This is a genomic window from Mycobacterium sp. 852013-50091_SCH5140682, from assembly GCF_001665685.1.
Taxonomy (GTDB): Bacteria; Actinomycetota; Actinomycetes; order Mycobacteriales; family Mycobacteriaceae; genus Mycobacterium.
In genome coordinates, this window is sequence record NZ_LZTB01000050.1 from 57,672 (window position 1) to 107,191 (window position 49,520).

Consider the following 49,520-nt stretch of genomic DNA (forward strand, 5'->3'; position numbering starts at 1 on the left):
GTTATTACCTCTCAGCGCAAGCGCTCATTGGCGTCAAAGACTCTCGATCCACCCTTGTTCAAACGCACCGGCGCTGATCGCCTCGAACTCCTGCGGATTCGCCGCGCCCGCCCCGGCGGGCAGCACCGCGCGCAATGGTGCCAGCCGGGCCAGCTCCTCCAGATTGCCTTCCTCAGCTGGCCCAGGTTGCGCGGGCCATGCGCCGATGACCAATCCGGCACATGGAATGCCTTGTCCGGCAAGCGATTCCAGTGTCAACTCAGTGTGGTTGAGGGTGCCCAGTCCGGCCGACACCACCACCAGCACCGGAGCCGCGACCTCGGCGGCGAGATCACGCAGCGTCACGCCGTCGGCGCCGATCCGAACCAGCAGCCCACCTGCCCCTTCGACCAAGGTCAACCGCCCGGGCGCGTCGGCGGATCGCACCGCCGTCACCAACTCGGCGCCGGTAGGCAGCGCCAGCCCGGCCCGGTGCGCGGCAGCCTCGGGCGCCAGCGCCTCGGGATATCGCCAGCCGCCGTGTAGTGCCGTCACACCGGCGAGTCGGCGCACCTCACCGAGGTCGTCGTCGCCGTCCGCGTCGCCGGTCTGCACCGGTTTGCACACGGCGACGTCGCGCCCGGCCAGCCGGGCCGCGCACGCCAGCGCCGCGGTGGACACCGTTTTGCCGACGCCGGTGTCCGTACCGGTGACGATGAGCAGCGTCATGCCCGGGCGCCCGCCAGGACCTCGGTGAGCACCCGGCGCGCCAGGTCCATTTCGTCGTCGGTCAGCGAGGCCCGTGCGGTGAGCCGCAGCCGCGAGGTGCCGACCGGCACGGTCGGCGGTCGGAAGCATCCCACCCGTACACCGCGCTCCAGGCAGGCCGTCGCAGCGGCGAACGCCACGTCGGGCTCGCCGAGAATCACCGACACCACCGCTGAGTCGGGCTCGGCCGTGACACCGGAGATTCGCGCCAACTCGGCCGCGTGGGCCAGCACGGCTCGAGCCCGTTGCGGCTCGGCGATCAGGACGCGCAGCGCCGCCAGCGCGGCACCGACGGCGGCAGGCGCCAGGCCGGTGTCGAAGATGAACGGACGTGCCGCATCGATCAGGTGGGCCCGTACCGCCTCGGGGCCGAGGACCACGCCGCCCTGGCTGCCCAGCGCCTTCGACAGCGTCGTCGTCATCACGACGTCCGGCGCCCCGGCCAGGCCGACCTCGTGCAGCAGACCCTGTCCGCCGGTACCGCGGACGCCGAGACCGTGGGCCTCGTCCACGATGAGCAGCGCTCCGTTGCGGCGGCACACCGCATGCAGTTCGCGCAGCGGGGCCAGCACGCCGTCGGCGCTGAACACCGACTCGGTCACCACGACCGCGCGGTCTTCGGTGCGGGTGCGCAGCGCTGCGTCGACAGCGGCGACGTCACGATGCGGTGAGACCACCACCCGCGCGCGGGAAAGCCGGCACGCGTCGACCAGCGATGCGTGCGTCAACGCGTCGGAGACCACCAGCGAGCCGGCTCCGGAGAGGGCCACGACCGCGCCGAGGTTGGCGGTGTAGCCGGACGAGAAGACCAGGGCGGACTCGGCGCCGACGAACTCGGCCAGCGCGTGCTCGAACTCCTCGTGAAGCTCGGTGTTGCCGGTGACCAGACGCGATCCCCCGGCGCCTGCACCCCACGTGCGCAATGCCTCGACGCCGCCGTCGAGCACGTCGGGGTGCTGGGACAGGCCCAGGTAGTCGTTGGACGCGAGATCCAGCTCGGCGCCGACCGGTGGGCGGACCCGCAGTTCGCGCCGCAATCCGGCGGCCCGGCGCTGCTGTTCGACGTCGGCCAGCCAGGACAGCGGTGATAGATCTGTGCGCGTCACCTGATGCTCCTCAGTGCTCGGCCGGCAGTCCGAAGCGGGGCGGTGCCGGCAATTGAACACCGTTCAGGTTAGTGCACGCGCCACGCCGACCATCGCCGCGGTGATCTGTTCGACCTCGTCGGGAGTGCAGATGTACGGCGGCATCGCGTAGACCAGGTTGCGGAACGGACGTAGCCAGACCCGGTGCCGCAGCGCCGCCGCGGTGGCCACGCGCATGTCGACCGGCTGTTTCATCTCGACCACGCCGATCGCCCCGAGCACCCGCACATCGGCGACACCGTCGAGGTCGCGGGCGGGGGCCAGACCCGTCCGGAGCCCCGCTTCGATCGTGCGGACCTGTGTGCGCCAGTCGCTGTCGATCAACAGCTCGACGGCCGCCACGCCGACGGCGCAGGCCAGGGCGTTGGCCATGAACGTCGGCCCGTGCATGAGCGCGCCCGGCTCCCCCGAGCTGATGGTCTGCGCGATCCGGGCCGTGCACAGGGTGGCGGCCAGGGTGATGTAGCCGCCGGTGAGTGCCTTGCCGACGCACATGATGTCGGGGCTGACGCCGGCGTGATCCGCCGCGAACAGCTCGCCGGTGCGGCCGAAGCCGGTGGCGATCTCGTCGAAGATCAGCAGCACGTCGTGGCGGTCGCACGCAGCCCGCAGGTCCGACAGGTAACGAGGGTCGTGGAAGCGCATGCCGCCCGCCCCCTGCACGACCGGTTCGACGATGACAGCTGCGAGCTCGTCGGCGTGGTCGGCCAGCTGCTGTTCGAACGCCGCACTGTAGGCCGGGTCGTACTCGCCGGGGACCTGGGGCGCGAACTCCTGGGCGACCAGCACATCGGTCCAGATGGAATGCATGCCGCCGTCGGGATCGCACACGCTCATCGGGGTGAAGGTGTCGCCGTGGTACCCGCCCCGCCACGTCATCAGGCGGTGCTTGCCGATGCGGCCGAGGCTGCGCCAGTACTGCAGGGCCATCTTCACGGCCACCTCGACCGAGACGGAACCGGAGTCGCTGAAGAAGACCGTGTCGAGTCCGGCGGGGGTCAGTTGGACAAGGAGTTGCGCCAGCCGCGCAGCAGGCTCGTGGGTGAGGCCGCCGAACATGACGTGGTTCATCGTCGCCATCTGGCGGGCGATGGCCCCGTCCAGGGCCGGATGCCCGTGGCCGTGCACCGCCGTCCACCACGAGGCCATCGCGTCGAGCACCTCGATGGGCTCGCGGTCGACGGGGTCGATCACGGTCAGCCAGGCACCCTTGGCGCCGACCGCCACCACCGGCGCCAACGCCTCGGCCCCGATGGTGCTGTACGGGTGCCAGACGTGTGCCGTGTCGATGGCACTGATCTGGTCCGGTGTCAGCTCAGCCACAGAGCGGCAGCCTAGCCCTTTGCTCACTTGCCGCGCCGAAGGCATACGAAATGTGAGCACCACAGGGTTTTTAGGTAAATTGACCTCGATCATGATGACCCTCGCCCCAGCCCGGTCGGCGCCCGTCAACGACGATTCGTGCGCCGCCCCTGCCGCCATGGGGACCCGAAAGTCGGGTTTCTATCGGCACGATCTGGACGGCCTGCGCGGTATCGCCATCGCGCTGGTCGCGGTTTTCCATGTCTGGTTTGGGCGCGTTTCCGGTGGTGTGGACGTTTTTCTGGCGTTGTCCGGGTTCTTTTTCGGTGGCAAATTGTTGCGCACCGCGCTCACCCCGGGCGCCTCGCTTTCGGCGGTTCCCGAGGTGGTTCGGCTGGTCCGCCGGCTGCTGCCCGCACTGGTCGTGGTGCTCGCGGCCGCGGCGGTGCTGACCATCCTGATCCAGCCGGAGACCCGTTGGGAGACATTTGCTGACCAGAGCTTGGCAAGCCTGGGCTATTACCAGAACTGGGAACTGGCCAGCACGGCGGCGAACTATCTGCGCGCGGGCGAAGCGGTCAGCCCGCTTCAGCACATCTGGTCGATGTCGGTACAAGGCCAGTTCTATATCGCGTTTCTTGCCCTGATCTTCGGATTCGCCTATCTGTGCCGGAAGGTCTTCGGTCGGTACCTGCGCACGGCATTCGTCGTGCTGCTCAGCACGCTGACCGTCGCCTCCTTCGTGTACGCGATCATCGCGCACAACATCGACCAGGCGACCGCGTACTACAACAGCTTTGCCCGCGCCTGGGAGTTGCTGCTCGGTGCGTTGGTCGGCGCCGTCGTGCCGCTGGTGCGCTGGCCGATGTGGCTGCGCACCGTGGTCGCGACGATCGCGCTGGCCGCTATCCTGTCGTGCGGCGCGTTCATCGACGGTGTCAAGGAATTCCCCGGCCCGTGGGCGTTGGTTCCGGTCGGAGCCACGATCCTGTTCATCGTCTCCGCGGCAAACCTGATGACGGGTACCGGTTCGGATGACCGCTTGCCGCTGCCCAACCGGATGCTGGCCACCAAGCCGTTCGTCTCGCTCGGTTCCATGGCCTACTCGCTCTACCTGTGGCACTGGCCGCTGCTGATCTTCTGGCTCTCCTACACCGGTCATTCGCACACCAACTTCATCGAGGGCACGGTTGTGCTGCTCATCTCCGGCGTACTGGCCTGGCTCACCACCCACTACGTCGAGGAGCCGCTGCGGCTGCAGAAGTCGGCCAAATCGGCCACGCCTGCCCGGGCCATCCCGCTGCGGACCCGGCTCAAGCGCCCGACCATCGTGCTGGGCTCCGGCGTGGCCCTGCTCGGCGTCGCCCTGACCGCCACGTCGTTCACGTGGCGCGAACACGTAACGGTGCAGCGGGCCAACGGCAAGGAGCTGGCCGGGTTGTCCGCTCGGGACTATCCCGGTGCCCGCGCCTTGCTCAACCACGAGCGGGTGCCCAAGCTGCCCATGCGGCCGACCGTCCTGGAGGCCAAAGACGACCTGCCTGCGACCACGCTCGACGGCTGCATCAGTGATTTCTCCAACGCCGACGTGATCACCTGTACCTACGGGGACAAGGATGCGACGCGCACCATCGCGCTGGCGGGCGGTTCGCACGCCGAACACTGGATCACCGCTCTCGACCTGCTGGGCCGGTTGCACAACTTCAAGGTCGTCACGTATCTGAAGATGGGTTGCCCGCTGACCACCGAGGAAGTCCCGTTGGTGATGGGCGACAACCGTCCGTACCCGAAGTGTCACCAATGGAACGACGAGGTGATGTCCCGGCTCATCGCCGACCGGCCCGCCTACGTGTTCACCACGTCGACCCGGCCGTGGAACATCAAGCCCGGCGATGTGATGCCGGGTACTTACATCGGCATCTGGGAAACCTTGTCCAAGAACAACATTCCCGTTCTGGCGATGCGCGACACGCCCTGGCTGGTACGGGATGGCCAGCCGTTCTTCCCGGCTGACTGCCTGGCCAAGGGTGGGGACGCCGTGTCCTGCGGCGTCAAGCGCTCCGAGGTACTCTCCGACAGGAACCCCACTCTGGATTTCGTCGGGCAGTTCCCACTGCTGAAGCCGCTCGACATGAGCAATGCGGTGTGCCGTAAGGACTATTGCCGAGTGGTGGAGGGAAATGTGTTGCTGTATCACGACTCTCACCACATCTCGACGACGTACATGAGAACGATGACGGGTGAGCTCGGCCGTCAGATGGCGGCTGCAACGGGTTGGTGGTGAGGCAGTGACCTCGTCCATCGAACCACCCGCACCTCCGTCACGCACCACGTCGACGGTGTGGCCGGGCGACGCGTATCCCCTGGGTTCCACCTACGACGGCGCGGGCACCAACTTCTCGCTGTTCTCCGAGGTGGCCGAACGCGTCGAGCTGTGCCTGATCGCCAAGGACGGCACCGAAGAACGGATCAACCTCGACGAGGTCGACGGTTACGTGTGGCACGCCTACCTGCCGACCGTCACCCCGGGCCAGCGGTACGGTTTCCGGGTCCACGGACCCTGGGACCCCAGCGCGGGGCACCGGTGCGATCCCAGCAAGCTGCTGCTCGACCCCTACGGCAAGTCGTTCCACGGTGACTTCGACTTCACTCAGGCGTTGTTCTCCTACGACCTGACTGCCGAACCGGAGGGCACCGGAACTCCCCCACGCGTGGATTCCCTGGGCCACACCATGACCAGCGTGGTGATCAACCCGTTCTTCCAATGGGGATCCGACCGGGCGCCCAAGACGCCGTATCACGACACGGTCATCTACGAGGCGCACGTCAAAGGGATGACGCAGATCCACCCCGGTATCCCGGAGGCACTGCGCGGAACCTACGCCGGCCTGAGCCACCCGGCGATCATCGATCACCTCAAGTCGCTGCACGTCACCGCCATCGAGCTGATGCCCGTGCACCAGTTCATGCACGATCACCGGCTGCTGGACCTCGGGCTGCGGAATTACTGGGGCTACAACACGGTGGGGTTCTTCGCGCCGCACTACCAGTACGCCGCCAACCGGCACGCCGGCGGTGCGGTGGCCGAATTCAAGACGATGGTCAAGACGTTCCACGACGCGGGCATCGAGGTGATCCTCGACGTGGTCTACAACCACACCGCCGAAGGCAACCACCTGGGCCCCACCATCAACTTCCGCGGTATCGACAACGCCGGGTACTACCGTCTGATGGACGGCCAGCGCGAGCTCTACAAGGACTTCACCGGAACCGGCAACAGCCTCAACGCCCGGCATCCCCACACCCTGCAGCTCATCATGGATTCCCTGCGCTACTGGGTGCTGGACATGCATGTCGACGGGTTCCGGTTCGACCTGGCGTCGACGCTGGCGCGCGAGTTCTACGACGTGGACCGGCTGTCGGCGTTCTTCGACCTGGTACAGCAAGATCCCGTGGTCAGCCAGGTCAAATTGATCGCCGAACCGTGGGACATCGGCGAGGGCGGCTACCAGGTGGGCAACTTCCCAGGTTTGTGGACCGAGTGGAACGGGAAATACCGCGACACTGTGCGTGATTACTGGCGGGGCGAGCCCGCAACCCTGGGTGAGTTCGCGTCCCGCCTCACCGGTTCGTCGGACCTCTACGAGGCGACGGGCCGGCGGCCCGGCGCCAGCATCAACTTCGTCACCTGTCACGACGGCTTCACGCTGCGGGACCTGGTGTCGTACAACGAGAAACACAACGAGGCCAACGGCGAGGACAACCGCGACGGCGAAAGCCACAACCGGTCGTGGAACTGCGGTGTCGAAGGGCCGACCGAGGACCCCGACATCCTGGCGCTGCGCGACAAGCAGATGCGCAACATCATCGGCACGCTGATGCTCTCGCAGGGCACTCCGATGATCGCGCACGGCGACGAGATCGGCCGCACCCAGCTGGGCAACAACAATGTGTACTGCCAGGACTCGGAGCTCTCCTGGATGGACTGGTCGTTGTGTGAAACCAACGCCGACCTGTTGGCGTTCACGCGCCGGATCGTCAAGTTCCGTAAGCGGCACCCGGTGTTCCGGCGCCGCCGGTTCTTCGAAGGCAAGCCGATCCGCAGCGGTGATCAAGTCCGCGACATCGCGTGGCTGACGCCGTCGGGAACCGAGATGACACCCGATGACTGGGGTGCGGGCCTGGGCACATGCGTGGCGGTGTTCCTCAACGGCGAGGCCATCGAGGCGCCCGATGCCCGGGGCGAGCGTGTGGTCGACGATTCGTTCCTGTTGTGCTTCAACGCCAATGACCACACCCAGGACTTCGTCACGCCGGACGGCGACTACGCCCGCCAGTGGACGGCGGCGTTCGACACGGCCGACCCGACCGGCGCATCGGAGCTGGTGGTGGCCGCCGGGGAGAAGATCTCGCTGCAGGCCCGCTCACTGCTCGTGCTACAGAAGACGGCCTGACCGGTGACCAGTCCCGTCCTGTCCACGTATCGCCTCCAGATGCGTGGCGATTGCTTCACATTCGACGATGCGGCGGAGTTGCTCGACTATCTCGACGAGCTCGGGGTGTCGCATCTGTATCTGTCGCCGATCCTGACCGCGGTCTCGGGGTCGACCCATGGTTACGACGTCACCGACCCCACCAGCGTGTCGTCCGCGCTGGGCGGGGTCGACGGTCTGCGGCGGCTCGCGGAGGCCGCGCGCAAAAGGAACATCGGCATTGTTGTTGACATCGTTCCCAACCACGTCGGCGTGTCCGACGCCGAGCAGAACCGGTGGTGGTGGGACGTCCTGGCCAACGGCCGCGACTCTCGCTACGCCGAGTTCTTCGACATCGACTGGGATCTCGACGATGGGCGGATCGTGTTGCCGGTCCTCGGCTCCGATGCGGACGTGGAACACCTGACCGTCGACGGTGACGTGCTGCGGCTGGGTGACCTGGCCTTCCCGATCGCCGCGGGCACCGGCGACGGAACGGGTGCGCAGGTTCACGAGCGGCAGCATTATCGGCTCACCGGGTGGCGCACCGGTCGCTGCGGCTATCGGCGGTTCTTCTCGATCACGTCCCTGGCCGCGCTGCGCCAAGAGGACCGCGACGTGTTCGACGCCACCCACGCCGAGGTCAAGCGGTGGTTCGACGAGTCACTGGTCGACGGCCTGCGTGTCGACCATCCGGATGGATTGTCCGATCCCGCGGGCTATCTCGCGTGGTTGCGGCAATTGGCCGGGCCGTCGGCGTGGATCGTGGCCGAGAAGATCCTCGCGGCCGACGAAAGCCTCGACGCCTCACTCCCGGTCGACGGCACCACCGGATACGACGCGCTGCGTGAGGTCGGCGGTCTGTTCGTCGATCCCACCGGCGCGGGTGTCCTGACGAAACTGGCGAATCAAGACGATGCCGCGTCCGAGATCCAGCTCAAGGCCACAGCCGTCACCGACACCCTGGGCAGTGAGTTGGCCCGGCTGTGCCGGGTGATCACGTCGGCCACGGATACCTCACATCCGCTGCTGCCCCAAGCCGTTGCGGCCCTGGTCAGCCGAATCCCGGTGTACCGCTGCGACTATCCCGCACTGGCCACCGTGCTGCCGGTTGCGATCGCTGAAACAGCGGTGGCCGCACCGGAATTGGCGGAGGCACTGGCTGTTGTGTCGGCAGCGGTGTCCACCAGCTCCGAAGCGGCGGCCCGGTTCAACCAGCTGTGCGGCGCGGCGACCGCGAAATCGGTTGAGGACTGCGCGTTCTACCGTAATGCCCGCCTGGTGTCGTTGAATGAGGTAGGAGGCGATCCGGCACTGTTCGGGGTCAGCGCGGCGGAGTTCCATTCGCGGGCCGCGACCCGGGCCCGGCGCTGGCCGCTGACCATGACGACGCTGACCACGCACGACACCAAGCGCGGTGAGGATGTGCGGGCCCGTATCGGCGTGCTGTCGCAGGTGCCCTCGGAGTGGGCCGACCGGGTCGGCGAGTGGTCTGCTCTGGCGGTACCGCCGGACGACGGCACCGCGTTGTTCCTGTGGCAGAACATCTTCGGTGTCTGGCCGGTCCACGGCGTGGTGAGCGCGGAGCTGCGGGCGCGGCTGCATGCCTACACCGAGAAGGCCATCCGGGAAGCCGGCACCCACACGTCCTGGCATGACCCCGACGCCGAGTTCGAGACCGCCGTACACACCTGGCTCGATCAGGTGCTCGACGGCCCGGTCGCGGCGGGCTTGACCGAACTGGCGACGCGCCTGTACGAGCATGCCGAAAGTGACATCCTGGGCCAGAAACTCATCCAGTTGACGGCCCCCGGCGTGCCGGACGTGTACCAGGGCACCGAGCTTCCCGAGGACAGCCTGGTCGACCCGGACAACCGGCGGCCCGTCGACTACGCCGTGCGCCGTCGTGCGCTGCGCGACATGGGCGAACCGAAAATGCGGGTGACCAACGCGGCGTTGCGGTTACGCCGGGAACGCCCGGACAGCTTCCTGGCTGGTGGTTACCATCCGGTCTCGGCCGTCGGACCTGCCGCAGCACACCTGGTGTCGTTCCGGCGCGGTGCCGATGTGCTCGTGGCGGTCAGCCGCTGGACCGTGCGGCTGACCGAAACGGGTTGGGCGGACACCACGTTCACGCTGCCCGACGGGGTGTGGGCCGACCGGCTCACCGGTGCGCAGTTCAGCGGTACGGTCCCCGCCGCACAGCTGTTCGGCGAACTCCCGGTCGCTCTCTTGGTGCGCGAGCATGACTGAATTCGCGGTGTGGGCACCGAAACCCGAGGTGGTACGCCTCGACGTCGACGGCACCCGCTATGACATGACCCGGGATGGCGATGGGTGGTGGCGCGCCGACGTCGACGCTGCCGCAGGCAGCAGATATGGATTCGTGCTCGACGACGACCCGCAGGTACTTCCGGATCCTCGCTCGCCCCGCCAGCCCGACGGCGTACACGAACGCTCGCAGCTGTGGCAGCCCGCACCGAACGCCTGGACCGATGACGACTGGGCTGGGCGGTCGATCGCAGGCGCGGTCATCTACGAACTGCACACCGGCACCTTCACGCCCGCCGGAACCTTCGATGCGGCGATCGAAAAGCTGGACTATCTGGTCGATCTCGGAGTCGACTTCGTCGAGCTGATGCCGGTCAACGCGTTCAACGGAACACACGGCTGGGGCTACGACGGCGTGCTCTGGTACGCCGTGCACGAACCCTACGGCGGCCCCGACGGTCTGATTCGCCTCATCGACGCCTGCCATGCCCGCGGGCTCGGCGTGTTGATCGACGCGGTGTTCAACCATCTAGGCCCATCGGGCAACTACCTTCCCCGGTTCGGTCCGTACCTGTCCTCCGGCCACAATCCCTGGGGCGCCTCGATCAACCTGTCCGACGCCGACGCCGACGAGGTGCGCCGCTACATTCTCGACTGTGCGCTGCGCTGGATGCGGGAATTCCACGCCGACGGGCTGCGCCTGGATGCCGTACACGCCCTCATGGACAACACCGCGATCCATCTGCTGGAAGAGCTTTCGGCCGAAACCGATGCGCTCGCAGCAGAACTGGGTAGACCGCTGTCACTGATCGCCGAAAGTGACCTCAACGACCCCCGCCTGATCACGCCGCGAGATCAGGGCGGCTATGGCCTCACGGCGCAGTGGGACGACGACATCCACCACGCCATCCACACCGCCGTCTCAGGCGAAAGGCAGGGTTACTACTCCGATTTCGGGTCGCTGCGTACCCTGGCCAGCACTCTGAAGCACGGCTATTTCCACGCAGGCACCTACTCGTCGTTCCGGCGCCGCAGGCACGGCCGTCCCCTGGACACCGCGACCATACCGGCCACCCGCTTGCTGGCCTACACATTGACGCACGATCAGGTCGGCAACCGCGCAGTCGGTGACCGGCCGTCGCAGCGGCTCGATACCGGACAGCTCGCCGTCAAGGCCGCCCTGGCGCTCGGTTCGCCTTATACCGCAATGCTTTTCATGGGCGAAGAATGGGGATCGTCATCGCCCTTCCAGTTCTTCAGCTCGCATCCCGAACCCGAACTGGCCCGCGCCACGGCTGAAGGCCGCAAAGCTGAGTTCGCCGAGCACGGCTGGGATGCCGATGAGGTCCCCGATCCGCAAGACCCGGCAACCTTCGAACGGTCGAAACTGAACTGGGACGAGATCGACGAGGGTGAGCACGGCCGGTTGCGGCGCCTCTACCGAGACCTGATCGCCTTGCGCCACACCGAGGCCGACCTTGCCGACCCGTGGCTGGACCATCTGAATGTCGAGTTCGACGAACGTCAACGCTGGATCGTGCTGCGGCGCGGGGCATTGGCCATCGCCTGCAATCTCGGTGAAGACGCCACCGCTGTCCCCGTGACGGGTGATCTGGTGCTGGCGTGGGGCGAGCCGGAGCCGGGGCCCGACGCGACGACGCTGACGGGACATTCTTTCGCGATTCTGCGCACTGTCAAGCCGCTGTCCACAGCCGCGGAGCCTGTGGATAACGCGTTACCCCGGTAACCGTCTCGGCGCCGATGATGTCGCCATGAGTCATCGTGAACTACTGCCCGTTCCGCCGATCGAAACCGCGACCGACCCAATCCATTCCACCGCCGACCTGCGCCAGCGCTGGCGCGCGCTGATGGGTGAGCTGGGGTTCGGCCAACGGCTGTTGTGGGTCGGATTCGTCGGCGGCGACCGCCGCATGTACAAGACCATGAGCCAGGTACCGCTGCGGGCCAAACCGCAGCCAGGCCTGGTCGAGTACATCGTGAGCCGGCTACCGCGCGTCCTGGCCGGGTTGGAGGACGGCGCCACGGTGGCCCTGCTGCTGACACGGCCGGGCCGCGGCCCGGTGTCGAACCTCGACCGGGACTGGGCGTCACTGCTCACCACAGCAGCCGTCGAGTACGGCGTCCCGCTGGAGCCCATCTTCCGGGCCAACGACGAGGCAGTGCTCGAAGTGGAACCGACGCTGCGGCTCGCCGGCTAAGTCAAGGGTGCGCCTGCCGCCACGATGACCGCCAGAACGATGAGCGCCGCAGCGCACACGCGAAGGTGGTCGACGCCCTTGGTCATCGGCTTCTCGGCGGCGACCACACCGGACCAGCCAACCCGACGCTCAGGTCAGGTAGCGGTACGTCGGGGACCCGGGCTCGAGCAACTCGACGTGGATGTCCGATGCCTCCATCCGGGCCAGCAGACCTTCGAGGTCGGCCGCCGAACTCAGCTGGACACCGCACAGCGCCTCACCGGTCTCCCGGTTGTTGCGCTTGACGTACTCGAACAGCGTGATGTCGTCACCGGGCCCGAGCACCTCGTCGAGGAAACGCCGCAGCGCGCCGGGCTCCTGAGGGAAATCCACCAGGAAGTAATGCTTGAGTCCCAGGTGAACCAGCGAGCGTTCCAGTACCTCGTTGTAGCGGGAGACGTCATTGTTACCACCGGAGATCAGGCAGACCACGGTGGAGCCGGGCTCGATGTCAGCCTCTAGCAACGCCGCCACCGACAGGGCACCGGCCGGCTCGGCGATGATGCCCTCGTTCTGGTATAGGTCGAGCATCGCGGTGCACACAGCGCCCTCGTCGACGGTGGTGATCGACACCATGTCACCTGCCGCGGCCAGAGCGGCGTAGGGCCGCGCACCCGCCCGGGCGACCGCGGCTCCGTCGACGAACTGGTCCACGTGCTCGAGCGTGACCGGCTCGCCGGCCGCCAATGCCGCGATCATCGACGCCGCACCGGCCGGTTCGGCGCCGAGCACCGAGGTGCTTGTCGTGCGCTCGGCCAGATACGTGGTGATACCGGAGATGCACCCTCCGCCGCCGACAGGCACGATCACCAGATCCGGTTCGGTGTCGAGTTGCTCGAGCAGCTCGGCGGCGATGGTGCCCTGCCCGGCCATGGTGCGCAGGTCGTCGTACGGCGGGACCAGGGTGGCGCCCGTGCGTGCCACGTCGTCGAGTGCCGCCGCGGCGGCCTGGTCGTATGTCGCCCCGATCGCGATCAGCTCGATGAACTCCCGGCCGTGATACCGGATGCGGTCGCGCTTTTGTTTGGGAGTCTTGGCGGGCACATATACCCGGCCGTGGATACCCATCGACCGGCACGCCATCGCGAAACCCTGCGCATGGTTTCCGGCCGAGGAACACACCACACCGGCGGCCTTCTCGTCCTCGGAGAGCTGGGCCATCAGGTTGAACGCACCACGCACCTTGTAGGACCGCACAGCCTGCAGGTCCTCACGCTTGAGGTACACCGTCGCGCCGGTGGCCTCGGACAACCGCTCGCAAATCTGCAGTGGGCTCTGCGTGACCACGCCGGAAATTCGCCGGGCAGCCTCATCGATATCGGCCGCGCGAAGCGGCGCAGATGTTCGGGGGCTCAGTTCGGCAGTCACCGGTCAATAGTGCCACCGGCCAGCGGTTTCACTTCACCGGGGTGAGCACGAACACCGGGATCTCCCGGTCGGTCTTCTTCTGGTACTCGGCGTAATCCGGGAAGGCCGCCACCGCCCGGTCCCACCACGCGGCCTTCTCGTCCCCGGACACCTCGTGGGCCTCGTAGTCGCCGGACACCGTCCCGTCCTGCAGTTCGACCCGGGGATTCTTCTTCACGTTGTAGTACCAGACCGGGTTCTTCGGGGCGCCACCCAGCGACGCGACCACGGCGTACTCACCGTTGTGCTCGACACGCATCAGCGGCGTCTTGCGAATCTTGCCGGTCTTGGCCCCGACGGTGGTCAGCAGGATCACCGGCCTGCCGTTGAGTTCAGTGCCTGCGGTGCCCCCGGACGACATGTAGGTCTCCGCGTTCTCCCTGGCCCAGTCGGATGTGCTCGGTTCGTATTCTCCAGTCAGCGGCATGCGGCCAGCCTAGAACCGTGGAGGTCCGAATTGGTTCGACTTCGGCCGCTCCCGGTAGCGCAGTCATGTCTTCGCCGCTGCAGGCAGCGTCAGTGTGAAGGTCGCACCGTGTCCGGGTTCGGATGAGACCGCGATCTCACCGTCGTGTCCGTGGGCGATGTCGCGGACCAAGGCCAAGCCGATACCGTGCGGTTGGCGGCCCGTGGCGCCGCTGCGCGCGCCGCCGTGAGAGAAGCGCGCGAACATGGTCGACATGGTCTGAGGGTCGATACCGGTGCCGTCATCAGCGACGGTGACGATGACGTGTCCGTCGTCACGGCTCACACGCACGTCGACCGAGCCGCCCTGGTGTTCGTGGGCGAGCGCGTTGTCGATCAGCGAGGTCAGGGCCCGGCGCAGCGCCGCTGCCGACCCGTTGACGTCCGCCGCGTCGACAGATGCGAAAGATATTGTGACACCTAGGGATTCGGCGTACGTCCGCATACTGTCGCACACTGCGGTTGCCAGCTCCGCCACATTGACGAGCTCCGTGGGGGTTGCGCCGGCGGTCATCGTCGCCGACGCAAGCAGATCCTCGACGACGTCGCCGAGAACCCGCGCGTCGGCGACCAGAGCGTCGGCGTCGTGCTGGAGCAAACCCCGGTCGCCGTCGCCCACCCGACTGGCCAACATCTGAGCCCGGGTGTGCAGCACGGTCAACGGTGCCCGCAGTTCATGGGAGGCGTCGGCGATGAAGCGGCGTTGCAGGGTGAGCGCCAGCGCAAGTGGCCGCACCGACCTTCTCGTGAAGAGCACCACCACGGCAATCGAGGCCAGAATGCCTGCCAGTTCGGCAAGACCCAGCGACAGCAGCACACCGTTTCGACCGGCTCGGTACGGCGCCAGGTCCAAAAGCGCCACGACGGTACCTTCGGCCCGCGTCATGACGAATGCCCGCATCTCGGTGTCGCCGACTTTGAGGTCCGAAAACCCGGCCGGGCCAGCGAGCAGACCGACGCCCGGCTGGCCTCCGTCGCTCACCGACACCTTGCCGCTGTTATCGCGAAGTACCAGTTCCATACCGGGAGGAGGGTCGTTGACGTCATCGGCGGTCGCAGCGACCGCTTGCAGTTGGCTGTTGATCTGCCTGTTCTGGGTACGGACGTCGACGAAGAACACGACCGATCCGACCACGAGCAATACCGCGGCCAGGGCGGCGGAGGCCTGGACTGCAGCGACGCGGCCGGCCCGTTGAACGATGGTGAGGTCGTCGGCTGCGTCCAGCTGTGTCGAACGGTTGGCGTTGCGGCGCAGCATGGTCACTCCAGCCCGAACCGATAGCCCGACCGGTGAACCGTCCGGATCACCTGCTTGCCGAGCTTTCTGCGCAGATAGTGCACGTAGGAGTCGACGGCGCCGGGTGATTCCGCGCCGTCGAACACCAGCTCGAGCAGTTGGCCGCGGCTGAAGACCCGCCGCGGCGCCGACATCAGGACCGCCAACAACGACGCTTCCCGCTCCGAGAGTTCCACTTCCGTGCCCGTCGGCGTGGTGCCCGACACCCGCCGCCGAACTCGGTCCAATTGCAGACCGGCCGCACGAACCGTCGCTCCCGTGCCTTGCGTGCGCCGCAGCAGAGCGCGGACCCGGGCCAGCAGTTCGGGGATCTCAAAAGGTTTGACGAGGTAATCCTGCGCACCGGCGTCCAGACCGTCGACCCGATCGACGACAGAGCCGCGCGCAGTGAGCAGCAACGCCGGCGTGGGAACGCCTCGGGACCGCAGGACCGCAATCAGGTCGGATCCGTCCATCACCGGCAGTCCCCGGTCGACGATCATCGCGTCGTACTCGCCGGTGAGTGCACGGTGCAGACCTTGCTGACCGTCCAGAGCCGTATCGACCCGGTATCCCTGCTGGACGAACAGCTCGGCGAGCATGGCACTGAGCGCACGGTCGTCCTCGACCAGCAGAAGCGCCGGCTGCGGCTGAGGTGAGGACACGTAGCGAGGGTCCCACGCGACGCCGTCCGGCGGCTGTGAACCGCTCGCACCGTGGACGTCGCGGGTCACCGGCTTCATCGGTTCCGGCGGTGTACCCCGGTTGAGCGCTGCCCTCCCGCGTTCGGCCTCGGCGTCGTCAGCGAGAGTGCCAACCGTGGGCACCGCGCGACGGCGGCCCGCGCGGCGCCGACCGCATCGTTGGGAATCACCGGCTCTCGTGAGCCCGACAGCGCAAGCGGGTAGCCCCATGCATCGCGCTCGAGAACGTCGGGCAGTAGTTCCGTACACAATCCGCGGCCGTCGCATCGCGTCCAGTCGATATGCAGCCGCGACTGCGGCTTGGCTAGGGGTTTCACCTGGCACCGCGCCTGTGCCCGGGGGCGAAAATCTCGAGCGCGCTGCGGATCATTCGTGCGGCTCCGTCAGGGTGCCGGCAGGCTCCTCGGCCGTCGACCAGGTCGAGCAGTCGGTAGATCTCCCCGACGTCGGCATTGTCAGCGTGGTCGAGCCTGTCGAGCAGATGCACCAGGCGCGGAAGGCCGATGCGGCAGGGGCCACATTGGCCCGCACTCTGTTCCGCCAGATAGCCGGCGATCTTTGCGGTTCGGGCCAGACCGCATTCGCGTGCACCCAACGCGTGCACGATGCCAAGGCCCGACACCGGCACCGAGTCGAACGCAGAGGCGGGGACCCACGTCCCGTGATATCCGCCGACGAGTGCGGCTTGCACCGTCAACCGGTGGATCGCACCGCGGCGCCCGATCAAATCGGCCAACGTGGTGCTGGTCGCGACCTCGACGACACCCCCCTCGTTGACGGCGCCGGACAGCGTCACGAGCATGGTTCCGGGATTCTCCCGGTCTCCGACAGACCTGAACCATGCCGGTCCGAATCGTGCGATCAAGGCGATATGGGCCAGTGTCTCAACGTTGTTGACCAACGTGGGTCGTCGTCGCACGCCTGATTCCACGGTCAGCATCACGCGGTCACGCGGTAACGCCGGACCACCCTCGATGCGTCTGACCAACGCGGATTCTTCGCCGGCGATAAACCGGTCGGGTGCCTCGACGATCGTGGGTCCACGCCCACAGATCCCCGCCCTACTGCGCTCGTCCAGTGCGCGACGCATGCCCTGCACGGCTTGTGCAGGCAGGTACAGGTAGGTCTTGTCGGCACTGACCGCCTTGGCCGCAAGCTCGAGCCCGTCGAGCACCAGGTGCGGTGCGCGGGTGAGAAGCACTGCGTCCTTGCGGCTGAGCGGCTCTCCCTCGGCGCCATTGGCCACGACGACTGGCCTGTCTCCCGTCACCGACGCCAACTTGCGGGCTGCGGGAAAACCGGCACCGCCACGGCCACGCAAACCGGCATCCGTGAGCACCGAAAGCAATTGGGGTTTCGCCATTTCCGGCAGTGCGCCGAGCCGACGCTGATGCGCCGCGAATCCGGGTTCGTCATCGACCAGCAGGCGCGACAACTTTGACCGGTCCTGTCGAATCGTCATCATGCGCGCCCGGATTCTCGTGCCTTGGTGTATTCGGTGAAGTTGCTCTGAAGCCGCCACACCAGGGCGGCACCCACCGTCACGACACAGCAGCCGACGAACACCAGGAACCACACGTCATAGACGTCGGTCCCGTTGCCCAACGCGTGGGCCAGGGCAACCGGCCACAACGCATAGGTGACCCAGTGGATGGCGCGGAACACCCGTACCCCGAGACGATGCCTCAGCAGACTGGTGGCGATGACGACAATCAGCAGGTCGAATGCCAGTGTTCCCAATCCCTGCCACAGTGGCCGGTACTTACCGACAAACGGCACGGCGAAGTCGACGAAACGCAATTGCGCGTACGGATCGAAAAGCAGCAGCGCCAGGTGCAGGACGACAAGCAGCGTTGCGGCCAATGCGGCGAAACGGTGTACGTCGGTGACCGCGAACCGGGGCAAGGCCAATAGCGAACGCCCCGAACGGGTACCGATTCCCAGCGCGACCGAGACGGTCAGGAATGCCAGCGCGGTGATGCCCGTGCCGCGTCCAAGTGCCCACAGGGCTTCATCGGTCACCGGGTCACCGCCCGCACTCCGGTCGGCCACCCGCCGACGAAGCATTCGGTCATGTCTCGGTCCACCAGCCGTGCGGTCATACCAAGGCTCTCAATCCATTTCGGTGCACGGCGGCCGCGAATGACCGCGGCGGTACTGACTGTATTCGCGGCGAAACACGTTCGGGCCGCGACGGTGACCGTGCGCCACACCGGATCTGCCGGCCGCCCCGTGCGGGGGTTGAGGATGTGGTGCACCAGCCGGCCGCCGTGGCGCCACTGCCTGCGTACGGTGCTCGACGTGGCGAGCGCGGCACCCGTCGGTAATCCGATGGAACTGGCGGGGTCTCCGTCATCGTCTTGAACGAGCACCTGCCAGCCGCCCTCGGGTGCGGGCCCGGCGGTCGCGATGTCGCCACCGAGGTTGACGAGCACCCCGCCCGCCGTTGCTCGGCGAGCGCGCGCGGCGCACCTGTCGGCGGCGACTGCTTTGGCGGTTGCGCCGAGATCGAGTACGACTCCGGCGGGCACCGTGGCGACGCGACCGTGCAACGTGACCATGGACCAAGTCGCAGGGATGGTGGCCCAGTGGGCGAACTGCGTGACCTCACTGCGCCGGGCATATTCGCTGTCGTAGCCGAGTTCGATCAAAGCCGCGCCTACTGTGGGATCGACGTCACCGTCGGTGAGTCGGGCGGAAGTGAGCGCGGCATCGAGCAAGTCGGCGAGCACGTCGGAGATTTCGGTGGGTTGCCCGGCTGATTTTGCCAACACATTGATTTCGGAGTCGGAGCGGAACCGCGACGCGGCCGCTTCGACGGCGTCGAGTTCTGCATCGACTTCCCGACGAACAGCCGCGAGACTGTCGCGATCGGAAACGACGATCTGCATACTCGTACTCCATTGCGGCCACTCCATACTCGCGGGTGGTGCCGGGTTCGTCGGATTCGGGTTACCCGTCATGATCCGCGTGAACGTGAGACGTGCGGCGAGAAGTTGGGCGACGCCACGGTCGCGGGAGTGAGCGAGCGACGCGTGGTTGTGCGGGGTGCAACCGTCGTCGGCGCGGCGGTCTGGGTCGCGACGGGCGCTTGTGCCGGGGTGATCGGACGGGAGTATGTCGGTTCCGGCGTGTAGGTGCGCACCGGCGTCTGGACAACGGTGGTCTCGGTGCTGGCGTCCGGCGGCGGGGTGGGCGCAGGCGGCGGGGACGCCGGAGCCGGAGGCAGCGCGGCGGGCGGCGGCTGGGGAACCGCAGGTGCCGGGTCCGCACCTTGGCTCGACTGGGCCTGGTCGACGATATCGGCAATGGGCTCGGCGGGCTTGGCCGTATCGCCGTATGCGAGGGCTGAGGCACCGGCGACCCCTGCTGCCCCGAGGCCGGCCAGCGCCCAGGACGCCACAGCGGCCCGGCGGAATCCCGAACGCGGTGAGTTCATAGCGCTCGATGCTGACAGCCGGTTCTTCGAACATTCCAAGAACTTCGGGGAATCGCGGCTAAACGGCCCGGCAAGGGGGTAAACCGATTCTTATGCGCCACGTCCAACGGCGGATACGGTCGGCGGGAGCGCGCACTGTGGTGCTCGCCGCTCTGGTGGCAAGTGCGTGCTCGGCCCAGTCCGGACCTCCCGCAGGCGGGAACACCGCCCGCATCACGATCAACGGACAGCAGTCGTCCACCGCCTTCCCGATCGACTGCACGCAGCGAGCCTGGTTATGGATCATCGACTCACTGCAGAAAGAACCCGGCTTCACGGCGATGGTCGAGACCGGAACCGCCATCACCGCCAAGGCGGTACGCCTGCGCAGTGTGGATGGTTTCACCGGCAGTTGGGCAGAAGGGCGGGCGGGCACCGCCGAGGCCAGCATCGACGGGTCGACCTTCACCATCACCGGCACGGCAAGCGGCGCCAATGACGACCACCCGACGAGACCGACCGATGTTCAGTACCGGCTGGAAGCCCGCTGCTGAAGCCCCGCGGTCACTGCCGTTCGAGCAGGGCGCGAAGGGTCTCTAGGTCGGCGGTCACTGCGGCGACATCGGCGTCGAACTCCTCATCGGAGACCCCGGGCCGCTGCCGCACAGTGAACACCACCTCACTCTGCGCTGCCCCTGGCGCGGCCGCCATCACCCGCATGGGGTTGTAGACCTCCTCGCCGGACGGCAGGCGCACCACATGATCGAGCACGCCGAAGGTGTTGGGCGGGCTGAACTGTACGGTCACCTGCCCCATCGGGGAGTCCGCGACCCAGCCGTCGGCCGACGGCCGAAGTGACCCTGCGGCCAAGCCCGCCGCCCAGCGCGACATCTCGTGTGGGTCGGCGGCGAACGCATACACCACGTCGGGCGCGGCATCGATCCAAACACTGACATGACGACTGCGCATATTTCACAGCGTAGGCAGCCACACTGACACGATGAACAGTCAGGCGGACACTCCTCGTGAGCCGCACACCCCGGTGGAGAAATTCGTCGCCCGCGCGGAGCGGTTGGCCGCGGAAACCGGCCACCACGTGCCGTCGTGGCTGCGGCCCGGTGACCCGGAAAGCCGTCTGCCCGTCCTGGTGGCACTCGTTGCGGCGCTGGCGCTACAAGTCGCCATCCCCCGCAGTTACACCGTGGTGCCCCGGTGGCCGCTCATCGTCGCGGAATTACTGTTGTTGGTTCTCCTGGTGTGGCTCAACCCGATTCGGTTCACCCGGTCAACTGTTCTGGGCCGGTACGCCACCTTCGTGCTGCTGGCGGCGATCACTCTCGACAACACGCTCTCGGCGATCCTGCTCGACGTGAAGATCCTCTCAGGCGCGGTCAGCAACAAGGCGGCGATCCTGTTGGGCAGTGGTGCAGCCATCTTCGTCACCAACATCATCGTGTTCGGCATCTGGTACTGGGAGCTCGACCGCGGCGGGCCGTTCGCGCGGCAGACCGGCAAGCACCCGTATCCCGATTTCATGTTCCCCCAGATGGGCAATCCCAATGTCGCCAAACCGGATTGGCGCCCCACCTTTGTCGACTATCTCTACGTGAGCATCACCAACGTGATGGCCTTCTCCCCTACCGACACCATGCCGCTGGCGCGATGGGCGAAAATGGCGATGGCCGTTCAGGCCATGGTGGCGCTGTCGACCGCCGGCCTCGTAATCGCCAGGGCGGTAAACGTTTTGGGCTGATCGTTCAGTGCGACGGCGGGTGTACCGTCGCACTATGCGCACTGTCATCACCGATCTGACCCCCGTCGAACAGACGGCCTTGCTGACGCTGTACGCCCGGGCGTTGGACAACCGGGCAGCGCGCCCGATACTCGGCGATGCGCTGGCCGATTCGATCGTCGACGACATCGACTACGACTTCACCGGCCTGGGTGTTCAGACCAGCGTGGTCTGCCAGACGGCGCTGCGGGCCAAGATGCTCGACGACCGGGTGCGTAGTTTCGTCTCGACGCATGCGGACGCCGTCGTGGTCGATCTCGGGGCAGGTCTCGACAGCGGTCTGTACCGGGTCGCACCACCGCAGACCGTCGACTGGTACCACGTCGACCTCCCGGGCGTCAGCGCGCTGCGCGAAAGCCTCCTGCCGCCGGATCCGCGCTCGCACATCGTGTCCGCGTCGCTGGCGGCTGCGGACTGGGCGGCGACGATCCCGGCGGACCGGCCCACCATGCTCGTGGCCGACGGGTTGTTCGCATTCCTCACCGAACCGGTGATCGCCGCGATCTTCCGCGGGATCACCGAGCACTTCGGTACTGGCGAGATCGCCTTCAACGACTACGGTGGCATCGGCTGGTTGAGCCGCGCAGCACTCAAACTCTATCCCCAGAAGATGTTCAAAGACGTTGGCAGCCAATGGGGTTACCTCGGGTTCCAAGACGCTCACCACCCGCAGAGTTGGAATCCCCGGCTGAGCCTCGTCGAGGAGGCGAGCCTCACGCACGCCGACGAAGTCGACCTCTTCCCCGGCTGGCTGCGCATCGCCACCCGACTGATGGGCAAGACCAAGGCGACGGCGCGCAAGGGACGAATCCTGCGGTACCGGTTCTGACGCCGCCCCGCCGGCCGACGCCTGAGTTGCCTTAGATCGGCAGCGCTCGATGGATGCCGCACGTACACGCATCGATCGACGGACATGTGCAGCGCATGCCCCATTCGATGATCGCCCTCGCGCGGGACAGCGATTCGAGCTGTTCATCGATGCGGGCGAGCTTGGCGTGGGCGAGGGCCTGCGCGACCGGCCGGCCCGGCGTCTCATCGCCGATCAGCACGCCGATCTCGTCGAGCGTGAAGCCGGCCGCCTTGCACAAGCGGATCACTTCCAGGCGCACCAGCACCGACTCCGGGTACCGGCGTTGACCACCCACGCGTTCGGGCGGCGGTATCAGGCCGATCTGCTCGTAATAGCGCAACGTGGTCTGGGCGACACCGCAACGTCGTGACAGGTCGCCGATGGCCAGTCGCGTGGTCATCCACCGCTCCTCACTTGAGCTGCTTGACTTAGAGTCAACTCTAAGTTGTTGACTTGGCCTCATGCCAGATGTCATCACACCCAGCCTGAGTCGATCGCGCTACGCCATGCTTCGGACGTTCCGCCGCGACGGCAGCCCTGTCGACACCCCGATCTGGTTCGCCCAGGAGGACGACGCCATCGTGTTCCGCACCAAGATCGGCCCGAAGACCAAGCGGCTGACCGCAAATCCCACCGTCGAACTCGTCGCCTGTGACTACCGCGGACGCATCACCGACCCCACCACGTTCGTCGGCCGGGCGACCGTGTTGTCAGGTGGCGATGCGCAGCGGGCCAACCGGCTCCTGCATCGGCGGTACGGATGGCAGTGGAACATCGTGCCGCTGCTGAAGATCCCCGGCGTCACGAATGCGCACCGCGGCCTGCCTCTGCGCGAAAAGCTGCGGCGGGCGCGCAACCGCGACGTCTGGCCGGACAGCGCGATCGTCCGCATCGACATCACCGGCCGGGCAAGCTAGCCCAGGCAGCCCGGCCCCAGCAGTGCCTTGAGGTCGCCCATCAGCGCCGACGATGGCGTCACCCGCAGCGACTGATCCAGCTCCAGTGTGGTGATGCGCTCACCGCTGATCAGCCGCAGATGGACCTGCGCGGTACCCGGATGATTCGCCAGCACCTGCTTGAGTGCGCTGACCTTGTCGATGGTGCACTGCCGGGTCGGCAGACTCACCGCAAGAGGCCGGTTGGCCTGGGCGCTGGTGAAGTCCGGCACCACGAGCTCGTGGGCGATCAGTGAGATGCGGTCGTCGCGCGCGGCCACCTTGGCCTTGACCAACACCACCACGTCGTCGGCGATCTCACCGCCGAACAGCGAATAGGTCTGGGGGAAGAACAGCACCTCGATACCACCGGTGAGGTCTTCCAATTGCGCTGACGCCCAGGGCAGTCCGTTCTTGTTGACCCGGCGGTTGACCGAGGCCAGGATGCCGCCGACCACCACTTGGGCGTCGTTGGCGACGTCACCGTCGAGGATCGCAGGGATCTGGGTGTCGACCTGATTGGCCAGCAGGTGCGCGACGCCGTTGAGCGGATGGCCCGATACGTACAGGCCGAGCATCTCCCGTTCCAGGGCAAGCTTGTGCTTGTCCTCCCACTCGTCATCGGGAACTTTGATGGTGAACGCGGCGTCTCCGGCGTCGGCGGCATCTCCCCCGCCGAACAGGTCGAACTGGCCCATCGCCTCGGCCTTCTTGGTACCGAGCACCGAATCGACGGCGTCGGTGTGCACCAGGAACAGCCCTTTGCGTGGGTGGCCGAGTGAGTCGAAGGCACCGGCCTTGATCAGCGATTCGGTGACCTTCTTGTTGCAGGCCGCGATATCGATCTTGTTGAGGTAGTCGGAGAAGTCGGTGTACTTACCCTTCTCGGAGCGGGTACTGACCAGTGACGCAACCACATTCGCGCCGACGTTGCGCACGGCACCCAGGCCGAACCGGATGTCGGCGCCCACCGAGGCGAAGTTCTGCACCGACTCGTTGACGTCGGGCGGCAACACGGTGATACCGAGCCTGCGGCAGTCGGCGAGGTACACCGCGGCCTTGTCCTTGTCGTCGCCGACGGAGGTGAGCAGGCCCGCCATGTATTCGGCCGGGTAGTTCGCCTTCAGGTAGGCCGTCCAATACGACACCAGACCGTAGCCGGCCGCGTGTGACTTGTTGAATGCGTACCCGGCGAACGGAAGAATGGTGTCCCACAAGGCTTTCACCGCGGCCTCGGAGAACCCGTTGGCGGTCATGCCCTCTTTGAAGCCCTTGTATTCGGCCTCGAGGACTTCGAGCTTCTTCTTGCCCATGGCCTTACGCAGCGCATCGGCCTTACCCATCGAGTAGGAAGCGACCTTCTGCGCGATGAACATGATCTGCTCTTGGTAGACGATCAGGCCGTAGGTCTCGGCGAGGATGTCCTTGAGCGGCTCTTCCAGCTCCGGATGGATGGGCTTGATGGCTTGCCGCCCGTTCTTGCGGTCGGCGTAGTCGTTGTGGGCATTCATGCCCATCGGACCCGGGCGGTACAGCGCCAGCACCGCCACGATGTCGTTGAACCCCGTGGGTTGCATGCGGCGCAGCAGGTCGCGCATCGCGCTGCCGTCGAGCTGGAACACCCCCAGCGTGTCGCCCCGGCCGAGAAGTTCGTAGGCCGCCGGGTCGTCGAACGGCAGCGTTTCCAGGTCGAGGTCGATGCCGCGGTTGGCCTTGATGTTCTCGATGCAGTCACCGATGATCGTCAGGTTCCGCAGGCCCAGGAAGTCCATCTTCAGCAGACCGATGGCCTCACACGACGGGTAGTCCCAACCGGTGATGACCGCGCCGTCCTGCGGCCGCTTCCACAGCGGGATGGCGTCGATGAGCGGCTCGGAGCTCATGATCACCGCGCACGCGTGCACACCGGCGTTGCGGACCAGGCCCTCCAGACCGCGCGCCGTCTCGAAGATGGTCCGCACATCCGGATCGGTGTCGATCAGCGCGCGGACCTCGGCGGCCTCCTTGTACCGCTCATGGCTGGGGTCGGTGATGCCCGACACCGGGATGTCCTTGGCCATGATGGGCGGCGGCAGTGCCTTGGTGATCCGGTCGGCGATCGCGAAACCCGGCTGGCCGTAGTGAACGCGAGCCGAATCCTTCAGTGCCGCTTTGGTCTTGATGGTGCCGAAGGTGATCACCTGCGCGACCCGGTCGCTGCCCCACTTGTTGGCCGCATACCGCAGCATCTCGCCGCGGCGACGGTCGTCGAAGTCGATGTCGATATCGGGCGCCGACGGACGTTCCGGGTTGAGGAACCGCTCGAACAGCAGCCCGTGCGGGATCGGGTCGATGTTGGTGATGCCCAGCGCGTAGGCCACCAGCGATCCGGCAGCCGATCCACGACCCGGCCCCACCCGGATGCCGACCGAGCGGGCGTAGTTGATCAGGTCGGCCACGATCAGGAAGTACGACGGAAAGCCCTTGTCGCAGATGACCTTGATCTCGTAGGTGGCGCGGTCGGTGTACTCGGACGGGACGGCCCCGCCCGCATGGGCGAAGCGACGTTCCAGCCCGGCCTGCACCTCGTGCGTCAGCCAAGACGCCTGGTCATGACCGTCGGGTACCGGGAACACCGGCATCCGGTCGGTCGGCGTCCACACGTCGGCGTAGGACTGCACGCGCTCACCGATGAGCACCGTGGAATCGCATGCGCCCGGCACCTGGGAATCCCACAGGGCGCGCATCTCCTCGGCCGACTTGAGGTAGTAACCGTCGCCGTCGAACTTGAACCGGTTCGGGTCGGAGAGCGTCTTGCCCGTCTGGATACACAGCAGCGCTTCGTGGTTCTGCGAGGCCTCGCGCGTCACGTAGTGGCAGTCATTGGTGGCCAGCGGCGGGATACCGAGCTTCTGCCCGATCTCCAGCAAGCCCTCGCGGACCCGGCGCTCGATGTCGAGGCCGTGGTCCATCAACTCGAGGAAGAAGTTCTCCTTGCCGAAAATGTCCCGCCATTTGGCGGCCGCCGCCAAGGCCTCGTCGCGCTGACCGAGCCGCAGCCGCGTCTGCACCTCGCCCGAAGGGCAGCCGGTGGTCGCGATGATGCCCTGCGCGTGTTCGGCGATGATCTCGGCGTCCATGCGGGACCACTTGCCGAGCTGACCTTCGAACGAGGCCAGCGACGACAGCTTGAACAGGTTGCGCAGACCCGTCGCGTTTTCCGCGACCATCGTCATGTGGGTGTAGGCGCCACTGCCCGAGACGTCGTCGCCCTTCTGGCTCGGGTCGCCCCATTGGACCCGCTTGGTGTCGAATCGCGAACCGGGAGCGATGTACGCCTCGATCCCGATGATCGGCTTGATGCCCGCCTTGGTCGCCGAGTTGTAGAACTCGCTGGCACCGAACATGTTGCCGTGGTCGGTCATGCCGATGGCCGGCATGCCCAGCCGCTGGGCCTCGGCCAGCATCGGTGTGATCTTCGCGGCACCGTCCAGCATCGAGTACTCGGTGTGATTGTGCAGGTGTACGAAGGACCCCGAAGATGAACCGCTCATAGGGTGGCCAGTCTATTGCGGACCACCGACACATCCGGGCGTGTCGCCGAGCGTGTCTGGAGGGCGCTGCTCAGCAGGCTTGCGAATTCCCGCCCAGCAACCCACTGTCGAGCACAGCATCGAGTTGCCTGGCAACCGACAGGTAGTCGCACGGCGCGTCCACGCCAACCCATACGCCCACCCCGCACAGGATCGCGTGGAGCAGTTCGACGATGGCCGCGGCGTCGGTGTCGGCGGGCAGGTCACGCCTGGCGACCGCGTCGCCGACCACACTGAACAGGAAGCCGCGGGTCGCCGTCACGGTGGCCGTCGGCAGCGCCGGGTTGCGTTCGGCCTCCAGGCGCACGCTGACCAGAAACGCCACGAAGGAGCTGTCACGGTGCCCGACCTCGAGCACCGCCGTCACGAAGGCGCGCAAACGATTGACCGGCAGCTCATGCTGTTTGGTCTGTTCGATGCAGTCGACGAGCACCGAGTGCGCCTCGTGAACCAACTCCCCGTACAGGTCTTCCCAGTCGGCGAAGTAGTAGTTCAGGGTGGGCCGGCTCAGTCCGGTCCTTCGGGCGATCGCCTGGAATGTGGCCGCTCCGTACCCGTGCTCGGTGATGATCTCGCGGCCTGCGCGCACGATGCGGGCTCTGGTCTGCGCGGCGTCCGCCCCGACCGGCCTTCCCGGTTTGCGGCGGCGCTGCCCACGTCCGCCCGCATGACCCATGGGCAAACGCTAAAACATAGCCAAATGCCGGTCAACACCTTCGCTCGCAAACTACGCCAAAACGGACATCACACGGAGTCATAAGTCCGGATGAAATCGCGCTGCTTGCGGCTGCGAAGCAACAGATTGTCGAGATGCACACCCAGCGGCCGCACGACGTTGAGGAAATTCCACCGGCCGGGGATGATCACGCGCACCTTTTCCCGCTCGACGGCCCGGAGCACCCCCGCGGCCGCTTCCTCGGGGCTGATGCGCAGCCGCTCACTGGAGCGCGTCGGCGGCACATTCGTGAGCCTCACCATCGCGGTGTCGACCGGACCGAAGTAGGCGATGGTGACTCCGACCCCGTACGGCGAGAGCTCGATACGCAGCCCGCGGCCGAGCATCTCCACCGCCACCTTGCTGGTGGAGTAGGCGACACCGCCCAGCGTCGGCAGCAACGTCCCGAATTCGCTGTTGGGCGGCCAACCCATCGAGGACACCAGAACCGCGTGACCGCGCGACGCGATGAGCGGATCGATGGCGGGTTCGAGGGTGTTCAGTGTTCCGACCAGGTTGACGTCGATGACCCGCTGCGCCGTACCCGGCTCCAGCACCCGCAGGGTGGCAGGCCGGTGGGTGATGCCCGCGATGCAGAAGACGAGATCGAGCCGTCCGAACTGTTTCACGACGCGGTCGACCGCTGCGGCCATCGCTTCGCGGTCGGCAACATCGGCTCCGATGGCCAGCGCGGCGCCGCTGCCGAGTGCCGCGTCCTCATCGATGTCGACGGCGCACACCGTGGCGCCTCGCTCAGTGAGAAGTCTGACCTCAGCGGCTCCGATCCCGCCGCCCCCACCGGTTACCAGCGCGACCGCGCCCGAAAAATCTCGCATCGAAACGGGACCTCCGCGTTGGTTTTCCACTGCCGACAGATACTTCGGACCCTACCGGGCGCAGTGGACCGGTATCGGGCAATCGCAGGGTTGGACCCCACGATTCGGGCCTCGCCGCGCAGGTGCCCTCTCTATGCTGACCCCAACGCCGTCGACGCGGTCGCAGCACACCATCAACTTCGCGACTACCAGGAGGTGGCGCAGTGGGCGACGGGTCGGATGCCATCTGGCCGGATGCCGGTTGCCCACGACCGGCGCCCCGGAAAATGGCTTCGTCCTCTTGTTATTTGGCGATGCGTGACGGTGTCCAGCTCGCCGTCACAGTGCATCTCCCTGTTGCACCAACGGGGACGCCGCTGCCGACCATCGTGCATCAGACCCGCTACTACCGGGCGATGGAACTGCGATGGCCGTTACGAATGCTGCGGGGCGGCAAGCCGTTTGACCACATCCGCTCCACCGCTGTGTGTCGTCGTCGCTTTGTCGCCGCCGGTTATGCCTGGGTCGACGTCGACGTGCGCGGGTCCGGCGCGTCGTACGGGCACCGCGTCTGCGAATGGTCGCCTGATGAGATCCGCGACGGGGCAGAGGTTGTCGACTGGATTGTCCGCCAGCCCTGGTCCGACGGTCGCGTCGGTGCGCTGGGTACCTCCTACAGCGGCGCTGCGGCGGAGCTGCTGTTGGTCAACCAGCACCCCGCGGTGCGCGCGGTAGCGCCCCGATTCTCCGTGTACGACGCCTACACCGACATCGCGTTCCCCGGCGGCATCCACGGGACCTGGTTCACCCAGACGTGGGGACGCTACAACGCCGCGCTCGACCGCAATGCACCACATGAGGTCGCCGGGTGGTGGGTCAAACTCCTGGTGACCGGCGCGATACCGGTCGACGGTGACCGGCACCGTCGGCTCCGCGCCGGGGCCGTCGCCGCGCATCTCGACAACTACGAAATCCACCCTCAGGCGCTGTCATTGACGTTCCGTGACGATGTGGCACCGTCGGATCCCTACCGGCACGGCAGCGCAGAAGGCCTTGCTCCGATCGGTAACCCCATCGATCCGTGCGGCAGCATCAACCGGTTCAGCCCGCACAATTACCGTCGGGACATCGAAGGCTCGGGCGCCGCCGTATACGGCAGCGGAGGCTGGTTCGACGGTGCCTACGCTCATTCGGCGATCAAGCGCTTCTTGTCGGTGGCCACCGCGGGCAGCAGGCTGGTCCTCGGCCCGTGGAACCATGGCGGCCGCTGGCAGATCGAACCTGTTCGTCCACCGACGCTTTCGGCGTTCGATCACGAAGGGGAACTGCTGCGGTTCTTCGACCACCACCTGAGAGGACGCGATAACGGCATCGCGTCGGAGCCCGTCGTGCACTACTTCACGATGGGTGAAGGCCGCTGGAAATCAGCAACCTCCTGGCCGCCCCCGGCCGACGTCCTCACGTACTACATCGCGGCCGACCGACGGCTCACCGTCGACGCCCCCGAATCCGACGGGCATGCCGAACCGCAAGCCGCTGACGACTACCAGGTCGATCTGACTGCGGGTACCGGCGAGCGCTCGCGTTGGCGCACCCAGGTGGCGATCGGCGAAGCGGTGCGTTATCCCGAACGCAGTGCCGCGGATGCAAAGTTGCTGACCTACACCTCTGGCATGCTGACCGAGCCGCTCGAGGTGACGGGGCATCCACTGGTCACGCTGTTCGTCTCCTCGACCGCAGCCGACGGCACGTTCTTCGTCTATCTCGAGGATGTGGACTCACGAGGCTCCGTCTCCTACGTCACCGAGGGCGAACTGCGTGCGCTGCATCGACATCTGAGTACCGACGCGGCGCCCTACCAACCGACTGTCCCGTACCGGACCTTCCGGCGCGCCGACGCACAACCACTTGTCCGCGGTGAGATCGCCGAACTCAGCTTCGATCTCTTGCCAACGTCGTATGTGTTCGAGGCCGGGCACCGTATCCGGATCGCCATCTCCGGTGCCGATGCCGATCACTTTGCGATCCTGCCCGGCGGCGCACCAGCCATCTGCGTCCACCGCGACAGTGCGCATCCATCACGCGTCGAATTGCCGGTCGTCACGCGCTGACCAGGAACTGTCAACGCTTTTCGGCGATCCACTCCGATGTGAAGTCTTGTATCGCAGGGAGCCCATCGCAGAACTGACGCCCCAGATAGTCTTCCAGCTTGCCGCCGACGTACGGAACCGCGACCCGAACCGTGGTGCGGCAGTCGAGTCGCGAACCGTCGGTCTGCGGTGTGAGGGTCGCCGTTCCGTGCGCCGAGACCGGTGCACCCGGCACCGCCACGCGGATATCGCCCCGCACCACATCGGTGCCGTCGGGTCGCCACGCCTCGTTGCGCACCATCGTCAGATCTCCGCGGTATATCTGAGTCACCAGCGCCGGCAGTCGGTCGCGCAGCAGGCGCAGCGTGACGGTCACCATTACCGAACCTGCCGCGTCGACCTCGAGGCGATCTAGTGTGGCCCCAGCTCCCGCATAGGCGGCAAGTCGTGCGTGCCAATAGTCTCGGTCACCGAATGCCGTGATGATTTCCGCGACGCCTGCGGCAGATTGCACCGAGACGTCGAAGGACCGCGCCATACCGACACCGTAATGCCGATGATCGGTGGACTCAACCTCAGCGGATTCGGGCCAAAGCTCTTGCGGCAGTGCGATCATCAGCACATGGCAAAAGCGCGCCGGTCCTTTGAAGGATCAACAAGAAGTTCGGCATCCGCATCGCAGGTGTGGGACGTGTGGACCGACCCGCCGCGATGGCCCGGCGGCATCATCGAATCGGCCTCGATAGACCGCGAATTCGGCCTTGGCGCGCGGATAACCGTGAAAGGCAAGGGCGGGCCGGCAACTGCCTCCACGGTGACCCAGGTGGAATCACCGAGACTCTGGACCGGCACATCCTCGTTTCCCGGGCTGACGATGCGCTTTGAACATCAGATCGACCCTGTCCCCGATGGGACGATCTTGACCGAACGAGTGATCATGGCAGGCCCACTGGCAGGCGTGGCCGCCATGTTCATCGGACCGCGCCTGGCCACCGCATTCGTGTCATCGACCGGGCGCATCGCCGAAATCGCCGAGCGCCCCTGATAATCGACGTCATACCCCCGCGAGGGCGAGCTGCCCACCGAAGACGAATGCGGTGACACAGAAGACCACGACCGCGGGCAGCGTCGCCAGTACGGAATCACGTATGCGCCGGTGTGCGATCACCGCGCCGATCATCATCAGCAGGAACCCGACCGCGGCGGCAATGCCCAACGGCCGCCAGAACAATCCGCCGATCAGCCCGATCGCCCCCGCCAGCTGGCACGCGCCGATGAACTGGCTGAGCCCGCGTGACAGCCCGAGCCGCTGGCCGTTCTTGCGCGCTTCCTCCAGATAGAAGAGGTTCAGAATCGCGGCGACACCGAGATAAACCGCCAGCACGATCGAGGCCACCACCACCGCGATACTCATCCGGTCCCCTGTCGAAGCGTCGCCACCGTTGGTACTAGCTTCCTCCTGAATTGTCGGTAGCACCAGAGTCGTTTCCAGACGTACCGCCGCCGGTATCGGATTGTGTGGTACCGGTATTCGTGCCCGCACCGGTGCCGTCAGTGCCTGCCGTCGACGGGCTGACCTTGTTGCCGGTGTTCTTGGGAGTCAGCGCATCTTTGACCTTGGCCACGGCATCGGTCACCGCGCCGTTGATCTTGGCGGTCACGGTCTTCAGGCCCGACAGCGCAGGCGATCCGCCGATCGGACCGCGCACGACGTTGGTCTGAGGCTTCTTCGGGATTGCCGGCGCATCCGGTGTTGTCGGGGTCGACACCGGATCATGTGCGCCCGAGACAGCCTGCCCGGCTTCGGAGGTACCGGCCTGGTCAAGGGAGCCGGCCGACTCCTCTCCGGCGGCCGGTTCGTCGAGTGTCTTCACGGCCGTCGGCTGCGCACCGCCCTGCGGCGACTCCTGGTCTATGGTGGGCTGCTCATGCTTCGCCGCCGTCAGCTGCTGGGCAACCGGCGCCTGCGGCACCGCCGAATCGGCGGCCAGCGGGCTGATCGGGTTGATGTGCACCGTGTTCAGCGCTTCGAGACGATGGATGGTCTCTTTCAACCCCGCGGCGACGGAGTCGGCATCGGCCTCCCAGCGGGTCACCGGGGGCAGCAACTCGAGATGTTGCGGGTCTGCCGGATACACGCCACCGTTGGGCGGCCGGTTGTAGCCCGTCTCGATGATGGCCCGCAGCAGTGGGTCCAGTGCCTTGACGATCTCGGGAGGCACCCCGAGATCCAGCAGCGGTCTGGTCAACGGCAACTGTCCCTCCGGATTGCGGATCACCACGTCGGAGATGTTGCCGTTGGTCGTCACGATGTAGTGCGCCGGATCTTGTTGTGCCAGTGCCACATCAGCCGAGCTGATGGTGCCGTCGTGATTGAGGTCGAAGTCCACATCCTGGTAGTAGCCGTTGTGGACGTAGACAAAGCCCAGAGCGGCGTTGGCCCACGCGATCGGATTGAGTACGTACTGCGGCACATCCGAGGCACCGTCGTACTGCTTGCTGATCTGAATCACCTGCGGACCGTTGGGGTCCGGATTCATCGACGCGCCGAAGCTCAATCCGATCAGCGGTACATACACGCCGGCAGGCAACCGCGCCCACAGGCCGCCGTTGTTGCGTGCACCGTTGCCGACCAACACGAAGGTGATGTTCGAGGTGTCGTATCCCTCGGCCTCGAGCTGACGAATCGCCTCGGACTCCGCGTTGGCACCTTGCGAATATCCCACGACGTAGATGGGGTCGTTCGGATTCTGCGCGCGTGCATCTTTGATGGCGGTGATGGTGTTCTGAGTCGCGATGGTCCGGGATGCATCGTAGGTGGGATCGGTAAGCCCGGTGAGGATTCCGAACGAGCGCGGATACTGCACATAGTAGTTGCCGCCCGCCCCGGGCGTGGAAACATAGTCGTAGCCCTGATCGAGAACACCGCTCAGGGTGCCCCGCATCCGGTCCGGCGCTTGGGAGTTGCCGGTTGGAATGATGTCCTTGGTGCCGTCGATGAAGATGCTCGTCGCCGCGAGGAGACGCACCATCGGCGCGTTGGCGTCGACGACATTGACGAATCCGACCAGGCCTGCCAATTCCAACGCGACACCTGCTGTCACGTACGACACAGTCTTTGTGCTCATGCTGAGCTGTCGATGATTTCCCACGCGTTCCTCCGCCCCGACGTCTTGGAATTAGCTGGCCGGTGGGATCCGGTGATAGGAGCGTAACGCGCTTGCTGTGAAATAGCTGTAGTTTTCGCTGGGAATTCCTGGCCGGCACCCAAAGATCTCGCCGAGGTCGTGGCATACAGCTGACGCAGCCAAATGCTCACTATGCCAACGTCATATGAATGAACACACCGGTCATGCCGAGCTGGTGACCACCCGCTCGGTACCGGTTACGAGTTGCGCTTCGAACCGTGCCGGGGCTGCATGAGAACACTCATCGCGCACCGGGCGCATGCTCGTGCTGAATTAGCTGGATGCCCCTCCTGTAGCCCCGGCGGAGCTGCTGGTTGTGGTACTCGTGTGAGTCGTCGCGGCGGACGGCGTTGCGCCAAGCGCCTTCTCGATCGCCGTGATCGATTTCTTGACAATCCCATTCAGCGATGATGCGGGGTTTTTCGTGCCGGTCGAAGCCGCCGTCGCGGTTGTCGCGCCACGCACCACGTTCATCCTCGGTTTGGTCAGCGGTGACAGCAACGTCGTCAGTGTCGGTTTGGGCACCTCGGGGAGACTGGTGGACGTCGCTTGTGTGGTGGACTCGGTTGATGCGGTGCTGACCTCAGGCGTGCTCGTATCGCTCGACTGCGGCGGTGTCTGCGTATCGGATACCTGCTGTGGCGCCGCGGTATTCGAAGTGCCTGTCGGCTGCTGTCCACTCGGCAGAGCAGCTGCCGACATGACCTGTGCAAGTGGAACGGGTGGCGGAGGCTGGTTCGGCAGCGTCACCGGTGGACCGAAGATGCCGTAAGCGCCCTGCCCCTGCACGTACGCCGGGGGAGTTCCCGGCGTGCGCTCCCCCGCGAGATCTTCCAATCCGATGAACAGGCCCGTCGGGATGGCGACGGCTAGCGCCGCGGCGAATTTCACGGGATTCGGGAAGTAGAAGATGTTCGCGGGCGTCGGCTGCCCTGGATTTATGGTGCGGTTATAGCCGGATTCGATGAGCACCCGCATCACCGGGTCCAATGTGTCGGCGATGATCGGCCCCGCACCGGGAATGTTCGCGATCGGCATGAGCAGCGGCACCGGGTACGTCGGTATCAGGTAATAGGCCGTATCGCCCTGGGTCCCTTGGTAGACGGCGCTGTTCGGGTCGACGTTCTGGTAGTTGGGGTGTACCAGGACGAGGCCGGCTGCGGCGTTCGCCATGGCGAACGGATTGAGCGGGTTGGTCGGGAAGTCGGCGAAGCCGTCGTACTGTTGCGCGATGTCGTAAGTGGTGATCTGGCCCGGTGCGGCGCCGGCGGTCGTCGTGGGCGTGGCACCGCTGAAGGTGAAGTCCAATCCTGGGATGTACAGCCCGCGGAAGCGCTCCAGCGCGCCACCGTTCGGGCGGTTGCCGTTGCCGATGAGGACGAAACTGACCGCAGGCGGCGTTCCCGGGTGGCTGGCCCAGTACTGATTGAAGCTGCGTTTGTACTGCGTCGCGACATTCGCGCCTTGTGAGTAACCGAAGATCACGCTTCCGGATTCGATTGGAGTTTGAGAAGGGTCGCCGGTGGGCCCAGGCGGAGGCAGTGCCGCGACGCCTGCCGCGACCGCGTCGTCGTAAGTCGTGGCATGGAAATAACCGACCGACACCGGCCAGAAACTGGCGGGGTAGTTGACGAACACATTCGGTAGGCCGCCTGGTGGATCGACTTTCGTGGCAGTGATGTACGGCGTCGCCAGGTCGATATTTTGTTGCGGCGTGTCGAGTGTGCCGCAGTAGGGCCTGCAGAACGGCTGGGCGTACTGAGTCCCCCTGATGATGTAATTCGATGCCGCGGTGAGGGTGAACACCGAGGTCATCGTTGCGGTGAGGGCCAACAGGACCGCGGCTCCGAGGACCAACAGTGCCACCAGGACTGACCGAATGAAGACGCGCATGATGAACCCGCTTGGTTGTGGTGTGCAGTTTGACTCGCCCCGACTAGCGATACCCATGCATCATCCACCAGGTGCACCGGAAAATGTGCTGTGTCCGGCAAATTTATTCTGTGAATTTCGTTGGGTGATGCCGAAATACCGTGATTGGCCGAGGAATTGTTTGTACTCGCAACTACGTGCGACTTTCGTGGTCCCCCACGCAGATCTCGGTCTTATTTCGCCTCATAATGCCGACGCGCTACGGGTACCGTATGTGTGTGACCGCAGAAGGATTCGACGCCGTCATCGTGGGCGCCGGCTTCGCCGGTATGGGTGCAGCGATCCAGCTCAATCGCCTCGGATTCGACAACCTGGCCATCCTCGACCGCGAGGATGACCTGGGTGGAACATGGCATGTCAACCACTATCCCCGGCTGACCGTCGACATCCCCACCACGACGTATTCCTACTGGTTCGAACCCAATCCGTACTGGTCGAGGTTGCACGCCCCCGGCGAGGAGTTGAAGAGATACGCCGACCACGTCGCCGAGAAGTACGATCTGCGCCGCTACATGCGCTTCGGCACGACCGTCGAAAGTGCCCGGTGGGACGAGGATTCGCAGCGCTGGCAGGTGACTCTCTCCGGTGGCGACACGCTGACCGCACAGTTCCTGATCACCGCCACCGGCTACCTGTCACAGCCGCGAATCCCGGATATTCCAGGGATCACGGGCTTCGAGGGGCGGATCATGCACAGCGCCAAGTGGGATGGCGGCTATTCGCTCGACGGTCGACATGTCGCGATCATCGGAACGGGCGTGACCGCTGTGCAGTTGATTCCCGAACTGGCCGAGCGAGCAGCGGAACTGACTGTCTACCAACGCACACCGATCTGGGTGGTGCCGCGCGTCGACTTCGCGATCCCGGCGGCAGTGCAGCGACTGTTCGCCCGGTTCCCCCTGTCGCAACGGCTGCTCAGAGTCATCACCGATGCCATCGCCGAAGCCGGCATCTTCACAGCGGTGGTGCATTACAACTGGTCCAAACCGCTGAATCGAAGTGCCGCCCAGGTATCCAAGCTGCACATGTTCGCATCCGTGCGGGACCGGGCGACGCGGCGAAAACTGACTCCCGACTACGATTTCGGGTGCAAGCGCACCACCTTCTCCAATCACTACTATCGGACCTTCGCATTGCCCCACGTTCATCTGGAGACCACCGGCATCGCCCAGATCGAGCCGGACGGAATCATCAACGGCGCGGGACACAAGACCGTCACCGACACCCTGGTACTGGCCACCGGATTCGATCTGTGGGACGCCAACTTCCCGGCGATCGAGGTGATCGGCCGGGCCGGTGCGAATCTGGGGAAATGGTGGCGGGAAAACAATTTTGAGACCTACGAGGGGCTTTCGGTTCCCGGCTTCCCCAACTTCCTGAACATGGCCAGCCCGTACGCCTTCACCGGCGCATCGTTCTTCACCATGACCGAGTACCAGATGCGACACATGTCCCGGCTGTTCGGTGAGCTACTCCGTCGCGATGCTGACACGTTCGAGGTCACCGCGGACGCCAGCGCGGCGTTCTACCGGCGCATTTCTCGTCACCTCGGCGACATGGTGTTCTTCCGCGGCAACTGCGCGACGTCACGGTCCTACTACTTCCGTGGTAACGCCACGATCACCCGGCCGACGTCGCGACGCAACGCGATTCGCGAGTCGATGAGATTTCCGCTGGGCGATTACCACTTCAGCTGACCGCTGGTCAGAACGCGTACCGGTGGAACTGCACGATGTCGCGCAACCCCGGAGTGCGGGCTGCCGCAGCGGCGAAACGCCGGTAGCCTTTCGGCAGTAGCGCGACGGTGCCCGCCTCGAACACCGAGATCGCACGCAATGACCGGACCCGCGGAATCTGGCCGATGATCTCGTCCGGAGAATTCACCGCCCAGCCCAGATCCGAACCCGACCAGCGCACGACTTTGTTGTTCTTCGCCTGGGCGCGCCTACCGAATCGGCTCCAGAAGTCGAGTTGCAGTTCCCCGGACGGGAATCGACTGACCACGCGGCGCAGCAGGTCGATGCCATCACGTTCAGTGAGATACATGCTGACGCCTTCGGCGATCAACAAGGCCGGACGATCCTTGGGAATGCTGTTGAGCCAGTTGGGGTCGGTGGCCGACGACGACACCAGATGGTAATTCTGGCGTGCCGGATACAGGCGTTCGCGCAGTGCGATGACATCCGGAAAGTCGATGTCGTACCACTCGACGTCGGGCCCCGGATCGACCCGGAACGCCCGGCTGTCCAGGCCGCACCCCACGTGGAGGACGACGGGCCGTTCGGTCACCGCGAGAAACTGCTGCACCCAGATGTCGAACTGGGCGGCACGCACGGCGATCGAGGTCACCTGACGGCGGCGTTGCCGGGGAACGGGGCTCTTGCTCCAGTCGTAATCCAGCTGGGTCATCAGCTGTTTCGCGAAGCGATCCCCCAGCACGGGACGTGCGGAATCTGCGTCCAGCGCTTTCGCGTAGACCATGTCGAGCATGGTCTGCGGCGGTCCGCTCAAGTCGACGTGCATCTTGGTAGCCATTCGAACCAACCCTTCGGTGAGGTACTCGGAGATCGACGGTCAGGACAGCGCGGACGCTTCGACGGACGCGGCACGCAGCATGGTGAGAATCAGATCCAGCGATCGTTCCGGCGCCGCGGCGTCGACGTGGTGCTCGAGGACCAGTTCACCGGCCACAACACCGAACCCGTAGACGTCGATGACAGCCGACGAGGCTCGATGGAACTGCGACGAAAAGCCGATTACCGCCAACCCTGGCGGCGTCGGCATCGCAGCGACGTTACCGATGTTGGTGGACAACACCACATCTGCCAGTCCGGGCAGAGTGCCCTCGTACTGCAGGTTGAAGTGAAGCAACGACTGCTGCACCACGCCGTCACCGAGATCGGCCTGCAGCGTCGACGCGATCTCGGCGGCGAGCTCGACGAGTGTGGTGGCGGGCGTGATCTGCGCCAGGTACGTGGCGACGCCCAGCGCCAAGGTACATGCCGTCGGCGAGACCGGAGGCTCGAGCAACGGGCGCAGGTTGACGTTGTAGACGTACGGTACGGGAACGTGCGGAGTCTCCCGAACCCGCCACTCCGCCAAGAGGATTGCTGCCGAAACCAGATTGTTGACGAACAACCGGTGCCTGCGGCCGTATTTGATCAATGCAGCCGTTTCGGCTTTCGTCAGGCGGCCTCGGGCAGTCGGCACCGCTACTGGCCGCGAGAATTTGGTGGTGTTGGTCGACCGCCGGGGCGGTAGCTCGTGGGCGAACATGGCCGGGATGAACCGATCGAGCCCTGACCTCGACAGCTTCACCACGCCACGCTGCTCGAGGATCGCCTCGATGGGTTCCGGCGCCGGCTGTGGACTGACAGGCCCGGGATCCCCCGTGGTCACCATCGACGTATAGCGGGTGAACAGGTCGAAAAGCAGTCCGGCGATGTGATTGCCGTCGGCCAGGCTGTGGTGCACGTACAGGGTGAGTTCACCGCCGCCCTCGAAGAGGCGCAGAACCAGATTGATCAGCGAAGCACCCTGGTCGAGCGGCATCTGCGCGTCCACGTCATCGTCTCCGGCCAGCCACATTCCTGGGTGGAGCAGATCGTCGCCGACGATCTGGAAGCGCCCGTCGGCGGCCTGCTCGAGGTGGCCGGCATACACCGGATATGTCTCCAGCAGACAGTCGAACGCCATCGACATCGCGTCCGCGTCGACAGGTCCCGCGAGCGTGAGCGTCACCGATGTGAATGTCTGTGTCTCAGCGAAGAAGTCCTCGCTCGGCGCGAGCCTGCGGATGACAGCCGTGGGAAAAGTCATCGGGCCTCCTCTGCGTTGCGTGGTCTGGTCACGGCGTTCACCCGCGCGTACTCACCCGGCGATAGCCGACCACCATCGGGACCACACAGGCCGCGATGATGCCGCCGGACCAGAGCAGGACACCGACCGACGGCGTGAACAAGCCGCCGCCGAGCGTCAAGCTGCGCATGACCTCGGTCGCGTAGGATAGCGGCTGATGTTCGACAACGGGCTGAATCCAGTGCGGATACTGGTCCAGTGGCACGAATCCGGTACAGAAGAACAACAGAAGCGCCGAAACCAGCGTGATCGCCTCGACGAGCGTTGCGCTGGGCCAGTAGACCGCGATGGTGAGTGCCAGCATGGCGAACGCCATCCCGAACACCACCGGTACGCACAACCAGACTACCCCGGCAAGCACGCCACGCTCCAGTCGCAGCCCTAACGCCAGGCCGACCGCCAGCAGCGCAACAGAATTCACGGCGACCCGAATGGCCTCGGAGAACAGCCGTGCGATGAGCCCCGATGCGCGATGCACAGGCAGCACCCACAGCCGGGCAAGCAGACCGTCGTTGCGTTCTGAGATGAACCCGACCACACCGACGGAAGCACCGTTCATCGCACCGATCAGCGTCACCAGCGGAACGCTGCCATACAGTGCGCTGTGCCCGGTCACCGTCGAAATGGCGTCCCCCAGCACGATATTCATCACCACGAGAAAGAAGATCGGTAAGGCGAGGCCGAACACGAATGTCATCGGGTCGCGCACCAGGCGGATCAGCAGCCGCTTGGTCTGCGCCCAGATCTGCACGGGCAGCACACGCAGGGAGTTCTCGCCGAACCGGCGATCCGGAACCGGGAACGCGGCGTCGCTGAGCACGGCCGAGTCACGGAGCATTGCGTGATCGGTGACGGACATCATCGCCGCCTCAACACAAGAGCCAGCGACAGCGGGACCATCACGACCGTGACCCCGGCCAGCCAGGCAACCGACGGGCCCACCACCGACCAGTTCACCGGAGCCGCCGCGGGTGTCGAATCGCCTGCCAACTCCCGCATTGCGTAGATGAACTGGGAGATAGGTTGATTGCGGACCACCGGCTGGATCCAATGCGGAAAATGCTCAACGGGTTGGATCCCGACGGACAGCAGCCCGAAGATCAACTGCGGCAGCATCAGCCACTGTGTGGTGGCCTCAGGGTTCTTCGACGAGCTGCCGAGCAGATCGGCGAGGTAGGACAGCACCATGCCGATCGCCAACAGCAGCACGCAGAACAACACGGCGTAGCCGATACCCCGGTAGAACCGAAAGCCGATGACATACCCGGTGGCCAGCGCCGCGGCGATGCCGATGGTGCACCGGTAGGCGCCTGCCGACATGCGCGCGACCAACGGTGTCAGCGCCGGGATCGGCATGGAATCGAAGCGGCGGTTGATGCCCTTGACCGAGTCTGTCGCTGCCCGCAACGCTCCGGTGATCGCGGCGAACGAAATGCCCTGTAACGCAATGAGCGGCATCAGGAACTGCGCGTAGCTGCTCATTCCGGATCTGGCGCCCATCATGTGATTGAGCGGGATGTACCACCCCGCCGCGAACACCACGACTGCCACGACACCGGTGGCCACCTCGCCGTTGCGCAGTGAGGGTGCGACCAGCCGGACGGTGAGCACCCACCACTGCCCGATGGTCGACGGGCGTGGTCGCGCCGCACTCAGCGCGGCCGTCATGGCATCACATCCTCTCCAGCTGCGGCTCGCTACCGTTCAACCGGTGCTTACCGACGCCTGCCGCCGCCAGGTCGTCGTCCCCGGGGTCCTCGGCAACCGCGACATCTGGTGCTGACACCTCGGAGTCGTCGGTGAGGGCAAGGAACACCTCGTCGAGCGACGGCCGCCGCAGTGCGATGTCGGTGAGTTCGATGTTCGCCGAGTTGAGCAACGACAGCGCCTCGACCAGGGTGTTGGGACCGTCTGGAGCAGGTACGGCGATGCGGTCGGCCGACTCCTCGAGCGCCGTCCTGTTGTGCTCGGGTACCAGCGGTCCGAGTGCTGTGATGATCGCCGGCAGATCCTTGAGGTCGCGCGGGACGATCTCACAGTAGCTGCCGCCCGTGCGCTCCTTGAGCTCATCGGCGGTTCCCTCGGCGACCACCGTGCCGTGATCGATGACGATGATCCGGTCACTCAGCGCGTCGGCCTCTTCGAGGTACTGAGTGGTCAAAAGGGTTGCGATGCCGAGCTTCTTGAAGCCCGACACCAGATCCCAAATGGTCTGCCTGCTGCGCGGATCCAGACCGGTGGTCGGCTCGTCGAGGAACACCACCTCGGGACGGACCACCAGCCCGCAGGCGATGTCGATGCGTCGCCGCATGCCACCCGAATAGGTACCCACCCGACGATCCGCGGCGGCGACCAGATCGAACTCGGCGAGCAGGTCCTCGGCCCGGGAACGTGCCACCGCCTTGGCCAGACCCTGTAGCCGCCCGAACAATATGAGATTCTCGCGACCGGTCAGCACATCATCGAGGGCTACCTGCTGCCCGGTCAGCATGATCGATCGGCGCACGCTCGCCGGGTCTTTCGTCACGTCGAATCCGGCGATGCTGGCCTGCCCACGATCCGGCCGGGTCAGTGTCGAGAGGATGTCGACCATCGTGGTCTTTCCGGCCCCGTTCGGCCCGAGCAGTGCCACCACCTCTCCGCGCCCGACGTCAAAGCTGACCCCGCGCAATGCCTTTACCGCACCGAACGATTTGTGGATCTCGTTGACGACGACGCTCTTGTCCGGAGTAGTCAACACAACCTCCTCATCAGATCCTCCGTTGCTGTTACCGGTTCACCGGCTGGTTCATTCAGCGGACAGGTCCACCAACCCGAGTTCCGACATGGCTCCCCCGAATTCGTCCTGCGTCGGCGCCGTCGCCAGCGCTTCGGACAGGAGCTCCTCGAAATCGATCGGGAAGCGTTCGGCCATCGTCGTCACCGTCGCGCTCTGCACCCGGCGAGCGTCGTACCACCAGTCCACGTGCATTCCGGCCGAGGAGCGGTAGATCCGCATCTCGATCGGGAATCCCAGTCCGGGCGTCTTGTCCCGCACGCCCATCGCCGTCTCGCGATCGATCTGCACAGGCCCGGCTGCCGTGGGCAGATCGGGAATCACACCTTCGTTGCACAGCAGAATGTCCGGGGAATCCAGCGCGCCGAACGTCCGCGCCGTCGGCCCGTACAGATAGCGCAACAGCCCGTAGCCGACACCCTGATGCGGGACGGCGCACATGGTTTCGTGCACGCCGTCGAGTACCTGCGTAGCGGTGGACTCGCCGCGGCAGGAGAGCGACACCGGGTAGACGGTGGTGAAGCCGCCGACCGTGCGCCGGGGATCGACATCCGGCTTGAGCACAGCACGCCCGGTTCCGGCAAGTGCGACGGCGAGCGCTCCATCGCCGATGGTGTGCGTGACGGTTCGCGACAGCGCACCGAGCATCAATTCCTCGACCGCGAACTCGAACCTGCCCCTTGCCCGTTCGATGAGACCCGCCTGCTCAGCGGCGATCAGCGACGGCACACACTGCATGTCGTCCACGCCGGGAGGTTGTCCGGGACCCGGATCTGCCAGGTGCAGTGTGGGTTTGGCAGCCTCATCCAACCAGTACTGCCTGCTGTCCAGGACTGCCGGATGCGTCGCGAGCCCGGCGTAGCGCTGCGACCATTCCCGCCAGGTCGCGGTGACCGGAGGCAACATGATGTCGCTGCCGGCGAGTCGCTGGGTGAACGCGGTGAACAGGTCGGTGAGCAGAATCTCCCGGGACACCCCGTCTGCCACCAGCTCGTGGATCGTCATCGCGAGGTACCGGCCGGCTCCGCTCGCATCCACGATGTAGGTCGCGACCAGTGCCGGGCTGGAAAGGTCCTGCCGAGCTACCTGCCCGCTGAGGATGTCGATGGCCGCGCGCCGCTCGTCGTCGGTGCCCGGCGTCACGGTGTCGGGAAGTGACACCTCAGCGATGTCCAGATGGTCGCCCGGTGGGCTGATCTGCTGTTCCCACGCTCCGGCCCGTTGACTGAACCCGGTTCGCAACGCGTCGTGATGGTTGATCACCGCCGCCAATACCGACCGGACGTCTTCGATTCCGACGGTGGAATCGAGCTGCATCAGCAGTGGGACGCGCCAGCGGCCGGATTCGCGCAGACCCTGCTCGAGGAAGTGCGCCGCGATCGGCGAAACAGGTTGGGGCGCATCGTCGACCGATACAGCGGCCAACCCGCCTGCGGCGTAGCGCGCGGAGAGCACCGCGGTCAGCGCCGCCACGTTGGGGTGATCGTAGAGGTCTTGTGGCGTCAGCTCCAGCCCCTGATTGGTCGCGCTCATCGCGACGCCGATCGCGATGAGGGAATCCCCGCCGATCTCGAAGAAGTTGTCGTTCGGACCGACCGAACTCACGCCGAGGCACTCGGCACAGATTCGCCGTAGCGTCGATTCGATGTCGACCTGCCCGGCACCGGCGCCGCTCGTCTTCGTCTCGCCGGTCGGTTCGACCACATGTCCGCTCGGGGCGCTGCCGTTGGCCCTGACCGGTGGGGCGCCGTCGGCGGTGATCTCCGGATCCACCCAGTGCCGTTGCCGGACAAACGGATACCCGGGTAGCGAGACCAGCGTCGGCGTGCGGCTGGACAACGGAGACCAGTCCACTTCGACACCGGCCGACCACAGTTGGCCGAGCGCCAGCAGGAACGTGTCGCGGTCGCCGCGCTTCTGCACTTGGTGGCGCATCAAGCGCACGGCGCGATGCCGGTCGCCCCATTTCGGATGGCGCATGGCCGATCCCGTCAGTGCACCGCCTGGCCCCACTTCGACCAACACGGCGCGGGGATCGTCCAACACGTGATCGAGTTCGTCGGAGAACCTGACGGTGGCGCGAACCTGGCCGGCCCACAGAGTCGGATCGATGGCCTGTGCGTCGGTCAGCCAGGTTCCGGTGACATTCGACAGCACCGGCGTGTGCGGGGGACGGAGCTGGACGCCGGCCAGAAACTCGGCGAACTGTGGCACAACAGGATCCATGAGCTGCGAGTGGAACGCGTGCGCGGTGCGGACACGGCGGGCCAGTATCCCCCGCTGCCGCAACCGGTTCTGGAACTTCATGACGTCTTCGGGTGTTCCCGCCACCACACAGTTGCCGGGGTCGTTGATCGCCGCCAGGGCGAGCCCCGGTGCCAGATGCTCGGCGACGGCCTCGGGCGTCATCGCGACCGCGACCATCGCACCACGAGCAGAACCGTGCATCAATCGGGCTCGGGTCGCGACGACACCGATCGCTGTCGGCAGGTCGAAAATGCCTGCCAGCGCACCGGCCACGTACTCACCGATGCTGTGGCCCACATACGCCGAGGCGTGCACGCCGTAGGCCTGCAACAGCCGGGCAAGCGCGTACTCGACGGTGAAGAGGGCGGGCTGGGCGCGGTCGGTGCGCTCCAGGTCCGACTGGTCGGAGCCGAACAGCTCTGCTGTGAGATCGATGCCGAGCTCACGCTCGAAACCCGTGGCGCACGCATCGAAATTCTCGGTGAACACCGGCTCGGATTCGTAGAGGCCGCGCGCCATGTCGGCGTGCTGGGCGCCTTGCCCCGGGAACATCAGCGTGACCCGGCGCTCGCCGGCCGACGCTCGGCCGGTTGCGGTCGCGTCGGTCTCTTCGCTGACGAACACGTTGTCGTTCTCGGCGGCGCCCAGCACGGCGGCAGCGTCGTGCCGGTCGTGCACCACGGCGGCCAGCCGGAACCTCTCGAGCCGCCGCCGGTCCAGCGTGGCAGCCACATCGGACAGGTCCAGTTCGACGTCTGTGGCCAGCTCCGTGGCCAACGCCGCCCGGTAATCTTCGAGCGCCTCGGGCGTGCGGGCCGACAGCCGCAGCACCTGGGGCCCGTCCTGCGCCGGTCGTGCGGGTTGTGCGGGCGCTTCCTCGACGACGACGTGGACGTTGGTGCCTCCGACACCGAACGAACTGACCCCCGCCCTGCGCACACCGTCCCACTCCCATGGCGTGCACTCGCTGGCCACCGTGAACGGGCCTCGGTCGAGGTTCAGCGCCGGATTCGCAGTGCTGAAGTGCAGCGTCGCGGGGATGGCCCGGTTCTTCAGGCACAGAATCGTCTTGATCAGACCGGCGATACCCGAGGCTTCCGCCAGATGGCCGATGTTCGACTTCACCGAGCCCACCAGGCAGGGACCCGACCGCGGCGTATCCGAGAGACTGAAAGCGGCTCGGAGCGCCTCCATTTCGATCGGGTCGCCCAGAGGCGTGCCCGTGCCGTGGGCTTCGATGTAGCTGATGGACGACGCGTCGACGCCGGCCACCGCTTGGGCCTCGGCGATCACGTCGGCCTGCGCTGCGCCGTTCGGGGCCGCGTAGGTCATCTTCTTCGCGCCGTCGTTGTTTATCGCCGAGCCCCGGATCACGGCGTGTATCCGGTCGCCGGCCTCCAGCGCCGCCGACAACGGTTTGAGCGCGATCACTGCGACACCACTGCCGAACACGGTGCCGTCGGCTGCCGCATCGAACGGCCTGCAGTGCCCGGCACCGGACACCATCGACCCGGGCTCATGCCAGTAGCCCACGTGATGCGGTATCCGGATCGACGCGCCGCCGGCGAGCACCATGTCGCACTCGCCGTTGAGCAGGCTCTGGCAGGCCGTGTGCACAGCGACCATCGACGACGAACACGCAGTCTGGACCGTCACGCTCGGCCCGCGCAGATCGAACTGGTGTGAGACGCGGGTGGACAGGTAATCCTTGTCGTTCTGCAGCGACATGTTGATCAGATCGAATGTCGCACCCTGCCCGAGGAAGGCTGACCGATCATGGTGCGACAGCAGGTTGTGCAGCATGTACATGCTGGCGCCACTGGTCGCGAACACTCCGATCGAACCGTCGAATGTGGCGGGATCACAGCCGGCGTCCTCGAGTGCATGCCAGGCGCACTGCAGGAACAGCCGCTGCTGCGGATCCATCATGCGCGCCACCTGCGGTGGGAACCCGAAAAATTCGGCGTCGAACTCGTCGATGCCGTCGATGATCGGGGCGCGGCGCACATACTGCGGATCGGCGAGGGTGACGGCGCTGACCCCGGCGTCGATGAGCTGAGCTTCGGTCAACGTCCGGATGGACTCCTCACCGGCGCGGAGATTCTGCCAGAAAGCCGACGGCGAGTTGGCCCCGGGGAATCTCAGCGCCATGCCGACGACAGCTATGGCATTGGGCGACAACGAATCCTGGTCGACGGTGGCAGTCACGCGCGCTGTCCTCTCTTACGCCGCGCCGCGGCGCCCCGACGGGCGGCGGCACGTTGGTTGGCTCGGTCCCGGAGCGCGTCGATGGCTGCGCCGGTGTCCGGTGTGGACACACCGCACTGCTGCATCACATCGGCGGTGATGTCATCCAGGGACGCGCCCTGCAGCAGCATCGCCACCGGAGGTTCGACACCGAAGTCGGACTGGGTGGCATGCCGGATCCGCACGGCCATCAGCGAATCCATACCGAGTTCGATCAGTGGCACCGCCGGGCTCAAGGCCGCCTGATCGGTGTAGCCCATGATCGCGGCGAGCCGTTCCCGCAGCCGCTCACCGATGATGCGTTCGGCATCAAGGGGATCCAGCTCGGTGAAGTCCGGAACGCCCGCCCACTGATCGTTTTCGGGGCCAAGGTCCTCGGTGCCGTCTGCGGGCACCAGTGGGTCGACCATCTTGAGGTTGGCGCGAGTGCGGTATGCGGCGGCGAGTCGGGTCCAGTCGGCGGCAGCGACGACGGCACGGACCGGGGCGTCGGCGCCCAGCGCCCGGGTCAGTGCGCGGATCGCCACCTCGTCGGGCATGGGTTCGAGCCCCGAACTCAGTGTGACCTGTTGGTACTCGTCGGATTGATTGTCTGCCAACGATTTCCACCATCCCCAGTTCACCGTGGTGGCGGCCAGCCCGGCGGCGCGGCGGGCGTAGGCGAAGGTGTCCAGGAACGTCGTGGTGGCGGTGTAGTGCGCCAGCCACCGCGAACCGAGCAACCCGGAGATCGACGCGAACATCACGAACTGGCGCACCGGATGTTTCAACGACAGGGTGTGCAACAGCGATACCGCGTCCAGCTTCGGTCGGAACATCACCTGCACGTCCTCGGCGGTCATGTCCGCGAGCGTCACCGGTCCGCCACCGAACGCCGCGAGATAGATGCCGTTGAGTGCGGGGAGGTCGCGGCCGAACCGGTCGAACAGTGCCGTCATCGCCTTGGGATCCGCCGCGTCGGCCGCGACGGGCACGAGCGTGGCCCCCTGTTCGGCGACGGCTTGGGCCAGCTCCGTCATCCGCGAACCGGGATTGCGGGATACCGCAACAACCGTCTTGGCTCCCATCGCGACGAGTTGGCGAACCAGATGCGGCCCGATGTTGCCCGTGGCACCGATGACCAGGTGGCTTCCGTCCCCACCGAGTTCGGCGGGTTGCACGGACCGTGCCGGTGCCGGCACCAGCCGCGGTACATGCCGCCGGCCCGCGCGATACACCGCTTGATCGTCACCGTCGCTTCCGGCCGCCTCGGCCCGCAGGTAGCCGGCTATCCGCTCGGCGGGCACCGACTCGTCGACATCGATGACACCGCCCCAGAATTCGGGGTGTTCCAGCGCCAGTGTCCGGCCCAGACCCCACAGCACCGCATGGGCTGGATTGGCCCGGTCGCCCTCCGAGAGCGGCTGGGCGTTACGGGTCAGGAGGTACAGGCGCGGCGGCTCAGGTAGCAGTGCCAACGCCGCGCACAGCTCGCGGCACGTGTTGAACAGGTGATAACCCGGCTCTGCGTCCAGGGATCCGATCGCCACGTCGGGCGCGAACACAACATGGGCGACACCGTTGAATGCGTCGGCGAGGGCATCATGATCGTCGGTCACCGCCGAGAGAGCCACCAGTGTGGCGTCGAGCTCCAGGCTCAGCTCGGCATCGGAGACGACCAGCCAGGATCCGGACGCATGCCGGTCCGCCGGCAGCGGGTGTGCTTGCCACGTCAGCTCGTAGCACCACTGTGGTGGCACATCCCCGCTCGAGACATTCGCCTGTTGCGCGACTGCGACGCGGTCCCTGGCGCGCCCGTCGATCCAGTGCCTGGAGTGTTGCCAAGGTGCGCTGGGCAATTCGGGCGGCAGGCCGTCAGGGTGCGGGGTCGGTGGAGCCGCCACGGTGTGGATCGCATTGAGATTGGTGTGGAACGTGTGCGTGTCGTCGCTGTTGCGCGACAGCGTGCCGACAGCGTGATGATGCGTGTCGCCGAGCGTCTCGGCGATCGAATGCGTCAGCACCGGATGCGGGCTGATTTCGATGAACGTGCCGTACTGCTCGCCGAGATCGGCGAATGCCTGGTACAGCCGAACCGGTTGCCGCACATTGGCCACCCAGTAGGCCGCGTCGACGTGCGGGGCCCAGTCGCCCGTCACCGTGGACAGGAACGGGACTGCAGGCGGTTTCGGCTCCAGATCCCCGAGGCCGGTGCGTAATTCGGCCAGGATCGGCTCCATGAGTGCGCTGTGCGAGGCCACCTCCATGTTGACCCGCGTGGCGAAGCGGTCCTGGTGCTCGACATCGGCGATCAGTTGGTCGATCTGCGCGGGTGGCCCGGCCACCACGGTCTGCCGCGGTGACGAATACACCGCGAGGCTCACCTGTTCACGCCCGGCGATCAGGGCGGACGTGGCGTCGGCATCGAGTTCCAGCAGGGCTACCGCGCCTTGGCCGGCCAGGCGTGACATGAGCCGGGATCGGGTGGCGATGACGCGCAGGCCTTCGGCTGGGGTGAGGGCGCCTGCGGTGACGGCGGCGGCGACTTCGCCCATGGAGTGTCCGATGACGGCGTCGGGGACCACGCCGTAGTGCCGCCACAACTCGGTCAACGCCACCTGCAGACCGAAAATCGCCGGCTGAAACCGCGCGTCGCCGGGCACCGGCTCACCGTTGGCGATGACCTCGCGCAGGGAGAATCCGACCTCGGCGCGGAACGTAGGTTCGAGGGTGTCGATGGAGGCGGCGAAGGCGGGTTCGTCGGTGAGCAGGCGGCGGCCCATGCCGGCCCACTGGGAGCCTTGCCCGGAGTAGACGAATACCCGGCCCGGCCGGCACAGCCCTTCATGCGGCCGGACCAGACCCGGGGCCGGACGTCCGTCGGCGAGCGCCTGCAGTGCCTGCGCCGCCTGGGTGTGGTCGCGGGCGCAGATGGTGGCGAAGGTGCGGTGGTGGGTGCGGTGGTGGTTGAGGGTGTGGGCGACGTCGGCGAGTCGGACTTCTGCGCCGGGGCCGGTCATCCACTGGGAGAGCATGGCCGGGGTCGCAGCGATCCGCTG

Annotated in this window: 40 protein-coding genes; 12 read left to right on the forward strand and 28 right to left on the reverse strand. The window is 66.1% G+C overall.

The window, feature by feature from the left end; translation table 11 throughout:
- Positions 1–33: 33 nt before the first annotated feature.
- From bioD to A5784_RS15620, 3 genes are all read right to left on the reverse strand, one after another.
- Positions 34–708, reverse strand: coding sequence for a dethiobiotin synthase (bioD, locus tag A5784_RS15610; RefSeq protein ID WP_064945821.1), 675 nt, complete (start codon positions 706–708; stop codon positions 34–36).
- Positions 705–1,853, reverse strand: coding sequence for an 8-amino-7-oxononanoate synthase (locus tag A5784_RS15615; RefSeq protein WP_064945822.1), 1,149 nt, complete (start codon positions 1,851–1,853; stop codon positions 705–707). The genes bioD and A5784_RS15615 overlap by 4 nt, the downstream gene beginning before the upstream one ends.
- Before the next feature lie 63 nt (positions 1,854–1,916).
- Entirely contained in the window at positions 1,917–3,215 is a 1,299-nt protein-coding gene (locus A5784_RS15620) for an adenosylmethionine--8-amino-7-oxononanoate transaminase (RefSeq protein ID WP_064945823.1), read from the reverse strand.
- Positions 3,216–3,306: 91 nt separating this feature from the next.
- On the opposite strand from A5784_RS15620, the gene sucT reads away from it, so the two are divergent.
- The 5 genes from sucT to A5784_RS39200 are packed head-to-tail and all read left to right on the forward strand — an operon-like array spanning position 3,307 to position 12,156.
- Positions 3,307–5,478, forward strand: a complete 2,172-nt coding sequence (gene sucT, locus A5784_RS15625; RefSeq protein ID WP_064945824.1) for an acetyltransferase SucT — start codon at positions 3,307–3,309, stop codon at positions 5,476–5,478.
- Positions 5,479–5,482: 4 nt separating this feature from the next.
- Positions 5,483–7,648, forward strand: a complete 2,166-nt coding sequence (gene glgX / locus A5784_RS15630; protein WP_197514760.1) for a glycogen debranching protein GlgX — start codon at positions 5,483–5,485, stop codon at positions 7,646–7,648.
- Between the two features lie 3 nt (positions 7,649–7,651).
- Complete coding sequence (gene treY, locus A5784_RS15635; protein WP_082944865.1) at positions 7,652–9,919, forward strand: malto-oligosyltrehalose synthase; 2,268 nt, start codon at positions 7,652–7,654, stop codon at positions 9,917–9,919.
- On the forward strand, positions 9,912–11,684 hold the full coding sequence (gene treZ / locus A5784_RS15640; RefSeq protein ID WP_064945826.1) for a malto-oligosyltrehalose trehalohydrolase: 1,773 nt from the start codon (positions 9,912–9,914) through the stop codon (positions 11,682–11,684). Before treY ends, treZ begins: the two co-directional genes overlap by 8 nt.
- A 25-nt stretch (positions 11,685–11,709) precedes the next feature.
- Positions 11,710–12,156, forward strand: coding sequence for a hypothetical protein (locus tag A5784_RS39200; protein ID WP_064945827.1), 447 nt, complete (start codon positions 11,710–11,712; stop codon positions 12,154–12,156).
- Positions 12,157–12,285: 129 nt separating this feature from the next.
- Here the strand turns inward: A5784_RS39200 and ilvA are convergent, their stop codons facing one another.
- The 9 genes from ilvA to A5784_RS15685 form a co-directional block, all read right to left on the reverse strand.
- Entirely contained in the window at positions 12,286–13,563 is a 1,278-nt protein-coding gene (gene ilvA, locus A5784_RS15650; protein WP_064945828.1) for a threonine ammonia-lyase IlvA, read from the reverse strand.
- A gap of 28 nt (positions 13,564–13,591) precedes the next feature.
- On the reverse strand, positions 13,592–14,029 hold the full coding sequence (locus A5784_RS15655) for a nitroreductase family deazaflavin-dependent oxidoreductase (RefSeq protein ID WP_064945829.1): 438 nt from the start codon (positions 14,027–14,029) through the stop codon (positions 13,592–13,594).
- A 63-nt stretch (positions 14,030–14,092) separates the two neighbouring features.
- Positions 14,093–15,325, reverse strand: a complete 1,233-nt coding sequence (locus tag A5784_RS15660) for a sensor histidine kinase (RefSeq protein ID WP_232006052.1) — start codon at positions 15,323–15,325, stop codon at positions 14,093–14,095.
- 2 nt (positions 15,326–15,327) lie between these two features.
- Positions 15,328–16,170, reverse strand: coding sequence for a response regulator transcription factor (locus A5784_RS15665; RefSeq protein ID WP_232006053.1), 843 nt, complete (start codon positions 16,168–16,170; stop codon positions 15,328–15,330).
- Positions 16,083–16,364, reverse strand: a complete 282-nt coding sequence (locus A5784_RS37610) for a ferredoxin (RefSeq protein WP_082944866.1) — start codon at positions 16,362–16,364, stop codon at positions 16,083–16,085. The genes A5784_RS15665 and A5784_RS37610 overlap by 88 nt, the downstream gene beginning before the upstream one ends.
- Positions 16,361–17,512, reverse strand: a complete 1,152-nt coding sequence (locus tag A5784_RS15670) for an NADH-ubiquinone oxidoreductase-F iron-sulfur binding region domain-containing protein (protein ID WP_232006054.1) — start codon at positions 17,510–17,512, stop codon at positions 16,361–16,363. Before A5784_RS15670 ends, A5784_RS37610 begins: the two co-directional genes overlap by 4 nt.
- Positions 17,509–18,069: a ferric reductase-like transmembrane domain-containing protein gene (locus A5784_RS15675; RefSeq protein ID WP_232006055.1), complete on the reverse strand. Its 561-nt coding sequence runs from the start codon at positions 18,067–18,069 to the stop codon at positions 17,509–17,511. The genes A5784_RS15670 and A5784_RS15675 overlap by 4 nt, the downstream gene beginning before the upstream one ends.
- A complete protein-coding gene (locus A5784_RS15680; RefSeq protein ID WP_232006056.1) occupies positions 18,066–18,938 on the reverse strand; it encodes an FAD:protein FMN transferase in 873 nt (290 codons plus the stop codon). Before A5784_RS15680 ends, A5784_RS15675 begins: the two co-directional genes overlap by 4 nt.
- A 68-nt stretch (positions 18,939–19,006) precedes the next feature.
- Entirely contained in the window at positions 19,007–19,486 is a 480-nt protein-coding gene (locus A5784_RS15685; RefSeq protein WP_064945833.1) for a hypothetical protein, read from the reverse strand.
- 137 nt (positions 19,487–19,623) lie between these two features.
- Here A5784_RS15685 and A5784_RS15690 point away from each other — a divergent pair, with 137 nt between their 5' ends.
- Complete coding sequence (locus tag A5784_RS15690; RefSeq protein ID WP_232006058.1) at positions 19,624–20,019, forward strand: lipoprotein LpqH; 396 nt, start codon at positions 19,624–19,626, stop codon at positions 20,017–20,019.
- Positions 20,020–20,029: 10 nt separating this feature from the next.
- Here the strand turns inward: A5784_RS15690 and A5784_RS15695 are convergent, their stop codons facing one another.
- Positions 20,030–20,434 carry an SRPBCC family protein gene (locus tag A5784_RS15695; protein ID WP_064945835.1) on the reverse strand — a complete coding sequence of 135 codons (405 nt, stop codon included), beginning with the start codon at positions 20,432–20,434 and terminating at the stop codon, positions 20,030–20,032.
- 31 nt (positions 20,435–20,465) lie between these two features.
- Here A5784_RS15695 and A5784_RS15700 point away from each other — a divergent pair, with 31 nt between their 5' ends.
- Positions 20,466–21,218 (forward strand): hypothetical protein, encoded by a 753-nt coding sequence (locus A5784_RS15700; RefSeq protein WP_232006060.1) that lies wholly within the window; start codon positions 20,466–20,468, stop codon positions 21,216–21,218.
- 34 nt (positions 21,219–21,252) lie between these two features.
- Entirely contained in the window at positions 21,253–22,086 is an 834-nt protein-coding gene (locus A5784_RS15705) for a class I SAM-dependent methyltransferase (protein ID WP_064945836.1), read from the forward strand.
- 31 nt (positions 22,087–22,117) lie between these two features.
- On the opposite strand, the gene A5784_RS15710 is transcribed toward A5784_RS15705, so the two are convergent.
- The gene (locus tag A5784_RS15710; protein ID WP_064945837.1) at positions 22,118–22,507 is read right to left on the reverse strand and encodes a MerR family transcriptional regulator; all 390 of its coding nucleotides are present in this window, start codon (positions 22,505–22,507) and stop codon (positions 22,118–22,120) included.
- Positions 22,508–22,568: 61 nt separating this feature from the next.
- Between A5784_RS15710 and A5784_RS15715 the strand changes: the two genes are divergently transcribed.
- Entirely contained in the window at positions 22,569–23,024 is a 456-nt protein-coding gene (locus A5784_RS15715) for a PPOX class F420-dependent oxidoreductase (RefSeq protein WP_064945838.1), read from the forward strand.
- Here A5784_RS15715 and dnaE read toward each other — a convergent pair.
- The 3 genes from dnaE to A5784_RS15730 form a co-directional block, all read right to left on the reverse strand.
- On the reverse strand, positions 23,021–26,575 hold the full coding sequence (dnaE, locus tag A5784_RS15720; protein ID WP_064945839.1) for a DNA polymerase III subunit alpha: 3,555 nt from the start codon (positions 26,573–26,575) through the stop codon (positions 23,021–23,023). The genes A5784_RS15715 and dnaE overlap by 4 nt on opposite strands.
- A 70-nt stretch (positions 26,576–26,645) precedes the next feature.
- A complete protein-coding gene (locus tag A5784_RS15725) occupies positions 26,646–27,290 on the reverse strand; it encodes a TetR/AcrR family transcriptional regulator (RefSeq protein WP_064945840.1) in 645 nt (214 codons plus the stop codon).
- Between the two features lie 68 nt (positions 27,291–27,358).
- On the reverse strand, positions 27,359–28,165 hold the full coding sequence (locus A5784_RS15730) for an SDR family NAD(P)-dependent oxidoreductase (RefSeq protein WP_064945841.1): 807 nt from the start codon (positions 28,163–28,165) through the stop codon (positions 27,359–27,361).
- A gap of 266 nt (positions 28,166–28,431) precedes the next feature.
- On the opposite strand from A5784_RS15730, the gene A5784_RS15735 reads away from it, so the two are divergent.
- The gene (locus A5784_RS15735) at positions 28,432–30,255 is read left to right on the forward strand and encodes a CocE/NonD family hydrolase (RefSeq protein ID WP_082944868.1); all 1,824 of its coding nucleotides are present in this window, start codon (positions 28,432–28,434) and stop codon (positions 30,253–30,255) included.
- 10 nt (positions 30,256–30,265) lie between these two features.
- Here the strand turns inward: A5784_RS15735 and A5784_RS15740 are convergent, their stop codons facing one another.
- On the reverse strand, positions 30,266–30,772 hold the full coding sequence (locus A5784_RS15740) for a DUF2505 domain-containing protein (protein WP_064945859.1): 507 nt from the start codon (positions 30,770–30,772) through the stop codon (positions 30,266–30,268).
- Between the two features lie 84 nt (positions 30,773–30,856).
- On the opposite strand from A5784_RS15740, the gene A5784_RS15745 reads away from it, so the two are divergent.
- The gene (locus A5784_RS15745) at positions 30,857–31,279 is read left to right on the forward strand and encodes an SRPBCC family protein (RefSeq protein WP_064945843.1); all 423 of its coding nucleotides are present in this window, start codon (positions 30,857–30,859) and stop codon (positions 31,277–31,279) included.
- 9 nt (positions 31,280–31,288) lie between these two features.
- Here A5784_RS15745 and A5784_RS15750 read toward each other — a convergent pair whose 3' ends face one another.
- From A5784_RS15750 to A5784_RS15760, 3 genes are all read right to left on the reverse strand, one after another.
- Positions 31,289–31,648 (reverse strand): DoxX family protein, encoded by a 360-nt coding sequence (locus tag A5784_RS15750; protein ID WP_064945844.1) that lies wholly within the window; start codon positions 31,646–31,648, stop codon positions 31,289–31,291.
- 34 nt (positions 31,649–31,682) lie between these two features.
- Positions 31,683–33,362: a PE-PPE domain-containing protein gene (locus tag A5784_RS15755; RefSeq protein WP_064945845.1), complete on the reverse strand. Its 1,680-nt coding sequence runs from the start codon at positions 33,360–33,362 to the stop codon at positions 31,683–31,685.
- A 333-nt stretch (positions 33,363–33,695) separates the two neighbouring features.
- Entirely contained in the window at positions 33,696–35,315 is a 1,620-nt protein-coding gene (locus tag A5784_RS15760) for a PE-PPE domain-containing protein (protein ID WP_064945846.1), read from the reverse strand.
- Between the two features lie 257 nt (positions 35,316–35,572).
- Between A5784_RS15760 and A5784_RS15765 the strand changes: the two genes are divergently transcribed.
- On the forward strand, positions 35,573–37,051 hold the full coding sequence (locus tag A5784_RS15765; RefSeq protein ID WP_156750587.1) for a flavin-containing monooxygenase: 1,479 nt from the start codon (positions 35,573–35,575) through the stop codon (positions 37,049–37,051).
- 7 nt (positions 37,052–37,058) lie between these two features.
- Here the strand turns inward: A5784_RS15765 and A5784_RS15770 are convergent, their stop codons facing one another.
- From A5784_RS15770 to A5784_RS15800, 7 genes are all read right to left on the reverse strand, one after another.
- Entirely contained in the window at positions 37,059–37,889 is an 831-nt protein-coding gene (locus tag A5784_RS15770) for a class I SAM-dependent methyltransferase (protein WP_064945848.1), read from the reverse strand.
- 39 nt (positions 37,890–37,928) lie between these two features.
- Complete coding sequence (locus A5784_RS15775) at positions 37,929–39,173, reverse strand: phthiocerol/phthiodiolone dimycocerosyl transferase family protein (protein ID WP_064945849.1); 1,245 nt, start codon at positions 39,171–39,173, stop codon at positions 37,929–37,931.
- Between the two features lie 37 nt (positions 39,174–39,210).
- On the reverse strand, positions 39,211–40,071 hold the full coding sequence (locus A5784_RS15780) for an ABC transporter permease (RefSeq protein WP_064945860.1): 861 nt from the start codon (positions 40,069–40,071) through the stop codon (positions 39,211–39,213).
- The gene (locus tag A5784_RS15785; RefSeq protein ID WP_064945850.1) at positions 40,071–40,880 is read right to left on the reverse strand and encodes an ABC transporter permease; all 810 of its coding nucleotides are present in this window, start codon (positions 40,878–40,880) and stop codon (positions 40,071–40,073) included. Before A5784_RS15785 ends, A5784_RS15780 begins: the two co-directional genes overlap by 1 nt.
- A 4-nt stretch (positions 40,881–40,884) precedes the next feature.
- Positions 40,885–41,949 carry a daunorubicin/doxorubicin resistance ABC transporter ATP-binding protein DrrA gene (locus tag A5784_RS15790; protein WP_064945861.1) on the reverse strand — a complete coding sequence of 355 codons (1,065 nt, stop codon included), beginning with the start codon at positions 41,947–41,949 and terminating at the stop codon, positions 40,885–40,887.
- 51 nt (positions 41,950–42,000) lie between these two features.
- On the reverse strand, positions 42,001–46,443 hold the full coding sequence (locus A5784_RS15795) for a type I polyketide synthase (RefSeq protein WP_232006063.1): 4,443 nt from the start codon (positions 46,441–46,443) through the stop codon (positions 42,001–42,003).
- A partial coding sequence (locus tag A5784_RS15800; protein ID WP_082944872.1) for an SDR family NAD(P)-dependent oxidoreductase occupies positions 46,440–49,520 on the reverse strand: 3,081 nt, incomplete at its 5' end. The genes A5784_RS15800 and A5784_RS15795, both read right to left, overlap by 4 nt.

Excerpts from the sequence above, each read along its gene's own strand:
- bioD (WP_064945821.1), bottom strand. The coding sequence starts at position 708 with ATGACGCTGCTCATCGTCACCGGTACGGACACCGGCGTCGGCAAAACG.
- sucT (WP_064945824.1), top strand. The coding sequence starts at position 3,307 with ATGATGACCCTCGCCCCAGCCCGGTCGGCGCCCGTCAACGACGATTCG.
- treZ (WP_064945826.1), top strand. The coding sequence starts at position 9,912 with ATGACTGAATTCGCGGTGTGGGCACCGAAACCCGAGGTGGTACGCCTC.
- A5784_RS39200 (WP_064945827.1), top strand. The coding sequence starts at position 11,710 with ATGAGTCATCGTGAACTACTGCCCGTTCCGCCGATCGAAACCGCGACC.
- A5784_RS15655 (WP_064945829.1), bottom strand. The coding sequence starts at position 14,029 with ATGCCGCTGACTGGAGAATACGAACCGAGCACATCCGACTGGGCCAGG.
- A5784_RS15660 (WP_232006052.1), bottom strand. The coding sequence starts at position 15,325 with ATGCTGCGCCGCAACGCCAACCGTTCGACACAGCTGGACGCAGCCGAC.
- A5784_RS15670 (WP_232006054.1), bottom strand. The coding sequence starts at position 17,512 with ATGATGACGATTCGACAGGACCGGTCAAAGTTGTCGCGCCTGCTGGTC.
- A5784_RS15680 (WP_232006056.1), bottom strand. The coding sequence starts at position 18,938 with ATGCAGATCGTCGTTTCCGATCGCGACAGTCTCGCGGCTGTTCGTCGG.
- A5784_RS15685 (WP_064945833.1), bottom strand. The coding sequence starts at position 19,486 with ATGAACTCACCGCGTTCGGGATTCCGCCGGGCCGCTGTGGCGTCCTGG.
- A5784_RS15695 (WP_064945835.1), bottom strand. The coding sequence starts at position 20,434 with ATGCGCAGTCGTCATGTCAGTGTTTGGATCGATGCCGCGCCCGACGTG.
- A5784_RS15700 (WP_232006060.1), top strand. The coding sequence starts at position 20,466 with ATGAACAGTCAGGCGGACACTCCTCGTGAGCCGCACACCCCGGTGGAG.
- A5784_RS15705 (WP_064945836.1), top strand. The coding sequence starts at position 21,253 with ATGCGCACTGTCATCACCGATCTGACCCCCGTCGAACAGACGGCCTTG.
- A5784_RS15710 (WP_064945837.1), bottom strand. The coding sequence starts at position 22,507 with ATGACCACGCGACTGGCCATCGGCGACCTGTCACGACGTTGCGGTGTC.
- A5784_RS15715 (WP_064945838.1), top strand. The coding sequence starts at position 22,569 with ATGCCAGATGTCATCACACCCAGCCTGAGTCGATCGCGCTACGCCATG.
- dnaE (WP_064945839.1), bottom strand. The coding sequence starts at position 26,575 with ATGAGCGGTTCATCTTCGGGGTCCTTCGTACACCTGCACAATCACACC.
- A5784_RS15725 (WP_064945840.1), bottom strand. The coding sequence starts at position 27,290 with ATGGGTCATGCGGGCGGACGTGGGCAGCGCCGCCGCAAACCGGGAAGG.
- A5784_RS15730 (WP_064945841.1), bottom strand. The coding sequence starts at position 28,165 with ATGCGAGATTTTTCGGGCGCGGTCGCGCTGGTAACCGGTGGGGGCGGC.
- A5784_RS15735 (WP_082944868.1), top strand. The coding sequence starts at position 28,432 with ATGGCTTCGTCCTCTTGTTATTTGGCGATGCGTGACGGTGTCCAGCTC.
- A5784_RS15740 (WP_064945859.1), bottom strand. The coding sequence starts at position 30,772 with ATGGCGCGGTCCTTCGACGTCTCGGTGCAATCTGCCGCAGGCGTCGCG.
- A5784_RS15745 (WP_064945843.1), top strand. The coding sequence starts at position 30,857 with ATGGCAAAAGCGCGCCGGTCCTTTGAAGGATCAACAAGAAGTTCGGCA.
- A5784_RS15750 (WP_064945844.1), bottom strand. The coding sequence starts at position 31,648 with ATGAGTATCGCGGTGGTGGTGGCCTCGATCGTGCTGGCGGTTTATCTC.
- A5784_RS15755 (WP_064945845.1), bottom strand. The coding sequence starts at position 33,362 with ATGAGCACAAAGACTGTGTCGTACGTGACAGCAGGTGTCGCGTTGGAA.
- A5784_RS15760 (WP_064945846.1), bottom strand. The coding sequence starts at position 35,315 with ATGCGCGTCTTCATTCGGTCAGTCCTGGTGGCACTGTTGGTCCTCGGA.
- A5784_RS15770 (WP_064945848.1), bottom strand. The coding sequence starts at position 37,889 with ATGGCTACCAAGATGCACGTCGACTTGAGCGGACCGCCGCAGACCATG.
- A5784_RS15775 (WP_064945849.1), bottom strand. The coding sequence starts at position 39,173 with ATGACTTTTCCCACGGCTGTCATCCGCAGGCTCGCGCCGAGCGAGGAC.
- A5784_RS15780 (WP_064945860.1), bottom strand. The coding sequence starts at position 40,071 with ATGTCCGTCACCGATCACGCAATGCTCCGTGACTCGGCCGTGCTCAGC.
- A5784_RS15785 (WP_064945850.1), bottom strand. The coding sequence starts at position 40,880 with ATGACGGCCGCGCTGAGTGCGGCGCGACCACGCCCGTCGACCATCGGG.